Source organism: Candidatus Nitronauta litoralis (assembly GCA_015698285.1).
GTDB lineage: Bacteria > Nitrospinota > Nitrospinia > Nitrospinales > Nitrospinaceae > Nitronauta > Nitronauta litoralis.
This window is the reverse complement of the sequence record CP048685.1, coordinates 2,768,229-2,825,899: the sequence shown is the minus strand read 5'-3', so window position 1 is coordinate 2,825,899 and position 57,671 is coordinate 2,768,229. Positions and strand designations below refer to the sequence as shown.

Annotated in this window: 50 protein-coding genes; 31 read left to right on the top strand and 19 right to left on the bottom strand. The window is 48.9% G+C overall.

Annotated elements, in window-relative coordinates; all coding sequences use genetic code 11:
* Positions 1–42: 42 nt before the first annotated feature.
* The 3 genes from G3M70_12845 to G3M70_12835 form a co-directional block, all read right to left on the bottom strand.
* Positions 43–2,028, bottom strand: a complete 1,986-nt coding sequence (locus G3M70_12845; GenBank protein QPJ62714.1) for a cytochrome ubiquinol oxidase subunit I — start codon at positions 2,026–2,028, stop codon at positions 43–45.
* Between the two features lie 321 nt (positions 2,029–2,349).
* Complete coding sequence (gene hisD / locus G3M70_12840) at positions 2,350–3,645, bottom strand: histidinol dehydrogenase (GenBank protein ID QPJ62713.1); 1,296 nt, start codon at positions 3,643–3,645, stop codon at positions 2,350–2,352.
* 11 nt (positions 3,646–3,656) lie between these two features.
* Complete coding sequence (locus G3M70_12835; protein QPJ62712.1) at positions 3,657–4,334, bottom strand: glycosyltransferase; 678 nt, start codon at positions 4,332–4,334, stop codon at positions 3,657–3,659.
* Positions 4,335–4,505: 171 nt separating this feature from the next.
* Here G3M70_12835 and G3M70_12830 point away from each other — a divergent pair, with 171 nt between their 5' ends.
* The 5 genes from G3M70_12830 to G3M70_12810 all read left to right on the top strand — a co-directional run bounded on the left by G3M70_12830 (position 4,506) and on the right by G3M70_12810 (position 8,756).
* Positions 4,506–5,018 carry a phosphatase PAP2 family protein gene (locus tag G3M70_12830; protein ID QPJ62711.1) on the top strand — a complete coding sequence of 171 codons (513 nt, stop codon included), beginning with the start codon at positions 4,506–4,508 and terminating at the stop codon, positions 5,016–5,018.
* Positions 4,985–6,088, top strand: coding sequence for a lipopolysaccharide heptosyltransferase I (gene waaC, locus G3M70_12825; GenBank protein ID QPJ62710.1), 1,104 nt, complete (start codon positions 4,985–4,987; stop codon positions 6,086–6,088). Before G3M70_12830 ends, waaC begins: the two co-directional genes overlap by 34 nt.
* A complete protein-coding gene (locus tag G3M70_12820; GenBank protein QPJ62709.1) occupies positions 6,078–6,269 on the top strand; it encodes a Trm112 family protein in 192 nt (63 codons plus the stop codon). The genes waaC and G3M70_12820 overlap by 11 nt, the downstream gene beginning before the upstream one ends.
* Positions 6,270–6,331: 62 nt before the next feature.
* The gene (locus tag G3M70_12815) at positions 6,332–7,786 is read left to right on the top strand and encodes a glycine dehydrogenase subunit 2 (protein QPJ63808.1); all 1,455 of its coding nucleotides are present in this window, start codon (positions 6,332–6,334) and stop codon (positions 7,784–7,786) included.
* A 151-nt stretch (positions 7,787–7,937) separates the two neighbouring features.
* The gene (locus G3M70_12810) at positions 7,938–8,756 is read left to right on the top strand and encodes a DUF3800 domain-containing protein (GenBank protein QPJ62708.1); all 819 of its coding nucleotides are present in this window, start codon (positions 7,938–7,940) and stop codon (positions 8,754–8,756) included.
* Here G3M70_12810 and G3M70_12805 read toward each other — a convergent pair.
* The 5 genes from G3M70_12805 to G3M70_12785 all read right to left on the bottom strand — a co-directional run bounded on the left by G3M70_12805 (position 8,722) and on the right by G3M70_12785 (position 16,599).
* Positions 8,722–10,248: an SLC13/DASS family transporter gene (locus G3M70_12805; protein QPJ63807.1), complete on the bottom strand. Its 1,527-nt coding sequence runs from the start codon at positions 10,246–10,248 to the stop codon at positions 8,722–8,724. The two genes, G3M70_12810 and G3M70_12805, sit on opposite strands and share 35 nt — an antisense overlap.
* Before the next feature lie 226 nt (positions 10,249–10,474).
* Entirely contained in the window at positions 10,475–12,733 is a 2,259-nt protein-coding gene (locus G3M70_12800) for a collagen-like protein (GenBank protein ID QPJ62707.1), read from the bottom strand.
* Positions 12,734–13,046: 313 nt separating this feature from the next.
* Positions 13,047–13,949 (bottom strand): heterodisulfide reductase, encoded by a 903-nt coding sequence (locus G3M70_12795; GenBank protein ID QPJ62706.1) that lies wholly within the window; start codon positions 13,947–13,949, stop codon positions 13,047–13,049.
* Positions 13,946–14,890, bottom strand: a complete 945-nt coding sequence (gene sdhB, locus G3M70_12790; GenBank protein QPJ62705.1) for a succinate dehydrogenase iron-sulfur subunit — start codon at positions 14,888–14,890, stop codon at positions 13,946–13,948. The genes G3M70_12795 and sdhB overlap by 4 nt, the downstream gene beginning before the upstream one ends.
* On the bottom strand, positions 14,890–16,599 hold the full coding sequence (locus G3M70_12785) for an FAD-binding protein (GenBank protein QPJ62704.1): 1,710 nt from the start codon (positions 16,597–16,599) through the stop codon (positions 14,890–14,892). Before G3M70_12785 ends, sdhB begins: the two co-directional genes overlap by 1 nt.
* A 466-nt stretch (positions 16,600–17,065) precedes the next feature.
* Here G3M70_12785 and G3M70_12780 point away from each other — a divergent pair, with 466 nt between their 5' ends.
* Positions 17,066–18,502 (top strand): DEAD/DEAH box helicase, encoded by a 1,437-nt coding sequence (locus G3M70_12780; GenBank protein ID QPJ62703.1) that lies wholly within the window; start codon positions 17,066–17,068, stop codon positions 18,500–18,502.
* Between the two features lie 74 nt (positions 18,503–18,576).
* Here the strand turns inward: G3M70_12780 and ligA are convergent, their stop codons facing one another.
* From ligA to G3M70_12765, 3 genes are all read right to left on the bottom strand, one after another.
* Positions 18,577–20,571: an NAD-dependent DNA ligase LigA gene (gene ligA, locus G3M70_12775; protein ID QPJ62702.1), complete on the bottom strand. Its 1,995-nt coding sequence runs from the start codon at positions 20,569–20,571 to the stop codon at positions 18,577–18,579.
* 14 nt (positions 20,572–20,585) lie between these two features.
* Positions 20,586–21,971, bottom strand: a complete 1,386-nt coding sequence (locus G3M70_12770; GenBank protein ID QPJ62701.1) for a Do family serine endopeptidase — start codon at positions 21,969–21,971, stop codon at positions 20,586–20,588.
* A gap of 69 nt (positions 21,972–22,040) precedes the next feature.
* Positions 22,041–23,534, bottom strand: a complete 1,494-nt coding sequence (locus G3M70_12765; protein ID QPJ62700.1) for a DegQ family serine endoprotease — start codon at positions 23,532–23,534, stop codon at positions 22,041–22,043.
* A 518-nt stretch (positions 23,535–24,052) separates the two neighbouring features.
* Here G3M70_12765 and G3M70_12760 point away from each other — a divergent pair.
* Genes G3M70_12760 through G3M70_12745 form a run of 4 tightly spaced genes read left to right on the top strand, consistent with a single transcriptional unit; the run spans position 24,053 to position 27,139 of the window.
* Positions 24,053–24,253, top strand: coding sequence for a DUF2065 domain-containing protein (locus G3M70_12760; protein QPJ62699.1), 201 nt, complete (start codon positions 24,053–24,055; stop codon positions 24,251–24,253).
* Positions 24,250–24,690 carry a hypothetical protein gene (locus G3M70_12755; protein QPJ62698.1) on the top strand — a complete coding sequence of 147 codons (441 nt, stop codon included), beginning with the start codon at positions 24,250–24,252 and terminating at the stop codon, positions 24,688–24,690. Before G3M70_12760 ends, G3M70_12755 begins: the two co-directional genes overlap by 4 nt.
* Positions 24,691–24,692: 2 nt before the next feature.
* A complete protein-coding gene (locus G3M70_12750) occupies positions 24,693–25,451 on the top strand; it encodes an ATP-binding protein (GenBank protein ID QPJ62697.1) in 759 nt (252 codons plus the stop codon).
* 44 nt (positions 25,452–25,495) lie between these two features.
* Positions 25,496–27,139, top strand: coding sequence for an AMP-binding protein (locus tag G3M70_12745; GenBank protein ID QPJ62696.1), 1,644 nt, complete (start codon positions 25,496–25,498; stop codon positions 27,137–27,139).
* Positions 27,140–27,143: 4 nt separating this feature from the next.
* Here G3M70_12745 and G3M70_12740 read toward each other — a convergent pair whose 3' ends face one another.
* Together G3M70_12740 and G3M70_12735 are read right to left on the bottom strand one after the other, a co-directional pair.
* Positions 27,144–28,136, bottom strand: coding sequence for an ABC transporter substrate-binding protein (locus G3M70_12740; protein ID QPJ63806.1), 993 nt, complete (start codon positions 28,134–28,136; stop codon positions 27,144–27,146).
* A 61-nt stretch (positions 28,137–28,197) separates the two neighbouring features.
* Positions 28,198–28,995: a hypothetical protein gene (locus G3M70_12735; GenBank protein ID QPJ62695.1), complete on the bottom strand. Its 798-nt coding sequence runs from the start codon at positions 28,993–28,995 to the stop codon at positions 28,198–28,200.
* 243 nt (positions 28,996–29,238) lie between these two features.
* Between G3M70_12735 and G3M70_12730 the strand changes: the two genes are divergently transcribed.
* From G3M70_12730 to G3M70_12720, 3 genes are read left to right on the top strand one after another with little or no spacing between them, the layout of a single operon-like run.
* A complete protein-coding gene (locus G3M70_12730; GenBank protein ID QPJ62694.1) occupies positions 29,239–29,649 on the top strand; it encodes a DUF1844 domain-containing protein in 411 nt (136 codons plus the stop codon).
* Between the two features lie 38 nt (positions 29,650–29,687).
* Positions 29,688–30,425, top strand: a complete 738-nt coding sequence (locus G3M70_12725; GenBank protein ID QPJ62693.1) for a YkgJ family cysteine cluster protein — start codon at positions 29,688–29,690, stop codon at positions 30,423–30,425.
* Between the two features lie 24 nt (positions 30,426–30,449).
* Complete coding sequence (locus G3M70_12720) at positions 30,450–31,475, top strand: alcohol dehydrogenase catalytic domain-containing protein (protein ID QPJ62692.1); 1,026 nt, start codon at positions 30,450–30,452, stop codon at positions 31,473–31,475.
* A 111-nt stretch (positions 31,476–31,586) separates the two neighbouring features.
* On the opposite strand, the gene G3M70_12715 is transcribed toward G3M70_12720, so the two are convergent.
* Positions 31,587–31,736, bottom strand: coding sequence for a hypothetical protein (locus G3M70_12715; GenBank protein ID QPJ62691.1), 150 nt, complete (start codon positions 31,734–31,736; stop codon positions 31,587–31,589).
* Between the two features lie 123 nt (positions 31,737–31,859).
* On the opposite strand from G3M70_12715, the gene G3M70_12710 reads away from it, so the two are divergent.
* Positions 31,860–32,516 (top strand): hypothetical protein, encoded by a 657-nt coding sequence (locus tag G3M70_12710; protein ID QPJ62690.1) that lies wholly within the window; start codon positions 31,860–31,862, stop codon positions 32,514–32,516.
* Between the two features lie 43 nt (positions 32,517–32,559).
* Here the strand turns inward: G3M70_12710 and G3M70_12705 are convergent, their stop codons facing one another.
* Positions 32,560–33,147 carry a hypothetical protein gene (locus tag G3M70_12705; GenBank protein ID QPJ62689.1) on the bottom strand — a complete coding sequence of 196 codons (588 nt, stop codon included), beginning with the start codon at positions 33,145–33,147 and terminating at the stop codon, positions 32,560–32,562.
* 82 nt (positions 33,148–33,229) lie between these two features.
* Complete coding sequence (locus G3M70_12700; GenBank protein QPJ62688.1) at positions 33,230–33,829, bottom strand: hypothetical protein; 600 nt, start codon at positions 33,827–33,829, stop codon at positions 33,230–33,232.
* A gap of 134 nt (positions 33,830–33,963) precedes the next feature.
* On the opposite strand from G3M70_12700, the gene G3M70_12695 reads away from it, so the two are divergent.
* Positions 33,964–34,218, top strand: coding sequence for a hypothetical protein (locus tag G3M70_12695; GenBank protein ID QPJ62687.1), 255 nt, complete (start codon positions 33,964–33,966; stop codon positions 34,216–34,218).
* Positions 34,219–34,240: 22 nt separating this feature from the next.
* On the opposite strand, the gene G3M70_12690 is transcribed toward G3M70_12695, so the two are convergent.
* The 3 genes from G3M70_12690 to G3M70_12680 form a co-directional block, all read right to left on the bottom strand.
* On the bottom strand, positions 34,241–37,933 hold the full coding sequence (locus G3M70_12690) for a 5-oxoprolinase (protein QPJ62686.1): 3,693 nt from the start codon (positions 37,931–37,933) through the stop codon (positions 34,241–34,243).
* Between the two features lie 71 nt (positions 37,934–38,004).
* Positions 38,005–38,979: an MBL fold metallo-hydrolase gene (locus tag G3M70_12685; GenBank protein QPJ62685.1), complete on the bottom strand. Its 975-nt coding sequence runs from the start codon at positions 38,977–38,979 to the stop codon at positions 38,005–38,007.
* A gap of 161 nt (positions 38,980–39,140) precedes the next feature.
* On the bottom strand, positions 39,141–39,995 hold the full coding sequence (locus tag G3M70_12680; GenBank protein QPJ62684.1) for an HDOD domain-containing protein: 855 nt from the start codon (positions 39,993–39,995) through the stop codon (positions 39,141–39,143).
* A gap of 286 nt (positions 39,996–40,281) precedes the next feature.
* Between G3M70_12680 and G3M70_12675 the strand changes: the two genes are divergently transcribed.
* The 16 genes from G3M70_12675 to truB all read left to right on the top strand — a co-directional run bounded on the left by G3M70_12675 (position 40,282) and on the right by truB (position 57,571).
* A complete protein-coding gene (locus G3M70_12675) occupies positions 40,282–41,067 on the top strand; it encodes a septal ring lytic transglycosylase RlpA family protein (protein QPJ62683.1) in 786 nt (261 codons plus the stop codon).
* Between the two features lie 135 nt (positions 41,068–41,202).
* A complete protein-coding gene (locus G3M70_12670; protein ID QPJ62682.1) occupies positions 41,203–41,679 on the top strand; it encodes a transcription elongation factor GreA in 477 nt (158 codons plus the stop codon).
* A gap of 99 nt (positions 41,680–41,778) precedes the next feature.
* Positions 41,779–42,420 (top strand): tRNA (guanosine(46)-N7)-methyltransferase TrmB, encoded by a 642-nt coding sequence (gene trmB / locus G3M70_12665; GenBank protein ID QPJ62681.1) that lies wholly within the window; start codon positions 41,779–41,781, stop codon positions 42,418–42,420.
* A 46-nt stretch (positions 42,421–42,466) separates the two neighbouring features.
* On the top strand, positions 42,467–44,452 hold the full coding sequence (gene lpxC, locus G3M70_12660) for a UDP-3-O-[3-hydroxymyristoyl] N-acetylglucosamine deacetylase (GenBank protein ID QPJ62680.1): 1,986 nt from the start codon (positions 42,467–42,469) through the stop codon (positions 44,450–44,452).
* A gap of 102 nt (positions 44,453–44,554) precedes the next feature.
* Positions 44,555–45,181, top strand: coding sequence for a phosphoribosylglycinamide formyltransferase (locus G3M70_12655; GenBank protein QPJ62679.1), 627 nt, complete (start codon positions 44,555–44,557; stop codon positions 45,179–45,181).
* Positions 45,178–45,846 (top strand): outer membrane lipoprotein chaperone LolA, encoded by a 669-nt coding sequence (lolA, locus tag G3M70_12650; GenBank protein ID QPJ62678.1) that lies wholly within the window; start codon positions 45,178–45,180, stop codon positions 45,844–45,846. Before G3M70_12655 ends, lolA begins: the two co-directional genes overlap by 4 nt.
* A 17-nt stretch (positions 45,847–45,863) precedes the next feature.
* Positions 45,864–47,231, top strand: coding sequence for an RIP metalloprotease RseP (gene rseP, locus G3M70_12645; protein ID QPJ62677.1), 1,368 nt, complete (start codon positions 45,864–45,866; stop codon positions 47,229–47,231).
* A gap of 8 nt (positions 47,232–47,239) precedes the next feature.
* The gene (locus G3M70_12640; protein QPJ62676.1) at positions 47,240–47,524 is read left to right on the top strand and encodes a hypothetical protein; all 285 of its coding nucleotides are present in this window, start codon (positions 47,240–47,242) and stop codon (positions 47,522–47,524) included.
* Positions 47,525–47,615: 91 nt separating this feature from the next.
* Positions 47,616–49,376 carry a phosphoenolpyruvate mutase gene (aepX, locus tag G3M70_12635; GenBank protein QPJ62675.1) on the top strand — a complete coding sequence of 587 codons (1,761 nt, stop codon included), beginning with the start codon at positions 47,616–47,618 and terminating at the stop codon, positions 49,374–49,376.
* Between the two features lie 44 nt (positions 49,377–49,420).
* Entirely contained in the window at positions 49,421–51,130 is a 1,710-nt protein-coding gene (locus G3M70_12630) for a proline--tRNA ligase (GenBank protein ID QPJ62674.1), read from the top strand.
* A 185-nt stretch (positions 51,131–51,315) separates the two neighbouring features.
* Positions 51,316–51,777 carry a ribosome maturation factor RimP gene (locus G3M70_12625; protein QPJ62673.1) on the top strand — a complete coding sequence of 154 codons (462 nt, stop codon included), beginning with the start codon at positions 51,316–51,318 and terminating at the stop codon, positions 51,775–51,777.
* 3 nt (positions 51,778–51,780) lie between these two features.
* A complete protein-coding gene (gene nusA / locus G3M70_12620; protein QPJ62672.1) occupies positions 51,781–53,472 on the top strand; it encodes a transcription termination/antitermination protein NusA in 1,692 nt (563 codons plus the stop codon).
* A 17-nt stretch (positions 53,473–53,489) separates the two neighbouring features.
* Positions 53,490–55,973: a translation initiation factor IF-2 gene (gene infB, locus G3M70_12615; GenBank protein ID QPJ62671.1), complete on the top strand. Its 2,484-nt coding sequence runs from the start codon at positions 53,490–53,492 to the stop codon at positions 55,971–55,973.
* On the top strand, positions 55,970–56,272 hold the full coding sequence (locus G3M70_12610) for a DUF503 domain-containing protein (GenBank protein ID QPJ62670.1): 303 nt from the start codon (positions 55,970–55,972) through the stop codon (positions 56,270–56,272). Before infB ends, G3M70_12610 begins: the two co-directional genes overlap by 4 nt.
* A 26-nt stretch (positions 56,273–56,298) precedes the next feature.
* The gene (gene rbfA, locus G3M70_12605) at positions 56,299–56,643 is read left to right on the top strand and encodes a 30S ribosome-binding factor RbfA (protein ID QPJ62669.1); all 345 of its coding nucleotides are present in this window, start codon (positions 56,299–56,301) and stop codon (positions 56,641–56,643) included.
* A complete protein-coding gene (gene truB / locus G3M70_12600) occupies positions 56,624–57,571 on the top strand; it encodes a tRNA pseudouridine(55) synthase TruB (GenBank protein ID QPJ62668.1) in 948 nt (315 codons plus the stop codon). Before rbfA ends, truB begins: the two co-directional genes overlap by 20 nt.
* Positions 57,572–57,671: the final 100 nt, after the last annotated feature.

Genomic DNA, 57,671 nt, shown 5'->3' with positions numbered 1-57,671 from the left:
ATCTCCTCTCTTAAGCCAAAATGCTAATGGATCAGTTAGTCCTTACTGCTGCTGCTGAGCTGGCACAGGAACTCCTTGAGGAGCCGCGCTCTCAACTTTCTTCTTACCGGTCAGACTACCGACCCAGAAGACGATTACAAACTGCACCCAAACAAACAGGGCATTAAAGGTCAAAATCTTGCCCGCCTCACCAATGGTCAGGGTGTAAGCATCTGGCGAGTTGTCGCGCAACACTTCAGTAACATGCCAGAAAAGACGGACGGCAGAACGGATATACCCCATGAGACCCATCAACCAGGTGAAGGAAATCGCCAGCAAAAAGATGGCGTATGTCGCAACACGGGATTGAGTTCCCCATTCAATATCACCATAAGACTCAGAGTCTTTAAACATAGAGATATTGATCGCTGTACCAGCGAACAGGGTGGTAAGGGTAGTAGTCACCTGCGGTACTGACAAACCAACACGTTGGTTAGCCGGCAGAAAGTAACCATAAACCCCGAGATAAACAATGTTACAGGCAGCACCCACGAAAATCGCACCAAGCCAGCAGTTACCAATGGTAGCCCACTTGACCGTGATTTTCTTGTTTGCCCGTTGATACAACAGAAAGCAGAAGATCGTGGTTGTGATCATGAGATTAACAGCCGTATTTTTGGCCGACATAACCCCAAAGTGACCAACAACAGGATGCTGAGCACCCCCCATCTCTTTCAATTCAGCAGGGGTCATTACGATAGTATGAGGCGTCATCCAGGCCGTAAAACATACGATCAGGACAAGAACCATATACTTACAATACTTCATGTAACGGTGCGAACCGCGCACCCTCGCCATCGAGTTATGCAGATACGAATTCGCCCCGAAGAAGAGCAACCCGATCATAACCGCCTGGATAATGAAGAGCCAGGCCATGATTCCACCCATCAGGGTAATACCCATTTGCTGACGGAACGCGTACACCTCTTTCATCAGCCAGTAACCAGCAAACGGAAGAGGAATCAAACCAAAAATCGCGATAAACATCGCGATATAACAAACCCAGTCGTAATGCGCTTTTTCTTCCGGTGTTTTTGCGGTCAGATAATGGTAAGCCGCATAGGCACCAACAATACCACCACCAAACACGATATTACCCAGGATGCGATGCACCCCTACCGGGTTCCAGAGGGTGGAGTGAATAACATGCCAGATGTTACCCAGAAAACGACCCTGCTCATCGATTCCACCCGGCGCCTGCATAAAGGTCGCCCAGGAATTCGCCAGATACATCAGAACGGTACCAATCAGGTTCAAGAGAACCGACAGCGAACAATGAATCCACTTCAGGAACGGGTCATGCTTCATTTTTTCCCAGCCATAGTAGTAAACATAAAGAACACCACTTTCAGCCAGGAACATGAGAGCATAAACGTGCATTACAGGACGGAAGATTCCGGCCATATACTTGAAGAACCCGGGGAACAGAGTAATAAAGGTAAACAGCAACACACCACCCAGGATCGCAGTCCAGGAGTATGCCGTCAGAGAAACCTTCATTAGATCCTGCGCCAACCGATCATACTTTTCAGACAGCACGGGGTCACTTTCACGAGTCCGGATTCCGATAAACTCGATCAACATACAGAAGATCGGAACCGCCAGCACGAAACTACCAAAGTAGAGATGCTGCTGATTGGCAATCCACAGCAGAATCCGGCTCGGCGCGAAATCGTAATTATTGTAATCATTCGGACCCAAATCCGGAGCTGGGGCACCGCTGACCGGACCTTTCAGAGGATTACCCTCCCAGTCCTTATAGAAAACGTCCTGGCTCCATTCGATAGCCGGCTCGCCTTCTCCTTCGCCCTCAGCCCCCTCCTCTGCCAGAACCTCCTTCGCGAACGCCTGCTCAGCGAAAGCCTGTTCTGCAAAGACCTCCTTGGCACTCGCAACATCCGCCATCAGACCATTGACTGCAAATGCAGCCAGGGCCAAAAACATAGCGAAAGGCAGCGCCCGGAGTTTGTTCATTTTCGTACTAACCATTGTCTGACCTCCTTAAAGGTAAGATCTTTAAAATCCTAGTGTTTGAACAGTTTTTATTCAAAATTTTGCAAACACCCACTCAAATAAAGGCAATTTATACTTACTCAAAACCACCCCGCAGGGAGCACAACCATAGCCCACCCTTCTGCGTACCCCCCAGAAAAACAGGCCACATAGCCGCTAACGAGTTGATTTCACAAGTCTTTTTAAACGCAAGGGGTTACCCCTCACTCAGGCCTTACAAGCCCAATCCGCCGATATTTATCATGCCTCCTGAATCATGTCAAGAAATTTTCCAAACCATGGCTTTAAAACGTCTTTTCAGGATTTTTCACCCTCAAGGCGTAGCGATACAGCACGGGCATGGGCATCCAGCTTTTCCATATTCGCCAGGATCTGACAGGCAGCCCCCAAATCTGAAAGGGACTTTTCAGTACACTCAATCAAACTTGTTTTCTTGACGAAGTCGTAAACTCCCAGTGGTGACGAAAATCTCGCCGTACCGCTGGTTGGGAGCACGTGATTAGGACCGGCAAGATAGTCCCCAATCGCCTCGGGGGTGAAATGGCCCAAAAAAATAGCGCCCGCATTATGAATTCTGGGCAACAACCCCCTTGGGTCTTTCACGGCAAGCTCCAGGTGCTCTGCTGCAATCCGGTTAGCAATATCCACTGCCTGATCAAGGGATTCCGTCACAAGGAGTATACATTTAGTAGCCAACGACTGTTCAACGATATCCTTGCGTTTCAATTGCTTCTTTTGAACCTCCAGCTCCTTCAAAACAGCATGGGCCAATTCTTCACAAGTCGTGACCAGCAAGGGGACAGCCTCCTCATCATGTTCCGCCTGGGACAGCAGATCCGCCGCGACAAAGCCAGGACGGGCACTTTCATCAGCCAAAACCAGGATTTCGCTGGGCCCGGCAATCATATCGATGTCGACTCTCCCAAACACCATCCGCTTGGCAAGTGCCACATAAATGTTTCCAGGCCCTACAATCTTATCAACCTGCGGCACTGTCCGGGTCCCAAAAGCCATTGCCGCAACGGCCTGGGCGCCTCCTATTTTAAATATTCGGTCTACCCCAGCCAGATCCGCCGCTACAAGCGAATGTGGGCTGGATTGCCCATCTGGCGTAGGGGAACACATAACCAGAGTCCCCACCCCTGCAACCCGGGCTGGAATCGCGTTCATTAATACGGAAGAGGGATAGGCGGCCTTTCCACCAGGCACATAAAGCCCCGCTACAGCCAGAGGCCGTATCATTTGCCCCAACCCCGTCTCCCCGTCCTGATAGTCCCAGGAATCCTGTTTCTGCTTTTCGTGGAATTCCCTCACTCGATTGGCTGCCAGCTTAAGAGCATCCAACTCTTCAGGCTTTACCAGCTTATAGGCCTGTTCGACTTCTTCCCGCTCGACTTCAAGCTCATCTATTGCAAAGGATGCCCGATCAAACTGGTTGGTATAACGAAGGAGAGCCGCGTCGCCTTCATGCTGGACTGCGGTGATGATTTCGCGAACCACTTTGTCTTGTACACCAAAATCGACTTCGCAACGATTCACCAGTTGTTCTATGGTTTCATTAAAATCAGGATCAGAGTATTTCAGTATTTTCATCTTGTGTTTTATTACAGGTTAAGTTTTTCAATAACACTCTTGGTAGTTTTCCCGCCTTTAAGCCCAGCGTGTTCCATCAAACCAAGATGCGTTTCCAGAAAGAGCAAATCTTGCGGAGTGTCTACGTCATACCAGGGAGGCAAAAGAGTTAAAGAAGCTCCGCATTCTTTCACCTTTTCCAAGGTGGAAAACAAGACCCGATCAGTGCCCCAGTCTACCCCTTCAAATACATCTGTCACGTTACCGGACATGCCAATCAAATAATAGCCGCCGTCTGTACTGGGCCCCAGAACAAGGTCTGACCTGGATTCCAATGCCGTCCGAAGGTATTCGATGGGCAGGGTTGGACTGTCTGACCCTATGATGACCACGTTCTCGTAGCCTTCACTAAAACGTTTCGCAAAGGCTTGGTGCATCCGCTGCCCAAGATCAACGCCTTCCTGCTCGACAACATTAAATCCGCAGGATTTGAAACGGTCAAAATAATCCGCCCCCTGACTGGAATGAATGGAAACGAAGCAATCTACATTTTCGAGTTCCATTAACTGCAAGCGGGCATCTTCCAGAAAGGCTTCATAAATCCTGCAAACCGTATCAGCATCCCATTTAGATTGTAACCGGGTTTTCACCTCTCCGGGAACAGGATTACGCGCAAAAATGATTATGGCCTTTGGGTTGGTTCGACTCATCGGGAAAGACTGGAGTGGACAAAACTGTTTGACTCCCTAACAGCGTCGCCATAAAATTCAGTTTGCAAGTTCACTGTCTAAATCCGGAGGGAATTCATTATTCAAGGTTGGGAAGTTTCGATATTCTACTGGATAGACCATCATTTGCAAAGCCGAATGCTGGACGCTTTTATGATCTTTGTTACAGAAACAAGATCCTGGGTGATTCCGGCCGCAATGTCCGTAACCGGTCTGTTTGTTGTGAAGGGAAAAAAAGCCTGGCCTATTCTCATTGCCATTGGTCTGGCTGTTTGCCTGAACGATTTTATCTGTCACTCGCTTCTGAAAGAAATGTTCCAACGCATCCGGCCTTGTCAGGCAATTGAATTGCCTCACGCCATTTACAACTGTTCCACCAGTTTTTCCTTCCCTTCAAATCACGCCAGCAATAGCTTTACTCTGGCCACGTTGATTGCCTTGTTGAATCGCAACATCGCGCCGTTAACGTTTACTCTTGCGGGGATGGTCTCAATCTCCAGAGTTTACCTCGGAGTTCATTACCCGACGGACATTCTAGGAGGAGCGACCTGTGGTATAGTTATGGGATATTTTGGATTTCTTTTCTACCAGAAAATCTCACCCTTTTTCTGGCCTTCTCTCCAGTCAGGAACATGCACCCAACCTTTGAAAAAATCCTCATCGTAAAGTTGAGTTCGCTTGGAGATATTGCACACAGTCTTCCAGTCCTTTGCTCTCTCAGAAAAAACTACCCAAAGGCGCATATTGCCTGGGCTGTAGAATCCAAGTTCAGCGACTTTCTGGAAAACCATCCCGACCTCGATGAAATCATCGAAGTGCAGACCCAGAAATGGCGACGGCACTGGACCCCCTCAAGCTTTATGGAAGCCTGGGGATTGATAAAGTCCATCCGCGAAACAGAATTCGATCTGGTTATCGACTTGCAGGGCCTGATAAAAAGCTCGCTCATCACCGGCTTTTCCGGGGTGGCGAAACGTCTTGGTTTTCAAAAAAATGATTGCCGGGAACCACTGAGCGCCTGGGCCACTAATATCAAAGCCCCCGGGACTGGACACATCCCGCATATCATTGATAAAAATATGGCACTACTGGAACCTTTGGGAGTTTTTCGGGAAGAACCGCGCTTCAGAGTAACAACCTGCAAAGAAGCCAGCCTTTACATCGAACAGCAGTTGGCGCCCACATTAAAAGGCGAGACAACAAAGCCGGTTGCCCTGCATGCCGGGGTAGGCTACCCAACCAAAGCCTGGCCTCTTGAACGATTCGCCGCTCTTGCCGATCACATCCATCGTGAATTTGACGCCCCTATTCTTTTGACCTGGGGACCGCAGGACCGCGATCGGGCCGAAGGCATTGGAAAGTTAATGAAAGAACCTTTTGCCCTTGCTCCGGAAACTGCTTCATTGCAACATGCGCTGGCGTTGTATCAGAAACTGCGGTTGTTCATTTGTGGTGATACCGGCCCGCTCCATCTTTGCGTTGCATTGAATATCCCGACCGTTTCAATTTATGGCCCGACCGACCCGGCAAGAAATGGCCCGTATGGGCCTATCCATGAAGTTCTGGTCAAACCCCAGGAGTGCAGCTTCTGTTTCAAGCGGACCTGCCCCACAGAAATGGAATGCATGAAAGCCGTCGAGGTTGAAGACATGCTCACGGCGGTACGCCGGAGACTGCAGCTTGCGGCAGGCGCTTCAACATCAGGGCTCACAGAAGGAGACATTTATGGCACTTGATAACGAAATGATCGAAATCCTTCTCTGCCCTCAATGCAAGGGCGGGCTTATCGCGACTGAAAAAAAAGACGGCTTGATCTGTGAAGCGTGTCGCCTGGTCTACCCTATTGTGAAAGACGATATCCCCATCTTGCTGGTTCATGAAGCCGCACCTTACACCCCCTCATCTTCAAACGAATAAATTTAAATTGAAGGAATCACACTGTGTCTAAAGATCTCCATACACCTTCGGCCTCTCAAGGAATTGTCATTGAGGAGCCCTTACTTTTTGAAATCGGATCATCAGGGAGAAAAGGTTACTCTTTAAGTCAATTTCCCTCAGCAGAAAGCAATATAAGCCAATTACTGCCACCAGAAGAAATACGCGACGAGATTGAGGGCATGCCCGAGTTGTCTGAGCTGGATGTAGTCCGCCATTTCACCCGGTTGTCACAATGGAACTTCAGTGTCGATGGAAATTTTTATCCCTTGGGTTCCTGTACCATGAAGTACAACCCGAAGCTCAATGAAGACATGGCACGCCTGTCTGGTTTCTCCGATCACCATCCACATACGCCGGAAGCCTGTTCCCAGGGCAGCCTGAAGCTCATGTTTGAGTTGCAGGAGTATCTAAAAGAAATAAGTGGCATGGACCATGTCACGTTGCAACCTGCAGCAGGCGCTCAGGGCGAGATGACTGGCATTTTGTTGATCCATGCCTATCTGTCTTCAAAAGGGAATCCGCGAAAAAAAATTCTCATGCCGGACTCCGCCCATGGAACCAACCCGGCAAGTTCCGCTCTCTGCGGATATCACGTTGTGCAGATCCCGTCCAACGAACAAGGGTTAATCGATCCTTCACAAATTGACCGGTTGATGGACGAAGACACCGCAGCCATCATGCTGACCAACCCCAACACACTCGGAATGTTTGAAAAGGACATCATGCAAATAACTGAAATTGTCCATAGCCGAGGCGGACTTGTTTATTGTGATGGAGCCAACCTGAACGCATTGATGGGAGTTGCACGAATCGGGGATATGGACATTGATCTCCTCCATTTCAATTTGCACAAAACTTTTTCCACTCCACATGGGGGCGGTGGGCCGGGTGCAGGCCCGGTGGGCACAAAAAATATTTTCGAACCTTTTTTACCTACACCAGTCATTGAAAAATCCGAAGGACGATTCAAAATAAATCGAGATCGCCCGCAAAGCATCGGCAAAGTAAAGAATTTTTTCGGGAACTTCGGGATGCTCGTTCGAGCCTACACGTATATAAGATCACTTGGACCTGATGGAATTAGACGAATCAGTGAAATGGCCGTACTCAATGCGAACTACATCAAGGCCTCACTGAAAGAGCATTACCACCTTCCTTTTCCCGGGCCAAGTCTGCACGAAGTAGTATTCAATGATCGTGAACAACTAAAAAATGACGTAAAAACAACCGATATTGCAAAGACACTGATCGATTTTGGGTTCCACCCACCCACCATCTATTTTCCATTAATCGTCAAGGGCGCGCTGATGATCGAGCCCACCGAATCTGAATCCAAAGAAACACTGGATCATTTCATTGACGCCATGAAATCGATAGCAGGATTAGCCCGTTCCGAACCAGATGATTTCGCAAACCGACCTGTCATGTCCAAAATATCTCGGCCTGATGAAGCCACCGCTGCACGAAAACCAAAATTGCGTTGGACAAATTCTTGAAAATTTAGATTCTCGAGTTGATTATAAATAGCAAGGACCCTGCGATGGTGCTATACTTAACTCGGCTGGGTAAGGCTACGTTCTCCGTGGTCTATTGAGGCATTAGCCTCGCCCGGCTATTTTTTTTGTTCATTTCAAGAGGTATTTTCAAATGTATTTGCTCTATGTAGATCAGTCAGGAAACCCCCTCGATAATAATGATGATTATTTCGTACTCGGTGGTGTTGCCCTGTTCGAAAGAAAAGTTTACTGGGTTAACGAAGCGGTAGATGATTTAACGGAGAACCTGTTTGGCCCGGACTACAAAATAAGCTTGCGCGCCCAGGCGATCAACTCGCATAAATATGATCCCTGGCATTCAATGCCAACGGACCAAAGACTCGCAGTACTTGCCGACCTTTGTGAAATCACATCTCAACCGGATCTGGTTTTATTTGGTGTTGCCGTCGACAAAGATTTCGCGCCAGATCCTGTTGCCCGTGCTTTTGAAGAAATCTGCAACCGGTTCGACCTGTTCCTTAAAAGGCTGCACGCTCAGGAAAACACCCAGCGTGGTCTCATCATTTTTGAGCGTTCGAAATACGAACAAACACTCGCACCATTCATCACAGAGTACAGGAACCAGAACACACGTTTTGGTCAGGTTAAAAACTTTGCAGACGCTCCTGCTTTTGCAGACTCAAACGGCACACGCCTGCTCGATCTTGCTCATCTTGTTTCCTACGCCATTTACCGCCGGTACCAGCGTGCCAACACGATGTTGCTTGACCAGCTCATTTATAATTTTGACGAAGAAGGCGGCGTGATCCATGGCCTGGTACACCTGACCCGTGGAGCAGAAAACTGTTACTGTCCTTCCTGTCTGACCCGTGCGCGTCGTGCTCCAACGCAACCGCATCAGGAAACATTCCGACCGGGAGCAAGCGCGCCGCGTGCTAGAACAGGATCATCGGAACCAACAGAAGCGTGATGAAGGTAATGAGCACTGCGCCCACCAGATTGAGAATCACTCCAGCCTTCGCCATTTGAGGGATCGTCACCCAGCCACTGCTGAATACAATCGCGTTGGGGGGTGTGGCCACTGGCATCATAAAAGCACAGGAAACGGATAGCGTTGCCGGGACGAGTAGTATCAAAGGCTCGATCCCGGCAGCTTCAGCAGCAGAAGCAATCACTGGCAATATCATCGTTGCCGTTGCTGTATTGGATGTCATTTCCGTTAAAAACGTGAGCCCCAGGCAAAGCCCCAACACAACCATCCACAAGGGCCAGTGCTGCACACCGGCAAGATGATTGCCTATCCAGACATCAAGTCCCGTTGCACGAAAACCACCCGCTAAAGCAAAACCTCCCCCAAATAAAAGCAGTATCCCCCACGGCACCCCTTTGCAAAAAGTATCCCAGTCCAGTGCCACATTAAGTTTCTGATTTAAATCCCCGGAACTCTTTTCAGTGCGGTCAAAAAGTTTGAGCGGCACAATCATTAGAAGAAGCCCCATACCCACTGCCACCGTTGCATCGTGCGGAAAATCCGGCCAGGGCAATAATCCAGACCACCCGGGCAGCGAAAAGGACCCGAGGCTGATGGGCTTTCTGAAAATCCAGAGAAATGATGTCGTTGCAAACACGCCGGCAACAAATGACTCCGCCCGACTCATAGTCCCCAGGGAATTAACTTCCCTCTGAATAATTTGTTCAGCCTGATCTGAGGACTCCACCTGGTCGAGAGGAATAGGTGATACAAACCGGCAAAGTATCCACCAGACTAAAGGCAGAAACAAAACGACAAGAGGAAGCGCAACCAGCATCCAGGAGAGAAAAGAAATCTCCTCACGACCTGGAAATTGAAGTTTCCAGAACCCTGCAAAAATAATATTGGGAGGTGTTCCGATCAAGGTGCCGACTCCACCAATACTGGCCGAATAACCCAGCCCCAGCATCAAAACCAGCCCAAAACCGGAAATAACCATACCCTGTGCTTCTTCATCATTCTTGCCTTCAATGACCGCACACGAAGCGACTTGTCGAACGACAGCCATCGCCACAGGCAGTAATAATAAAGTTGTTGCTGTATTGGACACCCACATTGAAAGAAAAGCACAGGCCACCATGAACCCGAGAACCAGGCGTTTTAATTCTGTTCCTACAAACTGAATCACGTTTAAAGCAAAGCGTCGATGCAGACCCGCTCGCTGCATGGCGAGCCCGATCATGAATCCACCCAGGTAAAGAAAAATCAGGTGGTGCCCGTAGAACGGACCGACTTTACTGCTGGGAAGAATCCCAAGGAGGGGATACAAAACAAGAGGCAGTAAAGCAGTAACAGGAATAGGAACGGCTTCCCCAAGCCACCAGATGGCCATCAAGGCCGCCACCGCCATCATGTTGCGCGCTGGGGCTTCCAGCCCATCCGGCACCGGCATGACCAGTATCAGGAAAAACGCAACAACTCCTGTGAACAAAAAAAACAAGGAACGACGCGATTCTTTTTTTAAAGAACTGTTCATCGAAAAAGAGTCTAGCAGGCAGGTATGAGCAGGGCAAATAGAGGATCAGGTACCCTCTTCTTTTTATCAAACAAACTGTCCCGAAAAGTAAAAAGGCAGGCCCTGAAAATCCAGGACCTGCCTCGATACTTGCTGCTTAACCCGGATTATAAGTCAATCCGGCTGGCTTAATGAATCCCTCCTAAGGCTGAGGTGCCGGTGGAGGAAATTCATAAGCTATTGCTGCCAGATGCAACTCGAAATCTTCTACCGGAATAGAACCATCTGGAACTGCAACAGATGACGGGTGGAAGACCTCAACCTGATAGGCATACCGTTCATTGTTCACAGGCGCGCCTGCTGGAACCGCAATACTCAAAGTTCCGGTCGCATTGCTGGAAATTTCAGCCAGCGGTGTCGCAGGTGTTGCGCTTCCCAACTCAAACCGCCACAAACGGTAAACCATTACCTCACTGGTTTGAGTAGTGTTTGTTACATCCACTTTGAAGCTTTTGATCACAGCTCCATGCGGGATGTTGAACGGTCCAAGAATAGCTTCCACTCCTCCATCTTCACCACTAAAAGCGCTGGCCAGGCTCGTGATGAGCACTGCATCAAAATTAGCGGAAGTGAAATCAGTTGGAGGAATGTTGGTCCAGCGAATACCGTCAAGACCAGGACCAGGAGGACCTTCCGGACCTGCCGGGCCTGCAGGACCAACTGGACCTACCGGACCTACCGGACCTTCAGGACCAGGTTCACCTTCCTGACCCTCAGGACCCTGTGGACCTTGTGGACCTGCCGGACCAGTAGCACCATCAGCACCATCAGCACCATCAGCACCTGCTGGACCCTGTGGACCTGCTGGACCTATTGGACCTGCTGGACCAGCGTCACCTTGAGGACCTTGTGGACCTGCCGGACCGGTAGCGCCATCGGCACCATCAGCACCATCAGCACCTGCCGGACCCTGTGGACCTGCGGGACCTATTGGACCTGCGGGACCTATTGGACCTGCTGGACCAGCGTCACCTTGAGGACCTTGTGGACCTGCCGGACCGGTAGCGCCATCGGCACCATCAGCACCTGCTGGACCCTGTGGACCTGCGGGACCTATTGGACCTGCTGGACCAGCGTCACCCTGTGGACCTTGTGGACCTGCCGGACCGGTAGCACCATCGGCACCATCAGCACCTGCCGGACCCTGTGGACCTGCTGGACCTATTGGACCTGCTGGACCAGCGTCACCTTGAGGACCTTGTGGACCTGCCGGACCGGTAGCGCCATCGGCACCATCAGCACCTGCTGGACCCTGTGGACCTGCGGGACCTATTGGGCCTGCTGGACCCTGTGGACCTGCGGGACCTATTGGGCCTGCTGGACCAGTAGCGCCATCGGCACCATCAGCACCTGCCGGACCCTGTGGACCTGCTGGACCAGTGTCACCTTGCGGACCTTGGGGGCCTGCCGGACCAGTAGCGCCATCGGCACCATCAGCACCTGCCGGACCCTGTGGACCTTGTGGACCTGCCGGACCGGTAGCACCATCGGCACCATCAGCACCTGCCGGACCCTGTGGACCTTGTGGACCTGCCGGACCGGTAGCGCCATCGGCACCATCAGCACCTGCTGGACCCTGTGGACCTGCGGGACCTATTGGGCCTGCTGGACCAGTAGCGCCATCGGCACCATCAGCACCTGCCGGACCTTGTGGACCTGCTGGACCAGTGTCACCTTGCGGACCTTGTGGGCCTGCCGGACCGGTAGCGCCATCGGCACCATCAGCACCTGCCGGACCTTGTGGACCTGCTGGACCAGTGTCACCTTGCGGACCTTGTGGACCTGCCGGACCGGTAGCGCCATCGGCACCATCAGCACCTGCCGGACCCTGCGGACCTTGGGGACCTGCGGGACCGGTATCACCTTGCGGACCTTGGGGGCCTGCGGGACCAGTGTTACCCTGGGGACCTTGTGGACCTTCAGGACCTGGAGGGCCCGCTGGGCCCGCCGGGCCTGGAGGACCTGGAGGGCCTTGAGGGCCAGGGGGTCCTTGATGACACCCATGACCACCGCCATGGCCGCCACCGCCGCCACTGCCACCGCCACCGCCGTGACCATTTCCGTTACTTCCTTGCGGGGTACAACCACCGCCGCCTCCGCCACCGCCACCGCCTCCGCCGCCGTGACCATCGTCATCATCATCGCCGTGGCCTCCACCACCGCCATGTCCATCATCGTCGTCATCGCCGTGGCCTCCACCACCGCCATGCCCATCATCGTCGTCATCGCCGTGACTGCCGCCTCCCCAGCCACCACCCTGACCACCGCCTCCCCAGCCGCCACTACCGTGACCGCCGCCATTCCAACCACCTCCGCCCCAGCCTCCACCGGTGGCGAATGCGGGACCTGAGGTCGCCAGCAGCATCAACACAAATATTGTGGAAATTATTCTTTTAAACATGAGCCTCTCCTCAAAGGGTTTCCCTAAGTTTTGAACTTGGGGATTATAGGAAGGGTGAAAAGGACTTGTCGAGTTTTTTTTATGTTAACCCCTTGAAAACAGGGCCAATTTCCAATGAAAAACATTGAAAACACACAGATTAAAAAAAATTAATATTAGAGGTAAATGTGATCTTTTATAGTGGAAATTGTGAGGGGATTTTTCCAAAAACACAAGGCAGACAGCCAAAGCCGCATTAAGAATATATAAGCCCTTTTAGGCTATTGATGCCTTTAAGCGTTTAAATCTGTTTTTCTTCGGAAATTCTTAAAAACTAATGGTGAGAGGATCGAGCGGGGGCGGGACCGAGAATTTTTTCCAGAACCGAGGGATTAACAATATGAGAGTCCATTCCCAATTCACGTGGAGAATAACCTAAAGCAAGCCCGACAAGTTGGGGTAAATGCAGAATTGGAATATTGGCGTCTCGTTTGCGTAATGCTTCTGCCTCCGGCTGGTAGGAATCCAGATTGAGATGACAAAGCGGGCAACCGGTCACCACCACATCGGCGCCGGAATCAACTGCATCTGCCAACGCGTTTCCCGCCATATCAAGCGATGCCTTTTTGTTCATCATAATAATTGGGAACCCGCAACACTTGGTGCGACTTTCATAGTCAACGGGAGTGGCTCCACAGATTTCAAATATCTCTTCCAGTTCACTGGGGTCATCCGGTTCATCAAAAGGGGAAAGTTCCGAGGGACGCAAAATATAGCAACCATAAAATGCGGCTGTTTTGAGGCCGGTTAGGGGTCGCACTACTTTTTCTTTCAACCGTTTTTTAGCTTCATCGGTCAACAGCACATTTGCAAAATGCTGGATCTGGATGCGGCCACCCTCAAACTGATGCCCACCATCCTGAAGAACATGATTGACCTTATCTTTATATTCTTCGTTACATTCAATTTTTTGCTCTGACTTTTTAAGATTGCCCTGACAGGTTGAGCAAATAGTGATGAGATCGAGGTTCTGCTCTTCTGCAATAGCAAAGCTACGGGCGTTGATGGCATCGGTCAATAGAGGGTTTTTTTCCTGAACAACACCGGCACCACAACAGGCCGCGCTTTTCATTTCGACAAACTCAATACCGAGTCCTTCTGCCACCTTGATAGTGGACATCATGAGTTCTCGGGTAGCACCTTTTGCGACACAACCTGTAAACAAAGCAAACTTCATTCTCCCAACTCCCGGAATATTCGTCGGACGTCTTCTACATCGTCGATATTTTTATGAATGATTGGAGGGATTTTACCCTTCAGAAGCATACGCAAACCAACCGGCACCAGCTCCATGAGCCCTTTAATATTAAAGTACCCCATTGATTCCACCGGCAGGGTGTTTTCATTGAGCCTGCCGCTATGCTTAATGGATTTAACAAAAGACAAGGCGTGGCGTGCTCCGGTGTTGTTGGTGACCCCTTCTTCAAGCGCCACTCCCATCATTTCCTTAATGCGGTCCATCGGTCTCGCCGGTTTGGGACAGCGTTCGACACATTCCGCACAGTGGGTACAATCCCAGATACCACCCGGCTCGCTAAGCTCTTTTATACGTTCATTTGTCTTCTGGTCACGGGAATCCTGCACAAACCGCTGTGCCTTGGCCAACGCCGCCGGTCCCAGGAAATTTTTATCCACCTCCAGCGTATTACAATCCGAGTAGCAACACCCACACATGATGCAGGTCGACGCATCGTCGATAAGTTTGAACTCCGCCGGGCTTTGTCTGCGTTCCTTTTCAGGCCGGTCCCCCTCTTCTTCAAGATAAGGTTTAACCTGGTTGACCTTGTCCCAGAACGGTTCCATATCCACCACCAGATCCTTGACCACAGGCATGTTGCCCATCGGTTCAATGGTGATGGTATCGCTTCCTTCTTTCAAAAGATGTTCAGCCTGGCGCTGACAAGCAAGCAACGCATGTCCGTTGGCTTTCATTCCACAGGAACCACAGATAGCACTGCGGCAGGACATGCGGTAACTGAGGGTACCGTCTTTGGTCCACTTGATATCATTCAGACAGTCCAGAAGTGTTGCACCATCCGGGATATCGTAGTCGATTTCCTCCCAGTAGGGATCAGCCTGTTTATCCGGGTTGAACCGTTTGATGCGAAAGGTCGTCATCAATAGGTCCTCTCTTTCGGTGGGTATTTTGTAATAACAACCGGTTTCTTCTCCAGCTTCAACTCATCGCCATCTTTTCCAATCATTGAATGGTGCAAAAACTTTTCATCGTTTCGTTTTGGAAAATCAGTGCGGAAATGGCCTCCCCGGCTCTCCTCACGATTGAGTGCACCGAAGGTAATAATTTCCGCCATCTTGAGCATATTGCCCAATTCGATAATTTCAAAAAGCTCCGTATTAAAAATTTTGCCCTTGTCAGTCACCTTGCCGTTTTTAAATCTCATCTGCAGGCTTTTGAGCTTCTCAAGACATTCTTTCAATCTGTCTGCATCACGGAACACCCCGCATTGTTCCATCATGGTGTCCTTCATTTCATTCCGGATGTCATTATAGCTTTCAGTCCCGGATCGTTGAAAGATCTCTTCAATCTGCTTAAGCACTCCGGCTTTTTCCCGCCCTTCATTGATCTGACCAAACCCGACGGAACGGGCGTGTTCAGCGGCTGACTTCCCTGTACGCTCTCCAAACACAGTAGCATCCAGAAGGGAATTGGTTCCGAGGCGATTGGCGCCATGGACCGAGACACAGGCACATTCGCCTGCCGCAAAGAACCCTCGAAGCGGTGTTTTGTTTTTATCCAATACCACCTGCCCGAACATATTAGTTGGAATTCCACCCATTGAATAATGAGCCGAGGGTTGAATGGGCAAAGGATCCTTGATGCAATCCACCCCAATGAAATCGATTCCCAATTGACGGATCTGAGGCAGCCGCTCCATGATTCGGGCCTCACCGAGATGCCGCAGGTCGAGAGCGATACACCCTTCACCATTCCAACCGCGGCCGGCATCGATTTCACTTTGTTCCGCTCGGGCAACGATATCGCGAGGCGCAAGTTCCATCCGTGCCGGAGCGTAAGCTTCCATGAAGCGCTCTTCCTTGCCATTCAGGAGATAACCCCCTTCACCCCGAGCCGCCTCGGAGAATAAAATTCCCTGACGATACAACCCTGAGGGATGAAACTGGACAAATTCGGGATCCTCTAACGGGACACCGGCATTAAAAGCTGCGATTGCTCCATCGGCTGTACTGGCATAAGCATTGGTGGTTATTTTAAACACCCGTCCGTATCCGCCAGTGGCAAAGATCACAGATTTGGCCTGGATAATTTCAACTTCCCCTGTCTTTACGTTGCTGACAACAACCCCGTGGCACTGGTCTTCCTGCACCACCAGAGAATGGAGGTACCATTCATTGTAGATCTTGACTTCCTTACCGCGCTTCATGAGCTGTTCATGCAAGGCGTGCAGGATGGCATGCCCTGTGCGGTCAGCGGAGAAACAGGCCCGTGGTTTGGAATGTCCGCCAAAAGAGCGTTGGGCTATTCGGCCATCGGCCATTCTCGAAAATACGCAGCCGAAATGTTCGAGTTCGTAAATAATCCGGGGGGCCGCCTTAACGTATTCTTCAACTGCGTCCTGGTCATTCAGGTAATCGCCACCCTTGATCGTATCGAACATATGCTCTTCCCAGGAGTCCTCTTCCGAGTTACCCAGTGAAGCCGCAATTCCACCCTGGGCAGCACCAGAATGGGAACGCGAGGGATAGACTTTGGTGAGAAGCCCGACACTCAGGCCATCACAACACTCGATAGCCGCCCTCATCCCAGCAAGACCGGCTCCAACTATTAAAACATCGTGCTTAATCACAGAATTTTAAACCTTTCCCGAAAGACGCATCACCTTAATCGACCTTTTCCATTCACCAACCTTGCGAGTTTGCCTCGACCAATTCACGACGGCCTCAAAACCATGGTCAATTGTTTCAAGAAAACAGGCTGAATTCGGTTGGGAAATAAAGAACACGTTAGGCTAGAAACAGGTTTTAAACAGGCGGACATTGAACCACTTGGGCAGGTATCGTGTCAAGAGAAATGGCACAGGATTCAGGACATTACAGGTGCTTGCCCATAACTTTTTCACTGTTTTGAACGTTTTGGGAAAACGATTGGAGCCTATACCGAACCCTGTGTAGTATAAACCCTCCGCCTAAGGAAAAGGGGCGAAATATTGAGTATTAACAAGAAGAACTCAATGCATTCACAACACAGATGGGTGACGGCTATATAGGATAACGGACTTTAAACCCTATTTTTAAAGGTGCCTTTAGCCCGTTATGGTGTTAAGATTGTACTTTATTCACCCTTCCGCAGCAAATAGTCGTTTACTGTTCCTGCCTGTTAATCTGGAGTTCCACTTGGAATCATTAAAGTTCGAGTCACTTCCCCTACCCGACCTGTTGATGCAGGGAATCCAGGAAGCGGGGTTTACCGAATGCACCCCCATTCAGGCGCAGACCCTTCCCCTGACCCTTGAGGGAAAGGATGTTGCGGGCCAGGCCCAAACTGGTACAGGGAAAACTGCAGCATTTCTAATCGCCATTTTTGCCCACCTTCTGAAAAAACCACGATCAGAGGAAAAGGACCGAGGCTGGATTGCACCCCGGGCAATGGTGATTGCCCCCACACGCGAGCTGGCCAGGCAAATTGAAATTGATGCCACGATGCTGGGGAAATATTGTGGACTCAAGGTGGTCTGTATTTTCGGTGGCATGGATTACGAAAAACAAAAACGCCAGATTCAGGGCGGTATCGACCTGCTTATTGTCACACCGGGAAGACTGATCGATTTTTACAAACAAAAACTATTCAGCCTTAAATCGATTGAAGTGCTGGTCATAGATGAAGCCGACCGCATGTTCGACATGGGATTCATTTCCGATATCCGCTACATCCTGAGAAACACCACTAAATTTGACCAACGACTGTCGATGCTGTATTCGGCAACCCTCAATTTCCGAGTCATGGAATTGTGTTACGAACACATGAATGATCCGGTTCCGATCAAAATCAATCCTGAAAAGAAAGTGGTCGACCAGGTCAAGCAATGGCTGTACCACGTGGGTAGCCATGAAAAGTTTCGCCTCCTACTGGGCATTTTAAAGAAGGAGGGTGGAGAAAAAATCCTGATTTTCACCAACACCAAATGGGAAGCTGAGAAACTTGAGCTTAAGCTTAATTACAATGGTTATCCCTCAGGTGTCATCAGTGGCGACCTGCCGCAACGCAAACGTATCTCTATGCTGGACAAATTCACCACTGGCGAGTTGCCCATCATGATCGCGACTGATGTCGCTTCACGTGGTCTACATATTGATGGGGTAACTCATGTTATCAACTACGATCTGCCTCAGGATTCGGAAGATTATATTCACAGGATTGGACGCACCGCTCGGGCTGGCGCAAAGGGAGATGCCATCAGTCTCGCATGTGAGGACTATGCTCTGAACCTTGAACGAATTGAAGAGGCGCTGGAAAAACAGATACCGGTGGAATGGCCAGAAGAAGAAATGTTCATTGAAGAAAAAGAAGGCACCCCAAAAGCCCCACCACGCAAAAAATTCAACGGATCCCGGGATGACCGTAACCGTCGGTCGGGAAACTCAAGCTCTTCAGGAAAACCCCGGGGATCCCAGGGCAGAGGCCGTTCCCGCAATTCTTCCTCTGGAAAAAAAAAGTCGAGCAGGCCACCACACAGAACCAAAAGCTCATAAGTTGAAAGTTGAACCGGCCTTCCCGTGTCAGCTGCGGTTAACTGGCATCGCTCCAAACCATGATATAAAATCCATTACAATAGTGTCTTAAGTTCATCTTCTCCAATTACAAGCACCCCCAGTTTTGCCGCCTTTTGTGCTTTCGATCCAGGGTCTGATCCCGCCACAACAAAGTCTGTTTTACCCGACACAGAAGAGGTGACTCTACCGCCTGCATGCTGGATTTTCTGTTTGGCCTCTTCACGGGTCATGGTTTTCAGAGTACCCGTCAGCACAAGTTGTTTCCCCGACAAGCGGCCTTCGTGACTCTGAGTCTCTTCTTCCATCTTCACCCCTGATTTTTTCAGCCGTTCAATTTCCTTGCGATTGTCCTCATCCTGAAAAAATTCCGCCAGGCTTCGGGCAATTTTGGGTCCAATTTCTTCAACAGCTTCCAACTCTTCTGGAGAAATATTCGCAAGTTTCTCTATCGAACCAAAAGTGGTTGCCAGCACCTGGGCGACACGCTGCCCGACATGCCGGATACCAAGTCCGAAGATAAAACGGGATAAACCTGCTCCTTTACTTTTCTCAATCGCAGCCAGCAGGTTTTCTCCGGACTTTTCCCCCAGCCGATCAAGATTCCTGACCTGTTCCAGATTCAAACGATAAAGATCGGAAAACTGTTTCACCCCACATTGTGCTATCAGTTGTGCCACGACCGCTTCCCCAAGGTGATCAATGTCCATGGCATTGCGGGAACCAAAATGAAGCAGGCGTTCTTTGAGCTGTCCGGGACATTTTAAATTCTCGCAGCGGAGAACCACTTCTCCCTCTTCCCTTCTGAGTTCCGTATTACACTCCGGGCAAAGCGATGGCATTTCAAAAACGGGGTTTTTGCGCTTCTTATCCTTATCCAAAACCTCAATGACTTTCGGAATAATCTCACCGGCTTTTTCTATCAGGACCCGGTCACCGACTCTCACATCCAATCGCGTAATCTCATCCTCGTTATGTAATGTCGCTCGTTTCACGGTACTGCCAGATAAAAAGACCGGTTCCAGTTCTGCAACTGGCGTTATAGCCCCTGTGCGTCCAACCTGGACCACGATATCGAGAATACGCGTTTCTGCCTGTTCCGCTTCAAACTTGAAGGCCACAGCCCAACGAGGATGCTTGACAGTTCGCCCTAACCGCGCCTGATCCTTAATTGAATTCAATTTAAAAACCAAACCATCGACCTCATAAGCCAGCCTGGTCCTTTTCTTTTCCCATACAGAGACCTGCTCCAGCGCTTCATCAAAAGTCTGGCACAAGCGCGTATCGGGATTGACCCTGAAACCCAGTTTTCGCAAAAACTCCAGAGACTCATACTGGGTTCCAGGCAAGGGAGCATCGCAGTGCCCCAGACTATAGACCCAGATATCGAGTGGACGCTTCGCCGTGATTGATGGGTCTAAAAGACGGACCGTACCGGCTGCGGCATTTCGCGGATTGGCAAATGGAGGATCTCCGTTTTTCTCCCGTTCGGCATTGAAATTTTTAAACGCTTCACGCTCCATATAAACCTCGCCGCGTGCTTCAAATATTCCCTTAGAGTTTTCTTTTGAATTTAAACGAAGAGGAATCGAACGAATCGTTTTTAAGTTGGCGGTGATGTCTTCGCCAACTTTGCCATCTCCCCGGGTAGCCCCACGAACAAACTTCCCATCTTCATAAACAAGGGTCACACCCAGGCCATCGATTTTAGGTTCCGCAACATATTCCACCTCATCGACTTTCAACCCCTTGAGCACCCGCTTGTGAAATGCCTTCAACTCTTCAATGTTGTAGGTGTTGTCCAGACTTAACATTGCCTGGAGATGGGTGATTGGAGGGAATTTATCCGATGCCTTACCGCCGACGCGTTGGGTCGGCGAATCCTTAAAAACCCATTGCGGGTGGCGGGTTTCAAGTTCCTTCAGGTTTTCAAGAAGGCGATCGTACTCGCGGTCAGTGATTTCCGGCTGATCCATCGTATAGTAAAGGTGTTCGTGATGGCGAATCAGATCGCTTAACCGTTCGATCTCCTTTAAGTCGGCATCGTCCATTTTTTTGGGAAGGATCAGGGTTCGAGGGTTACATAGTAACCGGAACGTCCACGTTGCACCAGAAGCACCACACTGCTGAGCTTACCGGCCTCCATGATGGCTTTTTCATAGTCTGCGCGATTACGGATATTGTCACGGTTGACGCGGCGGATCACATCTCCCGGCTGAATGCCAACCTGCCCGCAAACTCCATTGGGCAATACACTGACAATAACCACTCCCTCCTCAGCTGAAAGCCGGTACCGTCTGCGCGCTGAAAGGTCGACTGTACTCACACGAATTCCCAGCCATTGTTCTGCAAACTCACGCGCATAACCCGGAGGAATGGTGCTCAACCGCAAACGAATATTTTTCCTGACTCCGTCTCGCAAGGCCCCCAGGTTGAAGACATCGTCAATCGTATAGGATGACAACGCCTGGAAATAATCAGACTTGTTGATCACCCGGTGATCTCCAATAGAGGTGATAATATCGCCTTGTTTGATACCTGCTTTCCCAGCAGGACCTCGTGGCGAAACCCGGGTGACCAGCACACCGCCGCTTTGATTCAATTTAAAGTAGCGTTCAAGGTCGGGCGTCAAATCCTGCACTGAAACACCGAGCCAGCCTCGCCGAACGGCACCGTATTCAATCAGGTTGTTGACAATCCTGCGCGCCGTATCGATAGGGATAGCGAACCCGATTCCCTCCGCATCTTGGAAAATAGCTGTGTTTATCCCGATCAATGAGCCGTTGATATTAAGCAACGGGCCACCGCTGTTTCCGGGATTAATAGACGCATCGACCTGGATAAAATCGCTATAAACCTGATCCCTGTTAGCCCGAATGGTCCTGTGCAAAGCACTAATAATTCCCTGTGTCACCGTGTGGTTCAGACCAAAAGGATTGCCAATGGCGATTACAGTTTCACCAATCATCAAATCATCCGACCGGCCCATCGGCACAAACGGCAAGGGGTCTTTCGAATCAATTTTAATCACAGCAAGATCGGATCTGGCATCGGCGCCAATCAACTGGGCTTCATACTCCCGGTTGTCGAGCAAAGTGACCTGAATCCTTACAGCTTGTGCAATGACGTGTTCGTTGGTGAGTATGTACCCTTTTGAATTGATCAGGACACCAGATCCAAGGCTCCGTCTTTTGGACTTCCGTTTATTGGGTGGGTTACCAAAAAACTGGCGAAAAAATGAATCTCCAAAGAAACTCCGAAATGGACTTTGGCCTCCTCGCGGTGCTTCTTCAGTAAAAATATTGACGACAGCGGGACCTGCGGCCTCTGCAGCACGTACAACAGGTGTACGACGATTATCCAACCCGACAGCTTGCAATCCGCTCCAGGGCAGGACAAGACCTGCCAAAATCAGGAGGGAAGTAGTCCTCATGAACCGACTGTTGAACATTTATATATACGAAGGAAATCCCGGCGGGCCATAGCCCGCCGGGTTGATTTCAAAAACAGGTTGGGGAAATTACTGAATTTTAACCGCAATGTATATGGTAGATCCTCCACGCCGGACCAGCATCAAAGCGGTGTCATCCTCTTTGAGACTTGAGGTCTGGCTCCGGTAATCACCAACATTGTTAACCGGCTTGCGATTGATCTCGGTAATGACATCGCCGCGACGAATCCCCGCTTCACCTGCAGATTTTCCCTGATCCACATTGGAAACAAGAACACCTTCAGTCGTATCCAGTTTCAAAGACTGCGCCAGTTCCGGTGTGATGTCTTGCACTTCCATACCCAGCCGGTCCCGGGGAAGAGACGCGACCTTGGTCTGGTTATCTTTAAGAACCGCAATAGTCACCTGAATCGTTTCTGCTTTTCCATCGCGAATCACTTCTACAGGAACAGCTTTACCTGGAGTCGTGTTGGCAACAATTTTTGGCAATTCTTCCATTTCCTTAACCACCTGGTTGTTAAACCGGACAATGACGTCGCCACGCTTGATGCCTGATTTATCCGCAGGGCCTTCAGGGATCACATCACCCACCAGAGCACCATTGTCATCATTCAGTTTGAAAGAATCAGCCAGTTCGGGAGTGATCTTTTGAATCATGACACCGAGCCAACCACGTGTGACGGTGCCTTTTTCCCGCAAGTCTTTCAGGATACCTTTGGCAACATTGATCGGGATGGCAAAGCCGATTCCCACATTACCACCGGTATTGCCGGAAATAATCGCAGTGTTTATCCCTATGACTTCGCCCTTGATGTTAATGAGAGGTCCGCCGCTGTTTCCGGGATTAATAGAGGCATCCGTCTGGATGTATTCATCGTAAGGTCCGGCCCCGATCGTCCGATCCTTGGCACTGACCACACCGACGGTAACGGTATGACTGAGTCCAAAAGGGTTTCCGATCGCCATCACCCACTCACCAACTTCCAGCTTATCTGAATTACCAAAACTCAAATGGTGAAATTTTTGAGGTTCGCCTTTTTTGGGGACAATTTTGATGAGTGCAATATCGGTTTTTGAATCATGTCCGATCAAGGTTGCCGTCATTTCTTTTTCTTCATCACCCGTGGTCACCGATACAGTGATTTCATCGGCACCATCCACAACATGGTAGTTGGTGAGGATGTGCCCCTTTTCATCAATGATGAACCCTGAACCCATTCCCCGCTTTGGCCGGTTATTCTCACGTTCACCAAAAAACCGATCGTAGAAATCACGAAAAGGATCCTGGCCACGTGGACCTTTGGGATTCGGGCGCTGCGGTGCGGGGCCACGTAACGAGGGTTCCGGGCTTTTTCCCTTGATACTGATATTGACCACAGCGGGGTTCTGCTTCTTTGCAATTTCAACAAATATATTACTGCCCAATGCCATATTATCGGCGGTCAGGGCCGAGGCTTCCTTTAATAAAACCCCGGACAAAAACCCGGAGCCCTGGCTTACAGGAAAACACAGTAAGGTTGCCAGAAGGAGTGAGCCACACCATTTTCTTTTGAGGCCTGTCATGAATAAACCTTTCTTTCGGAAGCAGATTAAAGGTAAGGGAGCCTGATAGTTAACAAAAGGATCGCAAAACACCTCGAAAAATCAGAGTGTCCCATAAACCCTGTCAAGAGACTTGGAAAACAGAACGCTGGCCTGGAACACATGAAAAAACGACTTAACCGTGAGGCTCCAACTCTTTTAAAGCTGTTGGCCTCCAGCGGACAAAACGCTTTAAAGGTAAACGTCCATTAACTCATTATATAATGGCATTTTCAGAATTGACAACTCCGTTTTCCACTCAATTTTCAGGGGATATTCGGGGTCCCAACCTGTTGCAAAGACGGCTCGCAGCAATCTCAAGCACACTAAGCTGCTTTTCCTCTATTGACTACCGAAAGCGGATTGCAGATAATCGAATCAGGCTCCCCTCTCTGATTTTGGGCGAGCGCTGCTCATCAGTCCCATTCGCTAAACCTGTTTCTGCTCCTCCCCCTATTCATTCGCTATAGGGCTGAGCCCTCCAAATGGAATCGTAATTCATGGCTTTCTTTCTCTCTGCAGCCGGTTTAATGATGATATTAGAAGGTATTCCCTTTTTCTGCTTTCCCACCCAATACAAGGAGTGGGTCAGTAAACTCCCTGAAATTCCCAATTCTACCCTCAGAACCATTGGCCTTGTCGTGATGCTCCTCGGACTGGGCCTGGTTTATGTGGGCAAATCTTTAACGGTCCCCTCATGAAAACTATCACCTCGAAAATATCCAGGATTATTCTCATCAGCTTTTTGGTACTAGGTGTCAGCGCCTGTGCACTTATGGAACCTGTCCAGCCACCACCGGGTGAAGAAGGTGTTCAAAGTCCAGCTGAACTCACCACCAGGTTTGGGAATGTCCCCATTCCTCCGGGGTTCGACCTGGATCGCAGCAAATCTTTTATTTATGAATCGGGCAGCGGCGCGGTTAAGGTCGGAAAACTTCACCTGACTGGCTGGAACGGTGAAGACGAAGTCATTGAGTATTACCGGAATGAAATGGTCGCCAAAGGCTGGTCTTCCGTCAGCATCATGGAGCAAAAAATCACGGTGATGGTTTATGAGCAGGAAGGCCAAATGTGCACCATCATAGTAGAACCCTCGTTCAGCAAAACGCATGTCGAGATCAACGTCGGCCCCAAATAACCATGGCGGGTTCATCTTCAACACCCGGAAAACCTGAAAGTTCCCAGTTCCTTTTCAGATTTCCCGCCCAGGCTGTTTATAGTTTCGAAAGTTTTATTGAAACTCCCCCATCTTCATTTGCCCTTTCAGCAGCCAGAGACCTGATTGACAACCCCGAGGCTCCCTTTCAATCCCTTTTCATTTTCGGAAGACGAGGGGCCGGGAAAACCCATCTGCTGATGGCAATGGGGAATGAGGCTTCGAACAACGGCCAGGACACCCTTTATATTTCCTGCAAGGAATGGGTTGAAAAATTGAATTCGGCTGCACCCGAACAAGGTTTGGAATGGGCCAGCGAGGTGTCCCGCCATCAACTGCTGCTGATGGATGATGTGGATACTTTGGCAGGAGCTCCCCAGGCCCAGGAGATTCTTTATCAGGTATACAATACCATTCGGGAAAATGGAGATCGCCTTGTACTCACCAGTCAAGTTGCTCCGGGGCAATTTCAGGAAACCGAGTCCTATCTCACGTCCCGCTTCCAATGGGGACTGACAGCTGAAATCGGACCTCTGGATGAAAAATCACAGGCTTCGGTATTAGCCAAGCTGGGTAGGGACCGCGGCCTCGAACTTACTGAACGGGTGCTCCATTTTCTGGTTCAACGTTTACCCCGGGACTACCCGTCACTCAAAAATGCCATTGAAAAAATTAATATAGAGTCCCTCAGGCAAAAAAAGAAGGTATCCTTACCCCTCATAAAATCTGTTCTCGATTTTTAACCAGCAAACTTCCAACAAATTAAATTGTTTCCGAGACTACTTTCATGAGTTCCCAAAATATCGCATCTTTACTGGATGACCTGGCTAAATCCCAGCCGGACCAACCGGCGATTCATTTTCCACGCGAAGGCAACACCACCACTCTGACTTTTCGGGAACTTAACGAAGATGCCAATCGTTTAGCCGGCGGATTGGTGCGATACGGGTTTCTAAAAGGGCATCGTGTCTTGCTGATGGTGCCTCCTGGAATTGATTTTCTTTCCTTGACGTTTGCCCTGTTTCGAATCGGGGCAATACCTGTGCTGATAGACCCAGGCCTGGGAAAAAAAAATGTGCTGCAATGCATCGAGAATGTTCGCCCGGAAGGTCTCCTCGGAATTCCCCTGGCCCACGCCGCAGGACTGGTTTACCGCCGGGAATTTAAAAGTGTAAAAAACCGTGTGACCGTGGGCACCCGTTGGCTTTGGGGTGGGCCCACCTTAGGCAAGGTCAGGAAGTCGGGTAGAAAAGATTTTTCTACCGAAGAAAAACACCCGGATGATCCCGCCGCTATTCTTTTCACCAGCGGCAGTACCGGCCCATCCAAAGGCGTGGTCTACACCCATTCCATGTTTTTTCATCAGACTCAAGTGCTGCGCTCGCTCTACCAGATTGAACCGGGTGAAGTCGACTTACCCACTTTCCCCCTGTTCGCCCTGTTTGGAGTGGCGCTCGGGATGACCTGTGTGATCCCGGATATGGACCCGACCCGACCGGCGGAAGTTCATCCGCCGAACATCATCAAGGCGATTGAGCAATTTAAAGTAGTCAACAGTTTCGGGTCACCGGCACTTTGGGACACCGTGACCCGCTATTGTCAGAACCATAAAGTAAAACTGCCGCACCTCAAGAGGATACTCATTGCCGGGGCTCCTGTGCCAGGCACGGTCCTGGAGCGGTTTGAAGGTGTTTTAGAAGAGGACGCAATGGTCTACACACCCTACGGCGCTACGGAAACCCTTCCGGTATGCAACATTGAGCACCGCACCATACTCAAAGAAACCTGGGAAAAGACAACCAGGGGATTTGGCACTTGTGTCGGAAAACCGGTGCCTGGACTGACGGTAAAAATCATGGAGGTGCAGGATGGTCCGGTAGCCGACTGGAACGATAGTCTGGAACTACCACAGGGTGAAACAGGTGAAATAGTAGTCGATGCCCCCTGGGTCACTCACGAATATTTTGATTTAAAGTCACAAACCGACCACGCAAAGATTCGTCTTGATGGAAGGATTTTGCACCGAATGGGAGATATTGGCTATCTCGATGATGAAGGACGAATCTGGTTCCTGGGACGAAAAAATCAGCGCGTCATAACAGAGCATGGAACCTTGTACACCATTGCCTGCGAAGCCATATTCAACCGGCATCCGGCAGTCAAACGGTCTGCTCTGGTGGGAATCGGCTCGGAAACCATCAGGAAGCCGGTGATCATTGCCGAACTGCACGATCCTTCTCTTGCCGAAGACCTTGAAAAACGATTAACTCTGGTGAGTGAACTATTGGAAATTGGGGCGGAATACGACCACACAAGAAATATTCAGGATGTCCTGTTCCACAAGGCATTTCCGGTCGACATCCGGCACAACGCCAAGATATCCCGCGAAGCCCTTGCTAATTGGGCCGAAGAACATGTAAAGGAATGCTGAGGGGTTAGCGGATTTCATTTAAATGGCCCTGCACCTTGTCCAACAGCTTCTGATCAAATAATTTTCCGGTGAGTCGTTTTTGGATTTTCTCGCCGATGGCATGCAGACGGTCCAGTTCTTCCTGGCCAGGCGCTGCCGTCAGCTTCATTCCATTTTTCTGCATCACCTCAATGGCTTTTTCATTTTCCGAGTTAATAGTTTTCACCAGATCGGCTAGATACCGTTTACTGATATCCTTTACAGCCCCTTTGTATTTATCCGGAATTTTTTTAAACTGTCTTTTAGAAATCAGAACAGCGCCACTGGCATGCCCCATACGAATCTGCGACATATAGTTCACTTTTGTAAACCACTGCAGGGCCAACGTTCCAACCGGTGAGGCATACACCGTCTCAACCATTCCCGTTTGCAACGCCATCATGACATCGGTCACAGACAGGGGGTGCGGGCTGATCCCCAACTCCTTGTAAGCCGCCTGCACCAGGGGGTCACCGTCCCACATCCAGGCTTTGGTCTTCCGCAAAGCCTCAAGAGTCCCCACATCCTGTTTGGAAAAAAAATGGATCCATCCCACCGGTACCCACCCCAGAAGGACATAACCCTTTTTTTCAAAGGCTGCAGTGAAATGATCTGTCATGCGATCGTATACGTGGTTCATCTCTTTGTTATCATTTAACAGGAAGGGTAAATCGAGGACTCGCACCTCCGGCAAAATCTCACCGAGCCCCACCCCGGTGAACCCAGCCGCATGCACCTGCCCGATTCGCATTTTACGGATGACATCTTTCTCATCTCCAGACACTCCACCCGGATAAAACTTGAAACGCACCTGGCCATTGGTCGCCTTTTTAACCTCTTTCTCAAGCCGCCGCATCTGTTTCATCCAGGAAGAACCTTCAGGTGCCAGTGTTGCGAACTTGATAACGGTCTTCTTCCCTGCCCAGGCATCGCTTACCGGCATGGCTGACATCACCAGAGCCATCAAGAGGGTTGCCAGTATTCCGCACAAAACACACACCATGCGGTTGGAAAGAAACTTTTTAAATCTGGTTGACGAGTTAAAAATAGACATCTGCATCCTCTAGTAAGACTCTGGCTTTTTCACGTGCCACTTCATTGGCAAGTCTCCGCCCTGGCAATTCATCCAGTGGCGATTGCATTACTTTTTCCAGCAGTTCCTCGAACAGTTTTCGATCCTGAACCCGGACTGCATACAATTTAGCGTATAAAAAATGGGCCATCAGGAATTTTCCGTCCGTCAATTGAATCGCGTGGTCAAAATGATGTTTGGATTTTTCCGGATCACCACCAAGCAATTTGGTGCGGGACCCATAAAAGGATCCAAAGAAAACATGCGGGCCGGCATAGTCAAACGTTGCATCCCATTCCAAAACGCGCGCCATCGCACTTTCCAGTTTGGAAATTGCTGCCAATGCTTCGAGGTCATCCAGATTGAGCATCAACCAACCCGCCCAGCATCGCCCCGTCCAATACAATGACGGCATGGCGCTTTCCGGAACCGAAGCCAGAGCATTCTTGAATTTCTCCTGAGTCAATTCAGTCAGGCCGGAAGGTCCGCCCATGGCGGCCATCGCCCGGGTTGCATAGGTTCGCCCTCTCAAATACAACCTGGAGGCACGCTCCGGATTTTCATCTTCAACAAAACTGAAGGCATAATTACACAACCCTTCGGCCAGGGGCAGCAACAATTCAGGGTTTTCGGGGTCGGATTTTAACAGGCCTTCCAGCATTTTGATCCCCGCAGGAATTGCGCTGTCAGCCAGTTTGAGGTCACTCTCCTCATGGATAGAAGCGACCTGACCCTGCATCAGAGGGGAGGCAAAACGAATCGCCATTTTTTCCGTAGAACAGGCAGGAAAACAAATGATCGAGACCAACATCAAAATTGAGAAACGGAATTTCATAATAAAAAATCAGCAAACAAGCGGCATTTCCGCTAAACCTTTCCATTATTTTGACAGCTTTCGGCAGAACCTGATATCCTTCCCACAGTTTAACCTGAAACCACCAGATTCGGGTGGAAAAGCTGTCCCAATTGGGCAGCCGGTTTCAGCAAAATTTTCAAGGGGGACAGGGCCATGAGTGATGAAGAAAATGAAGAATCAGGCTTCGTAATTAAAGACAAGCGATCTGCTTACCAGTCGGACGATGAAATCCAGGAAGGCGACACCGAGCAGGAAAAAGAAACAGCCAAGCAACAACAGCAGGAAGCAAGGGCGGCCGAGCAGCAGGAAGGCCAGCAGCCCAGTATCGACTTTTCAACTTTTGTTATGTCGCTGGCATCATCTGCGTTTTATCATTTAGGTGATATGCCGGATCCGACGACGGGTCAGACAGAACAGAACCTGCCAGCGGTGCAGCAGACCATTGAAATCCTGGTCATGCTCCATCAAAAAACCAAGAGCAACCTGACAGCAGAAGAAGACAAATTGCTCGGCCAACTCATTTACGAACTGCAAATGAAATTTGTAGCGAAGAACAAGCAGTAATTTTTCCACTTTCGCAAAACTCTTGAGCCCTATTTAAAATGACCCAAACAGCATTTTCAGATCAGAACGGCGTCTACCTGATGGGCATGACCGATGCTCAGGAACTCCGCAATTACATCACCGCACGATTTACTGAAGGTGAACTACAATACGCCTACGAGCTTCTCCTGGAAAATGCGCAAAGCCTGGCCAAGGCTGAACGCATCCCCCCATTGCAGGCTCTGTGGAAAATTATTGATGCTGCTTACGATAAAAAGATGCCGCCCCTCACCTGCGGAGAAGGCTGTGCACACTGCTGTTACACCGGGGTCATGATCACTAAAATGGAATGGGACGGCATGATCAATGCTGCCAGGCAAAAAGGCATCGACCTGATGGACGTGATTGAACGGTCCGAAAAAAGCCTGCACCGGATAAAAAAAGCAATTGAATCGGGAATCGACCCGGTAAAAATTGACTGGTACCAGATGGTGATCAACCAGCCCTGCCCATTTCTGGACGAGGACGAAAGCTGCACCATTCACGATGACCGCCCACTGGACTGCCGTACCATGGTCGCGTTTCGCGATGCCTGTGGATCGAAAAAACTGGAGCACGCACAGCGCGGGGGGTTGATCGAAGAAGCCGTTGCACCTGCAGTCATCGCCAAATTGCAATACGAAGCCACACCAAAATTGAAACGCCGCAAATTTGACGGCACAGCACCGCTTCGTTTAATTCAGCACTGGCTGCTGGAATATAAAAAGAAAAAAAGCTCCCGAAAAAGAAAAAAGTAGCACGCTCTTCTTGAGAATCCTCCTATGCCCCAGGCCGCAGTTCTCACCGCACCGCAAATTCTGACAATTGAGGATCGCCCACCACAGACACCGGGTGAGGGCGAAGTTATTATTTCCGTCGAGCATACCGGGGTGTGCGGAACCGACCTCGCCCTGTTTTCGGGCGACTACCCCTCCCCTCTACCTCTGGTTTGCGGTCATGAATTTGTTGGCCGTGTCACGGAGCTTGGCAAAGGGGTTGAGGCTCATTGGAACAACCGACGGATAACCGCAGAAATAAACAACAGCTGCACGGCCTACAAAAGAAATTCACTCTGCACCGCTTGCCGAAAGGGGATTCCAGGTCATTGCCTGAATCGTGATGTCACCGGCATCATTCAACGCGATGGTGCTTTCGCAGAACAGGTCAGGGTCCCTGCAGGAACATTGCATGAAATACCGGAGGACCTTGACCCGCTGACTGCGGTATTGACCGAGCCTCTGGCCGCGGCATTGCAGACATTTGAGATGACGCCAATAAAGGGAAATGAAACCATCGTCGTGCTGGGCCCTGGTCGGCTCGGCATCCTGGTCGTTTTTATTGCGGCGCTTAAAGGGGCCAGGGTAATCGCCTGTTCTCGGAGTCAATCGAAACGCAAACGCGCACTTAAATTCGGAGCGAGCGAAGCTTTCGATCCTGAAAACATATCCGAAAACGTCATGGAGATAACAGAGGGGCTGGGAGCTGATATGGTGGTCGACGTAACGGGTAAACCCGAGGGGATTGACCTGGCCATCAACCTTGTCAGACCCCGGGGTGTGGTGAGCGTTAAAACCACTTGTGGACTTCCAGCTAAAGGTATCAATATGACGAAACTGGTGGTCGACGAAGTGCAGATTCAAGGCTCACGCTGTGGCCCCTTTGACAAGGCTTTGACACTTTTATCCGAACATCAGAACAAGTTGCGGCCCCTCATCACCTCTGTCCGGCCATTGAAAGAGGCCCAGGATGCTGTTGAATCCGCCTTTTTAGAAAGCAAAGTGGTGCTAGCAATGCCTACAGATTATTGAATTATTTACACTTTTCCTTAAAGGGGATGGTCTATAATACAATCAAAGGTTCGATACCGTTTTTCCTTAATTTGATTTTAGCTGGAGGCTGGTTTGTTTTCTTTTTCTCGTTTAATACCTGTTAAACATTTTCCAGGTTTCGTTCTTTTTTCCTTTGCCCTTGTCTCGACTACCCAGGCCGCGTGTTTGCTTCCCGATGGCCCACCGAACACCCTGGTACCAGATGGCTACCATTTCCCTGTCGAGGGTAAGTGGAAACATTGCAAAAAAGGTTCCTGGACAATTAAAGGACAAGTAACCAAAGAAAGGCCTTATACCCCTAACGAGACCGGAGTCTGCCTGCCTCTTGAAAACCAGTTCACCAAAAAAAACGGTGTGATTTCAATGAACTTTGTTCCCGAGAAAACCGTGCGTAATTTTTATGGCTTCGAGCACGAATGCGTTGCCAGCACATGGTGGCGGATCCCGGGTGGGGCCACCGTATCTGATCTTTCTCAAATCACTGATACAGATCCCACTCCTGCCAGAGCAAAGAAAAAAGACCCGTTAAAAGAACTTGAGGATTTTTACAAATCGGACCCTGTACCCACGGCGGAACAAAAGATGGAACCCCCCATATCCTCAGACTCCCCCAAATCTGAAGTCCCTTCTTTTTCGGCAGGGATCTCGAAAGACCAGGCAACACCTGCCGAGCCCAGGCAAATGCGCACACCTTCTTCTGCAATCCAAAAACCAGATGCCCCTGAAAAGAAACCAGAGTTTTTATTTGAACAACCGGTCTCCCGAAACAATATTGCTGCAGATTACAAAGCATGCCAGATCAATTGCAGGAAGGGTATGGACCAGAGGATTAAAAATGCAGAACAGAAATGCAAAAGTGAACTCCGCAAACGTTATGGATCGGGGCAATGGCCTGAAAGGGCAGAAAAGGATTTTAGACGCTGCCGAATTCTGGCGGCAAGACAGGAAAATAATGAATTGAGGGCCTGCCTCCTGCCATGCAAAAAGCAAGCGGGGCAAAACGTCTGGCAAGGTCCTTAAAAGATATAATAAAAATTTGAAGAAATTTCTCGATGGCTCCAGACTATTGTTTTGTGTGAGTAGGATTTAAAATACCAATTTCGCTACATAGTGGATCTCGAGAAAATGAATGGGTCGTTCCCGCCTCCCCTGCCCCATTAAACACACCGGTTACAGAAGTCGACTCCGAGCATGCCTCAGGGAAATTGGTTGGAGGACCTGTCGTTTCCGTCCGGGTCACAACAAAAGAAGAATGATTGTTGATAATAGTCCCAACAAAACTGATTGCAACGGTGGGTTGTCCAATGGAAGTCCCTTTCGCAACAAATTTCCCAGACTTAAAAACCTCATATGTGAAAACAAGATTGCCTACGGTGTAAGTCCCTGATAAAGGCCCGAGGGTGTTGTTTTCATTATTTTGGATTTGAACATCTTCCCTCAATTGTTCATTGGCGTTTCTAAGGTTTTCACTTTTAACATCCTCTTTCCCGCCAAACTTGAAATCACTGTCCAACTCCTGAGTGATGTCATCAATGTCCCCGTTCCAATCCGAATAAACAGGAGAAACACAAACAACCAGAAGAACCAACGTAGACACAACCAGAACTCCTGCCAAAGCCTTTTGAAATGTGAAGAATTTTGTGGGAAGCATACTCAATTGTCCTTAGTGAAGGATAAAGATTATTCTGAAAACTTATTATTCGCCAAAACCTCTAATTAGAAAAAATTCAAATTCACTTTTTAGTATGGATCACCGATGGCCCCTGCGGTTCGTTGCACAGAGGTGGACGGGTGAATGAATGCGTGGTTCCTTGCTCACCCGAGCCGACTATCGTGCCTGTCACTAATACCGATTCAGTGCAGGGAGTAAAATTAGTGGGTGGGCCGACAATCTGAGTCCGGGTAATTTTAAAGGTTGATGTATTTCCCGTAATTTTTCCGCTAAGGGTAAAAGAAAAGGTGCTGATGCCCGGAACGGATCCGGTTGCAGTAAAATCTCCAGATTGGGCTACCTGGTAGTCGAAAAATATAAGGTTTCCCGCAAATGGTCCAAATGGAACTGGGAATGAATACATTCCTGACAGGTTTCCAGTACTTATCGCAATTTGAAAATCCTCCTTCAGTTGCGTGATCGCCTGCTGGAGATTTTCGGCCTTCACACCTTCCTTCCCACCAAACTTAAAATCACGATCCAATTGCTGGGCGATGTCATCAATATCCCCATCCCATTCCGAATGTGCGGGAGACAAGAAAACAGACAAAATCGACAACACGAGGAAAATAAGTAAAACTGATAGTAATCGCCGACAATTACAGTTTCCTTTAAGTCTCAATATGATTTCCTTTGATTGACTGTAAAGAGGCTAAAATCAAGTGCGATAGTAGCAAACACACATGGGAATACCAAAGATATTTATGGGTTTTCTAAACAGGTCCAGGCAAAAATATCCAGAAAACTGTAACAAAAATGAGCGGCGTCGGAACAGAAACCATTCATGGCATTGTGAACAATATTAATCCTCCATCGGGTCGGGACCACGCATTAGTTCGTACCACTAAGGGAATTCTGGATAAAAGAGGATTTCTTTCAGCAAAAGAATTGGGGGAATTGGAGTCATCTGGCGTTGACAAGAAACAGCCACATGAAATCATTGCCGTCATTGGCATGAAAACCATCACCAATTTTGTCAACCGTATCGCTAAAACATCCATCGACACATAATTTTCAGACTAACCGGGTTGCCTCATCCATCACCAGGCCCGAATCCGCCGCCACCGGGCGTAAGAATTCTGACCCGTTCATTGGGTTGAACTTCAAACTCAACTTTGCTTCCGAGGTTTTGTTGGACCCCATCCTTCCGGATCAAATAGTTTTTTCCTGTTTCCCCGCTAGCAGCTCCATGAAGTCCGTAAGGCGCATACACTCTTCGTTCAGACAGGATAGCCACATGCATCTTCTCCAAAAATTCAATCTCCCTGATAAGCCCATCGCCACCGGAGAATTTCCCTTTGCCGCCTGAATTTCTTCGGATTGAAAATTCACGCAACAATACCGGGTACCGCAACTCCAAAACTTCCGGGTCGGTAATTCGGGTATTCGTCATGTGAGTGTGAACACCTGAAGCACCGCTAAAATCAGGACCGGCCCCTGCCCCACCCCCAATCGTTTCATAATAGGCAAAACGGTCATTGCCAAAAGTAAGGTTATTCATACACCCCTGGGAAGCGGCAACTGTCCCCAAAGCTTTGAAAACCAGATCGACTACCCGCTGAGATGTGAGCACATTCCCCGCTGCCACTGCAGCATTTTCAGAAGGAAACAGGATAGAACCCGGTGGAATTTCAAAGTCGATTGGATCGAGGCATCCCTGATTAAGAGGAATTTCTCCCCCTACCAGGCAACGCAGACAATAAAGTACCGCAGAATAGGTGACAGCACGTGGCGCATTCAGATTCCCTTTAACCTCTGAACCGGTCCCGGAAAAATCGAACAACGCCTTTCCGTTGGGATTTAACTCCAATTGAAGACAAAGCTCTGTATCGTCATCCATATGGTCGCCTGCCGTCAGGATTTTTTTCGATCCGCCTGAAAGCTTCGCAATGCATTCAGTGACGGCCTGTGCCGCGCTGTTCCGGATATATTGCATGTACGCGTGGACTGTCTTCAGCGACTGGGATTCGATCAACTCGTTCAACAATTCACAACCCCTCCGGTTCGCTGCTATCTGGGCTTTTAAATCGGAAAGATTATCTGCAAGAGCACGGGATCCGGGAATTGAATTTCCATCGATGTCCCTGGAATTCGATTCGGTCAATAAGCGGGTGATCCCCTCAGTCTGAAAGTTTCCGCGATCAACCAGTTTAAAAGATTTGATAGCGGCCCCTTCCTCCACCAGGCGGGTTGCAGAGGCGGGCATTGAACCCGGTGCTATTCCTCCGATATCGGCGTGGTGGCCTCGGCTGGCAACAAAAAACACAGGTCTCCCCTTTTCAATAACTGGAGTGATCACCGTGATATCCGGGAGATGGGTTCCTCCGGTAACGGGATGATTACTTATCCAAACATCCCCTTCCTGACAGTCCTGACCTTGCAACCTTATTTGCGCTTTTACCGCTTCTCCCATCGAACCCAAATGAACAGGTTGATGAGGGGCATTGGCAATCAGGTCACCTTCAGGTGAGAACAGGGCGCATGAAAAATCCTGGCGCTCTTTTATATTGGTCGACAACGCAGTTCGCTTTAGTACATGCCCCATCTGCTCGGCTATCGACATAAACCTGTTGCCAAAAACAGCTAGACGAACGGGGTCGTATTCTTCACCAGTCTGTTTTTTTCCAATGAGAGTAATGTCGATAAGTACGTCGCCCTGCAAAGTCAACTCGGCACGGCAATCAGGTGGCACAACAATGGTCGAAGTATTTTGTATAAGAAGTGCCGGACCATCAATCACGTGTCCAGCACCCAGGTTTTCACATCTATAAATGGACGTTTCAAACCAGTCCGTTTCAAAAAAACAGGATGTGGTGGATTCTGGAACCGGGGTCGAATTTACCGTCTGAAGGTCTGGAATCTCGGGACGATTTTTTTTGCCAATGGCTCTAACCCTTAACGCTTCCACCCAGATTGTTTTCTCTTCCGGCAGGAAACCAAATTGACGCTGTATCAATTCTCTAAAACTGTCTGCAAAGGGTTTATCCTCTTCTTCAATTACCATCACCCCAAAATCGGTTCCCTTGTAAGCAAGTTGAAGATAGCGTTGAATTTGAATTGCTCCTCCCACAAATCCATCTGAATTCAATTGACCTTTTGCCTTTGTTTCTAACTTTTGAAACCGTTCCCGTATTTCCGGAAGAGCGCTGTCTGCCAACTCAAAAGCGACCGGTTCCTGAAGATCCCGGACAACGTCTGCCAAAGCGAGCCCGTAGGCCGAAAGAATCCCGGCAAAACGATGAATCACCACCTTGCGGATTCCCAGCGCCCGGGCCAAAGCACAGGCGTGTTGACCACCAGCACCACCGAAACAGGCCAGGATGTGGTCGCGCACATCAAAACCCCGAGTCTCTGTCACTTCACGGATAGCTCTCGCCATTTGCTCATTGGCAACTTCTATAAAACCTTCTGCCACCTGTTCAGGAGACATAGTGGATCCACCATTTTCCTGAACGTAATGATTTATCTCTTCCGTGAGGGTGGTCATCGCGCGGCGGGTTTCTTGTTGGTCAAGAGATTCATCCTGCCCCCTCCCAAAAATTTTAGGAAAAAAATCAGGATGTAACCTTCCCAGAAACAAGTTGGCATCGGTAATCGACAATTGACCACCGTTGCGGTAGCAAACTGGACCAGGGTAGGCCCCTGAAGACTCTGGCCCGACTGCCAGCATCCCGTTTTGAAAAGTCAAAAGAGAACCGCCCCCCGCTGCAATGGTATGAATATCCAACTGGGGGGTTTGCAAATGAATTCCTGCGACCATACTCTCTTGTATCAGGTCGTATTCCCCGTCAAACCGGGATACGTCGGTGGAAGTCCCCCCCATATCAAAGCCAATAACCGGAACCTTGTCTTCCTCCTTCCATACTGATTGCGAATACCCAACGACTCCGCCAGCCGGCCCGGATAAAATCGCATTGCTGCCTGTGTATCTTTGTGGAGGAACCAACCCTCCGTCGGATTGCATGAACAGCAGTTCTGGTTCAACCTGGTGAAAAGCTTCCGAAAACGATTCGCAGTAACTGCGGATAGTTGGTGTTAAATAAGCTTCGACCAGGCAGGTCTGACCACGATCTACAAACTTGATACGAGGCATCACTTCATGCGACAGGTAAACAAATTCAAATCCAACTTTCCGTGCAAGGTCCCCGATCATCCGCTCATGGTCGGGGAACCACCAGGCGTGGAGACAAACCACTGCAAGGCTGACTACCCCCTTCTTCTTCAAAACCGTGAAGTCCTCGCGCAACCTATCGAGGTCCGGACTTTTTATAATCTCAACCTCGCTTGTCTTTTTCCCATTAATCGGCAAACGGACCCTTTCGTCGACCTCGACAACGGCCTCGTAAAGGTTATCCGGTTTTTTAATTTTGAGTTCGAACAGGTGAGGTCGGTTTTGTTTTCCTATTTCGAGCAGGTCACCGAAACCGCGTGTGATGACGAGAGCCGTGCGGGTTCCCTTTTTTTCCAATAGAGCGTTGGTGGCCAGGGTCGTTCCCATTCGAACAGAATCAATTTCGCCCGCAGACGTTTCAGGATGCCAGGGTTTTCTCGTAACATCAGTGATGATCCTGCGAATAGCTTCGATTGCCGGGTCGGCGTAGTGTTTCGGGTTCTTTGAAAGAAGTTTTACCAGACGGAAACCCGGCTGCCCGGGAACCTCGGCGTATACGTCTGTAAACGTTCCACCGCGATCAATGGAGAACCAGAACCCAGGCGCTGGTTTCATATCTCAACTAAGGGGGATGAAAAAGAAAAAAGAAGGAAGGGTATTTCTATGGGAATGAATTGCGGCACAGATTATTCCGCCATCAAATCCATGGTGCGACCTTCGCATGAAATCATCAATTCCAGATTATTATCCGGAGCAATGGCTTTAAGATATTTTTTGGTCTGCCCCATAACGCTCATAATTTTCATATCGCTGTAAGTGGGTTCGTGGTGATAGAAGGACAGACATTTCACTCCTGCCGCTAAAGCCAGATCCACACCAATAAAGGTTGAACTGTGCCCCCAATCTTCTTTCTCGATACCCTCGACAAAAGTGTACTGGGAATCAAAAACCAGAAGGTCGGCATCTTTGAAAAATTCTACTGTTGGGGCAAGATCTTCCGGCTCTAACCGTTTATATTCAGCGTCCGTCGAATAAACCACTGAGCGACCTTCAAAGTCGACCCGATAAGAAAAACTTGCTCCGGGGTGTTCCATTTCTTTCCACGTAACCCGGACCGGGCCAAGTTCAATGCAATCCTGGTCCGCCAACTCGACCACCTGAATGTCTGCCTCAAAAGAACTGAAGGGAACGGGAAAAAAGTTGGGGCCCTGCTGACCTACCAGTCGTTCTTTTAAATTCGGGTGTACCCCGTAAATGGAGAATCGATTTCCCTTTCGATAAAATGGAACGAAAAACGGAATACCCATGATGTGATCCCAATGGGTGTGGGAAAGAAAAATATGGCCTTCCCCTTCCCCTTTTTCAAACTCCCTTTTTATCAGCTCATGCCCAAGCACTCGTAGGCCTGTTCCGGCATCAAATATGATGAGGTGCCCTCCAACCTCAACCTGGACACACGATGAATTCCCCCCAAAACACCCCTTTAAATGTTCTGGCAGATTTTTGACAAAGTTTTTTCTGGATGCCAAGTCTTTGAGATCATCAGGCGTTGCCAATTCGAGTGTTTGCGTCAGTTTATCTTCAACCTCAGATCCAATGAGAGGAGTAGGAATAGACCCCCGGACGCCACGGAATGTTACCTTGAATTCAGAATCACTCATATTTCACGGTATCCATAAAATTGAATCCAGGTTGTCACCTGATGCAAGACACTTAATCCAGTATTGTGAAGTGTGTTCAGATCATGTTGCAAGCATAAAAAAACACCAAATGTTCCCACATTGGTGAGTCTCTATTAAACTTTGACCGTTATTTATAAATTTTATTTGCCCAGAATATTTTGCGCGGCCTTTAAGGATTCTCGCGCATCGTCAACAAACTCCTGGTAAGTTTCCAGCGTCATTCCTTTTGCAATCAGGAACTTGCGATTGAGAGCATCTCCGGGATTGCCTAACCCGACCCGCCATTCGTGTATGTTGGCGATCGCATTGCTGAGGTTAACAGCGGCAACCACCATATCCTGGTCTTTTGATGGATCCAGTTTTTGATGGTGACGTCCCACGGCTTCGACCACCTCAGCGTCCAACGGCCACCACTTCTTGATAAACCCGGCACCCAGTTCTGCGTGACATATACCAAACTGTTCCCGCTCCAGTGTTTCCAACGGCGACTCTTTATCTTCAATACCTCTAAGGAAATTTCTATACTCCTTTGGAATCAGGAAATAGAACACGAGAATCCCTATATCGTGCATCAGGCCCGCGAGATAGGCTTGTTCCCCAATTCTTCTTTCAGGGTCCCAGCGGCCCGCAATATGTCGCGACAACACACCTACCGCCAGACAGTGTTTCCAGAACTTGTCCTGCTTGAAGGTCCCAACACCTGCAAATATCCTAGGCAGCTCCAGCGTATAGGCCAGATCCAGGACCAGTTTCAAACCAAGCCGGAGCACTGCTCCTTTTAAGGAAAGGATTTTTTCCCGGCCAGCTCCAAAAAAGACGCTGTTGGATAAGGCTAACAACCGTCCAGCAAGCACTGGCTCCGTTTCGATCAGCTGGGCAATATCATCCAACTCGCCGCCTGGATCATCGATTTTAGCTTCCAAACGGATTAAAATATCAGGCAAAGGTGGAATATTTCCCTTCTCCCCCATCCTGTTTAATATTTCATCGCGCATCGGGTATCTTCTGTCGTCTCAACAATTCCCCTGCCAACGCTAAAAAAAGTGATCCAGTATGGTTCACATAGGCGGGTTAGGTCAACCTAAATCAATGAGTTTCACCACTACTTCCAAAAATCTCTTTTGGTTTGACCCATCAAATCAGACCAGATAAAATACAAAAGCATAATAACAGACTGATTTTAAAAAGCTTACCTTTGTTCAACGGCAATTTTCTTTAAAAAATAAAGAAGCATTCACCTTCTTTATAAAAAAAGGCTCAATCCTTCCCCTTTCAACCCAAATGAATTTATTTACTTTTCTAGTCCTCACATTTTTAACCTCATCCATTATAGGAGGGTGCAGCACCTATTCAACCTCTAACGGTTTTCAGTCCTCCGGGTCGGCACCGCCTGTCCAAAACAGAACCTCTTCTCCTTCCGTCACGAGAGCCAATAATGAACCGGCGATACCCTACCGTGTCGATGGTAAAACTTACTATCCCGTAGCCAATGCTTCCGGCTATTCACGCAAGGGAATCGCATCGTGGTATGGCCCTAAATTTCATGGCAAAAAAACCTCCAGTGGTGAAATTTACAACATGCATTCCCTGACAGCGGCGCATAAAACCCTTCCGTTCAATACCAGGGTAAGGGTAATCAATAAACTCAATAACCGTTCGGTTATCGTCAGGATCAATGACCGCGGTCCCTTTGTGGGGCGAAGGATCATTGACCTTAGTTATGGAGCAGGAGTTAAATTAGGCATGGTAAAAAATGGGACCGTGCCGGTGAGCCTTCGTGCTCTGGAACCCGCTTCAAATTCTTTAAAAACCCAAAAACCGGCTCAGACAAGTTTCCAGAAAACGTATACCGTACAAGTGGGGGTTTTCAAAAACCTCGAAAATGCTCAGTTAATGGCAAAGAGACTGGGGGATGGACAAGTATTAAATTTCGATCAATCCAGCCTTCCTCTTTACCGTGTGGTGACCACGGCCTATAATACATTCGACAGAGCACAGCGTAGGATGGATACTTTACGTCGACTCGGTCATCAGGGGGCATTTGTCATCGCAATGCCCACCCCGTAAAATTCCAACAGGAATTTTTCCTTTGGAGTAATTATTTTCCGGCAACTCGCTTTCCATAGAAACCCGGGAAAAGCTTGCAGTCGGTTCAATTTATCAGAAATATCCAGGTCAACTCTCTGGAATGGAGAATGAAGTATGCGGTTGCCGGTCCTCGACAAACTTGAAAACGAATTAATGGAAACCAAGCGTGAGCTGGAGGTGGATATCCCCAAGGCACTCAAAATTGCCACCGATATGGGAGACCTTAGTGAAAACGCTGAATATAAAGCCGCCAAGGAACGACAGACGTTTCTTCAATCACGAATCTCTCAATTGCAGGGCCGAATCAGCAATGTCATGCAGCTTGATGTGGCCCGCCTTCCAAAAGATCGTGCTGGGTTGGGAAGCAAGCTTCATTTGAAAAACCTGGATACGGATGAGGATAAAGTTTACTACCTTGTTTTCCCTGAAGAAGTCGACCCGGATACAGGACGGATCTCCCCGGCATCTCCCATTGGCAAAAGCCTGGTGGGTAAAAAGGAAGGAGATGAAGTTATCATGAGGTTTGGGGGAAACGAATCCTATTTTGAAGTAACCCTTCTCGTCACCATCCACAATATGGGTACAGAATAGAACCCTTAACTTAAAACTTTTTCCATTCTCCCTATTCCTGAACCAAGCAGCCAACTACCCATCTGAAAAAATCACCTTGAAGAAAGCCATACGTTATTCATGTCATCAAAGCCACTTTTAAAATTTGAAACGATTGCAGAAGACAATCCTTATTTCCTTGATCCCGAAGAGTATCCAAACTGGCCAGAGCAATTCAGAGACAGCCAGCCGGTTGTACTGGAAATAGGATTTGGTAATGGTAGTTTCCTTCTCGACATGGCCGTGCAGCGACCGGATTGCAACCTGATCGGTCTGGACTTTTATCATAAAGGAATTCGGAAACTGTTCACCCGGATGTCTCGCTATGGGCTGACCAACATCAGAGTCGTTTACGGAGACGCCAAGGAAAAAATCCCGTTTTTATTCAGGGAGGCTGAACTCACGGAGATTTATATCAATTTCCCGGATCCCTGGCCCAAAAAGAGACATCATAAAAGGCGGCTCATCAAACCCCATGTCGTCAGGACTCTTTGGGAAAAACTGGTCCCGGAAGGCCGACTTCGCCTGGCAACCGACTTTGAAGAATATGCCATGGAAATGCTGGAAGTCCTTGAGGGTGACCCCGGGTTTCGAAACCTGCACCAGGATCCAGGGTTCGCCAACCATCGCGAAGACGTTCCCCGCACCAAATACGAAAAAAATTTCCTCAATCAGGGAAAAAAGATTTATTATCTAGACTTCGTAAAAGTGCCCTGCCCCTGATAGAATAAAGCAGTACTGCGAACCCTCCAGCCAAAAGGAGCCATCCTTGTCAAAACCCCGCGTCCTCATTGTGGATGATGAAAAAAACATTGTCAGTTCCCTCCATGGGATTCTGGAAGACGAAGGTTACAGGATCGATACCGCCGACGACGGGCTTGATGCCTTGGAACAGGTGCAATCTGACCCGCCGGACTTGGTCCTGCTCGACATTTGGCTTCCAGGGATGGATGGCATCGAAGTCCTCAAGACGATCAAGACCTATCACCCGGAAATAGAGGTTCTGATCATGTCCGGGCATGGCACGATCGACACTGCGGTCAAGGCGACCAAACTGGGAGCTTTTGATTTCATCGAAAAACCCTTTTCATTGGACCAACTGGTCCAGTCAGTGGATAAGGCTCTGAAGCTAAAACAAACCCGAGTCGACCAGGGACCGCATAACGGCAATTCCAAACCTGAACTGCCGCATTGTTTTCAGATCATGGTGGATGTCAAAAAAAAGATTAAGGAAGCCTCGCGCCACAACCACCCGATGTTGATCCAGGGGGCTCCGGGCACCGGGAAAGAGTTTGTCGCACAGGCTATACATATGGAAAGCAAGAATTCCCGCCTGCCTTTCATGAAAATCAATTGCCCGTCAAGATCCATGACTTCACTGCAACAGGAATTGTTTGTTCGCAAGGGGAAAAGCAGCGCATCCACGCCAGGTGATCGGGTAGTGTATTTAAAAAACATTGAAGCACTCAGCCCCACCTTGCAGGACAAACTGATCCAGGCGTTGAAATCAGAGGACGATGCCCCCTTTCTGCCAGCACGTGTGTTCGCTTCCACCTCTGTAGACCTGTCACGGAGAGTAGAACGGGGAAAATTTCGTAAGGAGTTACTGGACATCCTAAGCAAAAACACCCTGGAAGTTCCGCCACTAAAAAACTTCAAGGACAATATTCCGATTCTTGTAAAAAAATATTTTGAGGAACTCGCCGAATACGGAAATTACACACCGCATTCTGTTGACGATGAGGCCATGGAAAGACTAGTCGCCTACGACTGGCCAGGGAACCTTAAAGAACTGCGGGACTTTCTCGATAACATCGCCCGCAAGGTGCACCCGGACGACGTTATCAATATCGACCATCTTCCCCCACCTGTCGGATTGGATGAATCAGAAGCCATTTCGACTGCGAGGGAAAAAGGAGCATCACGTCTACCACGCCAGCGCACGCTCAAAAGGAGTGTCGTTCTGTGTGGAAGCGGTCTGCACTCAGGAATCAAAACGGGACTGATCATGCAACCCCTGCCACCCAACTCGGGAATCATCTTTGGCCATATTTCCAGCACGGCAACCATACCTGCCAAGCCAGAAAACGTGGAGTCTACCGAATACTCCACATGTATAAAAAAAGGTTTTTTCTCAGTGGGCACCATTGAACACATCATGGCAGTTCTCCATATGTATCGAATCAATAACCTTTTGATCAAAATTGGGGACGAAGCACCGGTGATGGATGGATCTGCAAAAGACTTTTGCCAACTGGTTGAAGATGGTGAATTCGAAGAACAGGACTCCCCGTATGAGGAACTTGTAATCGACAAAGAATACTCTTTTGGCGACCCAAAGGGCGCTCATATAAAAATAGCGCCTTGCGATGGCTTTGAGGTGAGTTACCACATGGAATACCCAGAACCCATCGGAACTATGGATTACACCTTCAAGTACGAAAACTTTGAGGGCTTTAAAAAAGAAATTGCCCCGGCACGCACTTTCGGTTTTATGGAGGAAGTGGCTGCCCTCACAAAGCTTGGCTTTGCCTCTGGCGGAAAGCTCGACAACTTTATCATGCTGGGTGATGGCAAAGTACTTAACACCGAATTGCGTTACCCGGATGAATTCGCCCGCCATAAAATTCTCGACATACTCGGCGATTTTTACCTTCTGGGCAAACCCATACGCGGAAAAATTTCGGCTCACAAATCGGGACACACACAGAACGTGGGACTGATAAAAACGATCCAGGAAAACCTGCCCAACTGACCTTCGTCTCCCCCACTTGCCCCTGAAAATCCAGAGTGGTACGCTTAACTTGTCTTGAAATACATTGCTGTTCTTGCCATTCAGCCATCCGGAACTTTACCCATGCCCACCTCTACATTTAAAATCGCTGTTCTAGTCTCGGGGCGAGGCACAAATCTACAATCGATTCTGGACCAGGTCGAATCAGGCTCCCTACCCGTTGAGGTCGCACTCATCATAAGTAACAAAAAAAATGCTCAGGCTTTGGAGCGGGGCAGGAAAGCCGGAATACCATCCAAATTTATTAATCCAAAGGATTACCCGGACAGGGATGCATATGATGCCGTTTTAGTTAAACTTCTTCAGGCTGAAAACGTAGACCTTATCTGTCTTGCCGGGTACATGCGAATTTTAACGTCAAAGTTTATCCAGGCTTTCTCAGGCAAAATAATCAACATCCACCCTTCTCTCTTGCCTTCATTTCCCGGGCTTGATGTACAGCAACAAGCCATCGACCATGGAGTCAAGTATTCCGGCTGCACCGTCCATTTTGTAGATGAAGAAGTAGATACCGGCCCCATCATCCTACAGGCGGTTGTACCGGTAAAAGAACAGGACACCGCCGAAACACTCTCAGCCCGTATTTTGAAAGAAGAGCATAAAATTTACCCCGAGGCTGTCCGGCTGATTGCGGAAAATAGAATTTGCGTTGAAGGCCGCCGAGTCTCCATCCAGGAGCCCTCCTTATGACAAAACGGAAGCGTTGTCTTTTATCCTTTGCCATATCTGTTTTTATTTCGGCCACAATAAACACCAACGCCCTGGCACTCAATCCAGATGAAACTATAATTGCCGTGCAAAAAAGATATGACGCCACCACCAGCCTGAAAGCCAGGTTTATCCAAAAATCCTACCTTAAAGTAATGGGGCAGTCCCAGGTTGCGGAAGGAAGTGTTCTGATAAAAAAGCCGGGGAGGATGAAATGGAACTATTCAGCACCAGATCCACAGCTACTCATCAGCGATGAAGACTTTCTATGGCTTTACCTTCCGGATGATAAACAGGCCACCCGTATGAAAATCGAAAGTGTTTATTCCTCAAACACACCAGCCCTGTTTCTGGCAGGAAAGGGAAAACTCACCCGATCATTCAACGTTGGTCAGGTTCTGGAGCAGGAAACCACTTATAAAATCACCTTGTTTCCAAAAGAAGAAGAACAAAATATCGATCACCTTGTTCTTTTTGCAGACAAGAAAAATTTCCAGATATTGGGATCCAGCGTGTATGATAAATTAGGTAATCACACGGAAATGAGATTTACAGACATCAAGGTCAACCCGACCCTGAACGACAACCTGTTCCTGTTTAAGGCTCCGGCGGGAGTCGAAATCATCGACTTCTCCGAGCAACAGTAACCCGTAACCCCACAATCATGACTGAACTTTCGCTATTCCCTCTGGACACTCTGCTCGATTTCGGGTTGCGCATGGGTGCGTTTTTAGCCGGACTGGCTGCACTCATATTCGTCCATGAGTTGGGGCATTTTCTGGTTGCCCGGCGCTACGGGGTAATCGTGGAAAAGTTTGCGCTTGGCTTCGGCCCCAAATTAGTCGGTTTCACAAAGGGAGGGACCGAATACCTAATCGCGGCAATTCCTCTTGGCGGTTATGTGAAAATGAAGGGAGAAGACCCGAATGAAGAACTAGAAGATACCACAGGGTCTTTTCATCACGCCAAGGTCGGGCACCGAATCGCCATCGCCTTCGCCGGTCCTCTTTTTAATTTTATTTTTGCCATCCTGATCTTTGCCGGGGTTTATATCGCCGGTGTGCCCTCGCTGGACACCACAGTCGGCAATGTAAAGGAAGATTTTCCCGCCAGCGCAGCAGGAATAAAAACCGGCGACCGTATTGTCGAGATCAATGGAAAAAAGATTCAGTATTGGGAAGAGCTTTTGGATATTGTCCATAACTCACCTGGCAAGAAGATTGATTTCATGATCGACAGAAGTAACACACTGATCCCGCTTTCTATTACCCCCGTCGTGGATAAAGTAACGGATCTATTAGGTGATGAAAAAAAAGTAGGACTTATCGGAATCGGGTCACTGCGAAACTTAATCACCTACGTCGATAAAGGTTCCGCAGCAGACACCGCAGGTTTAAAAGTAGACGATCGCCTGGTTGCAGTGGATGGCGTTCCTATCCGGGAAATCCAGGATCTGGTTCCCACAGCAATCGACAAGCCGGGACAGGAGTTGATTTTCTCGGTTATTCGCGACGGCAAGCAATTGGATCTGCCAGTCACACCTGAGCCCAAAACAATAAAGGATGAAAAAGGGCTTTCTGTTGAAAGAGGATTGATAGGGCTTAACCTGGGTGGCAACATGCTGCAACAGTCTTACAGCCTTCCTGGAGCTATCATCCGCTCTCTCGAAGAAACCTGGGGAATGATCAAACTCATCGCGATCAGCATCCAGAAAATGATTTTTGGTTCCGTGCCCTCGAATTCTATCGGAGGCCCAATCCTGATCTTTCAGGTTTATGGAGAGCAGGCCCAGCAAGGGTTTATGCAAACCATACGCTTGACAGCATTGCTCAGCATCAATCTGGGACTCATCAACCTGCTTCCCATACCGATTCTGGATGGCGGCCACATTTTCTTTTTCCTGATCGAAATCCTGAAAGGCCGCCCTGTAAGCGAGCGCAACCGTGAGCGCGCTGCCCAGGTAGGTTTGTTCATGATACTCTCACTGATGGTATTTGCCTTTTATAATGACATCGCGCGCATCATGAATTGACCTTCTGTATGGCCGACCCACCGGACATCGACATTGAGCGCCGTCTGGAAGATTTGCATACCGCGGCAAACAAGCTTAATATTGAGGTCGTTTTCAGTGATCTTTCAGATCCTGAATTTCCAGCTAAAAGCGGCTTATGCAAGATCCACGGGCGCGATATTATTTTGCTCGACCGGACTCTGCCACCAGCGCAACAAATTGAAGTCCTGCTGGAAACGTTGCGACAATTCGACCTCGAAACCATCTTCCTGGCAGCCTGGATCCGTGATCGACTTGAACGCCCGGAGACCTGACAAAAACAATCTGGTCAAAACAAAGAAACAAGACAAAGAAAACTAACCTTCCCCCCCGCAAGGCGGTGGGAACAACCTGAAATTAACTCTAATGACCCTTCAAAATAAAATCCTTCCCGAACAAAGACGTGGAAAATTAAAACAACTGATTAACCAGGGCCATCTGGTTCGAGCACTCGAAGCCCACAACGGGCTCAGTGGCATCATTGCCGACACGGTCAAAGTTGAAGGCCAATCTGGTGAAACAGAGGTTGTAATGGAGTTTGATGCCATTTGGGAAAGTAGCCTCACCGATTCAGCGGGAAAGGGTCACCCGGATATTGAAGTCATCAGTTTTGATTCACGCTTGCACACCATTAATGAAATTCTGGCAGTCACACACAAACCCATGATCGTTGATGGTGACACGGGAGGGGATCCCAATAATTTTGAATACATGGTCTCCAAACTGGAGAGAGCCGGAGTGTCTGCTGTCATCATCGAAGACAAGGTATTCCCAAAGCGCAACAGTCTTGAGGCGGGAGCAAACCAGACCCTGGAAGCCCCCAATCTGTTTGCGGCAAAAATCAAGCGCGGCAAGGCCGTCCAGATGACCCAGGACTTTTTAATCATTGCGCGTCTTGAAAGTTTCATTGCCGGAATGGGATTGAGCGATGCCCTCATGCGTGCGGAAACTTATCTTGAAGCAGGTGTCGACGGCATTATGGTTCATTCCAAATCCAAGGATCCGACTGAAATTCTGAGTTTCGCCGAACATTACAAAGAACTGCAAAAGCGTCTCGGCATCCAACGCCCCCTGGTGTGCGTGCCAACAACCTACAACAGTATTCAGGAAGATGAATTGAAAGCCGCCGGCTTCAATGTGGTGATCCACGCAAACCACCTGCTTCGTTCCGCTTACAAATCGATGATCCAGACGGCACAAAGTATCCTTTCCAATCAGCGCAGTCTTGAAGCCGATGCATTATGCGCTCCGGTAAAAGACATCTTTCGTGCCGTGGGATTTCTTGCTGTCACAGAAAAAGACAAACTGTCTGAGTCTAATAAAAACATCCACGTGATCATTCCGGCTGCAGGCGACACATCAAGCTTAGGTTCCATGGCGACCGACTGTCCTCTTGCCATGCTGGACATAGCAGGAAAAACTCTTCTCAACCGGCAGGTTAAGGCACTCAATGTCAATGGCCTGAACGACATCACCGTAGTTACCGGGTTTGCGGCGGATAAAATGTCTGCTGAAGGTATCAACTTTGTGCATAACCCGGACTATCGACAAGGCTCAGAAGTTCACAGCATGCTGTGTGCACGCGAAAAAATGACCAATGGGTTTGCTCTGCTCTACTCAGATATTCTCGTTGAATTCGACATCATCAAAAAGCTGATGGATCGCAAGGAAGATATCGTACTGGTGGTCGACAACTCCATCCAATATCACGGACCGGTGCCCGGCAAAATTCACGACTATGTTATCGGCGCCAATCAAAAACAAAAATTACGACGCAATATAAATTTTGACTTCCAGAGAACCATCGCCCAAATCAGCAAAAAGATAGATCCGGCCACGGCGACTCATGAGTTCATCGGCCTGGCAAAATTTTCAGCAACAGGAGTCGAGCAACTCCTGCAGACCTATGAAGATTGCGCACGGAATTTTCAAGGTGGCATCCAGGAGGCGGAAAACATGTCAAAATTCCGCTTCACCGACCTCATTCAGGAAATGATCGAGCGAGGATTCAGTGTGCACTATCTTGAAATCCACAAAGGCTGGCTGGAGGTTCACCTGCCTGAAGATATCGAGTTGGCCAATCAGTTATTCCCTGCTCAGAAGCCCCAGCAAGTCGCCACTTCCTGATCCATCCCGAATACCCACATCAACTCAATTAACGGAATTTTCCGATGCGTTATTCACAAATGTTCATCCCGACCCTCAAACAACCTCCCGCTGATGCAGAAGTGATCAGCCACCAACTCATGATCCGCGCGGGTATGATCCGCCAACTGGCATCAGGGGTTTATTCTATATTACCGCTGGGTCAGCGCGTGTTGAAAAAAGTCGAACAAATCATCCGCGAAGAAATGAATGCGATTGGTGGGTTGGAAATGTTTCTTCCCAGCATCCAACCGGCGGAACTCTGGAAAGAGAGTGGGCGATGGGATTTTTATGGCAAAGAACTGTTACGTATCAACGATCGCCATAATCGGGAGTTCTGTTACGGCCCCACTCATGAGGAAGTTATCACCGACATTGTCCGACGCGATGTTAAATCCTATAAGCAATTGCCGTTGTTAATGTACCAGATACAGACCAAGTTTCGGGATGAAGTGCGCCCACGGTTCGGTGTCATGCGTGGCCGCGAATTCATGATGAAAGATGCCTACAGTTTCCACGCCGACGAAGAAAGTACGCGCAAAACTTATGAGGATATGAAACAGGCCTACTCCAACATTTTTACGCGTTGCGGCCTTGAGTTTAAAATGGTGGAAGCCGACTCCGGAACTATTGGGGGCAGTTTTTCCCACGAATTTATGGTTCTGGCGGATTCCGGGGAAGATGCTGTTGGTTTTTGCAACCACTGCGATTACGCATCCAACCTTGAAAAAGCCGCACTCAAACCTCCTGCACCACAAACCGTACCCGAATCACCAGCTGAATTAACAGAAGTTCCTACTCCCGGAAAAAAATCGGTAGAGGAAGTTTCGGGTTTTCTTAACAAGGGTCCGGAGAATATTGTCAAAACGCTGGTATTTGAAAATGAAGATGGACTGGTCGCCGGGCTGGTGAGGGGTGACCGCCAGCTCAATTTAATCAAATTAAAAAATCACCTCGGATGCGACTGGCTGCATCCGGCTGATGAAAAAACCATCGTGGAGAAAACCGGGTTCCCTGTCGGATTTTTGGGACCTGTTGGACTGAATATGAAAATCTTCGCCGATCATGAGATCGGTGTGATGCATGATTTTGTTACGGGGGCTAATAAGCCGGACACCCATCTAACCGGAGTGCAACTGGACCGTGACATCAAAGTAACCGAAATACTGGATTTGAGAGAAGTGATTGAAGGTGACCCCTGCCCCCGTTGTGACGAGGGGCACTATCAGATCCGACGTGGGATTGAGGTGGGCCATATATTCATCCTCGGCACAAAATACAGTAAAGCCTTGAAAGCAAACTTTCTGGACCCCAATGGAAAAGAACAACCTTTTGTAATGGGATGTTATGGTATTGGGGTGGGGCGTACTGCGGCAGCAGCGATTGAGCAGAACCACGACGAAAACGGGATCATCTGGCCTACACCTCTGGCCCCTTTTCAAGTATCCGTAATCCCGGTCAACCTCAATTCTGAGCCCGTTAAAGAAGCAGCCGAAAAAGTCTATCAAACCCTGAAAAACAACGGGGTTGAAGCCCTTTTGGATGATCGATCTGATCGCCTTGGAGCCAAGCTCAAGGATGCAGAATTAACAGGGATTCCCGTGCAAATTGTTATTGGCCCCAAAAACCTGGAAGCTGGCAACCTTGAAGTTAAGTTTAGAAAATCAGGCGAATCCCAATCCTTGCCTTTTCCAGACCAGTTAGACCAACTGGCAGGCCTGATAAAAGCTTTGTAATTAAGGATTTAGATTAACCTCCTTTTTCCTTGAAACCGGGACTGGGTTCCGGTAGAATTTCCACAAAATAAGCAGGTCTGCGGATGCGGGCTTTAGCCCGCTTTTTTTTTGGGGCTTGCCAATGCGGGCGGGGCGCCCCCCAATTTCGCCTCAAAAATTAACAATGGCGCCCCTTGGGGCTGTCCATGCAAAAAGGTTCCGTAGTACAAACAGTTGAAAGTTTAGTCCTCCCTGTTCTCAAAGATCTCGGGTTAGAACTGGTGGACATAGAATACAGGCGGGAGGGAAAGGGCTGGGTCCTAAGAATATTTATTGACAAAGAAGGCGGTATCACCGTTAACGATTGCACCATGGTGAGCCATCAGGTTGGAGACCTTATCGATATTGACGACCTGATACCCAATGCCTATTGCCTTGAAGTTTCCTCTCCGGGACTGGATCGTCCTCTGAAGAAAGAACAGGATTTCATCAAATATAAAGAGCGGCGAATCCAGCTAAACACCTTTGCCCCCATAGATACCCGAAGAAATTTTCAGGGAACCATCAAAGATTTCCGGGAAGGTGTGTTATTTCTGGAATCACAGGGGGTCCCATTGGAGATTCCCCTGGATAACATTGCGAAGGCCAAACTGGAAATAGAGATATAACGAATGAACCTTGAAATTCTAAATAACATTGACATCCTCTGCCGCGAAAAGGGCATCGATCGGGACACTTTGATCGAGGCCCTAAAAACAGCAGTTGAGGCGGCTGGTAGAAAAAGATTCCCTCATATTGAAACTCTAAAAGGAAGTTTTGATACTGGAACCGGAGAGGTCCAGATTCTTACCGAAAAAACAGTGGTGGAAACGGTCCGGGACCCAGAACAGGAAATCAGCCTCGAAGATGCTGTCAAGCTGGTACCCGAGGCTGAACTGGGAGAAAAAGTCCTGGCCGCACTGGAATTGGAAAACCTGGGGCGCATCGCAGCGCAGCTGGCCAAACAGGTGATATTGCAAAGATTGCGCGAAGCAGAAATTGAAATCGTTCATAACGAATACAAAAACAAGAAAGGCGACATCCTGAATGGGATCGTCCAGCGAATGGAACATGGAGATATTATCGTCGACCTCGGCAAGGCTGAAGGAATACTGCCAAGGCGCGAGCAGGTGTTTCGGGAATCCTTTAACCGGGGAGAGCGGATACGCGCTTTTGTTTTGGACGTTCGAAAAACGAGTAAAAATGCGCTGGTTATTTTGTCCCGCACCCACGTCGGTTTGATCAAAAGACTATTTGAACTGGAAGTTCCTGAAATCGGTGAAGGCATGGTTGAGATCATGGGTATCGTTCGCGAACCCAACGGCCGCACCAAGATTGCCGTCCGCTCAACCGACCGCGAAATCGATGCGGTGGGTGCCTGTGTTGGAATGCGGGGTATGCGAGTACAATCCATTGTTCAAGAACTTCGGGGCGAAAAGATAGATATCGTGGAGTACTCGGAAGATCCTGAACTGTTCATCCGCAATGCCCTGAGCCCTGCAAAAATCTCCCGCATCATGATGGATCGTGACAACAAAACCATGACCATCATTGTTGCCGATGATCAAATGTCATTGGCTATTGGGAAAAAAGGGCAAAATGTTCGCTTGGCGGCCAAGCTGGTCAAATGGAAAATTGACATCAAGGGTGAGTCTGAAAGTGTGGGGCTTAATTTTGCTGAAGCCTTCCTTTCGAACAAAGCAGCCGATACGAGCGAAGACTTTTTAACATTGTTAAAAGATGCAAAAGGTTTCGGAGAAAAAGTAGTTTCAATTTTATTTGCCCAGAATGTTGTGAACGTTGAACAAATTCTGGAAATGGGAGCGGATGGCCTCAAGGAATTACCAGGTATTGGACCCAAAAAAGCTGAAGCCATTTTTGAATTCGCCCAGGATAACAAACCAGAGGAAGCCCCACCAGAAACCACAGAGGTTAAAAGTCCACCACCTAAACAGGACGACTCACTGGTTTACACAGCACCTTCCCTGACCACGGACACCGGGTCTCTGTTTGATTCAGCAATGGCTGCTGCAGGTGCAGAGCTGGAAGCCAGTGGATTACCAGATATTCCGGAAGAAAAACCAGGTTCAGAAGAACCTGATGATGGGGCTGAAGAAGAGGATCAAGATCCTCCGGTGAGTGATTTACCAGGAGCTGATCCGGTGCTGGTTGAGCTTCTGATGAATAATGGGTTTCAGACTATTGCCGAACTTTCTGTCACCCCCGTGGAAGAGCTCCTGGCCATCGAAGGAGTTGAAGCGGAAGCCGCCCAGCAGGTGTTGGAGTTGGCGAAAACACACATGGAAAATTTTGAGAACGCGTAGCGTCGAAAGGTTGTCGATTGCCTAAAATTCGTATTAACAAACTGGCTCTGGAGCTTGACATCCAGAACGATCTCATCATTGATGAGCTGAAAAAGCAGGACATCCCTGTCAAGAATTACATGAGCTCCATTGATGAGGAGGCCGCAAACCACATAAGGGAAGTATTTTCGCCTGAACCAAAAACAAAGCCGAAAGCGAAGGCAAAAGCCAAAACAAAAGCCAAGGCGAAAACCAAAGCAAAAGCCAAGGCGAAAACAACCACCAAGGCGACCACAAAAGCTACCGCAAAATCTACGGCCAAAGCAACTCCCAAGGCTAAAAAAGCGGATACGGGTACTACCAAAAAGGCAACGGTTGCCAAAGCTGGCACTGATGAAAAGAAACCCGCTACCACCAAAAAAGCCGTTGCAGAACCGGTTGCAACAAAAAAACCCAAAGTCACTCCCAAGTCAGACGCCAAACCTGTAAAAAAACAGGAAACCAAAAAGGTAGAAGCTGACATTTCCAAATCCAAGCCAGGAAGAAAACTTGGGCTGAAAATAGTTAAGAAAGAGGAATTGGAAGCCCAGGAAAAGGCCGCAAAAGAAAAAGCTGCCGCCGAAAAGGCTGCAAAAGAAAAGAAAGCAAAAGACCTCCAAAAAGAAAAATCAAATCGAGAAGCTCGACGGGCTAAAAAAGAAAAAGAATCCAAACCTGAACCGAAACAGGAAACTGAAACTGAAGGTTTCGAAACCGTCCAGTTATCCGACGACATGTCACTGCGGGATTTAGCTGAGGCCTTAAAATGCTCTCCTAATGAAATCATCAAGGACTTGATGTTGATGGGCATCCTGGCTACTATCAACCAGAGCCTGGACATAGATATCTCCTCAAAAATAGCCGACCAACGCGGATTTGAAGTTGAGGTCATCACTCCTGAGTCTGAACTTGATTTTGAAGAGACCGAAGATGACAAGGAAGGTGACCGGATTCCAAGGCCCCCCATTGTGACCATCATGGGCCATGTGGACCATGGTAAAACTTCTCTCCTGGATTCAATTCGAAAAACCAGTGTCACCGATACCGAACACGGAGGGATCACCCAGCACATCGGTGCCTATCAGGTCAAGGTAAACAAACAATCACTCACCTTTCTTGATACACCGGGTCATGAAGCGTTCACCGGAATGCGAGCTCGTGGTGCGCAGGTAACGGATATCGTTGTTCTGGTTGTGGCTGCAGACGATGGTATGAAACCTCAGACTAAAGAGGCTATCGACCACGCCCGGGCTGCAAACGTTCCTATTGTGGTGGCCATCAATAAAATAGACAAACCCGACGCCAAGCCGGACGAGGTCAAAAAACAATTAGCGGATTACGGCTTATTGCCTGAAGACTGGGGCGGACAAACCATCTTCACCCAGGTTTCGGCAATGACCGGTGAAGGGCTCGATCACCTTTTGGAATTACTTCTCTTGCAGGCAGAAATTCTTGAAATCAAGGCCAACCCGAAAATGCGCGGCCGAGCGGTTGTGATTGAATCGCACCTCGACAAGGGGCGCGGGCCTGTGGCAACGGTCATTATTGAAAGAGGGGAATTAAAAATAGGGGACCCCTTTATCGTTGGAAACTATTTCGGGAAAGTCCGGGCTCTTACAAACGATCAGGGGCGCAATATCACCAAAGCCACACTCGCCATGCCGGTTGAAGTCATCGGGTTACCAGATGTCCCAGAACCCGGCGATCGAATGATGGTAGTCAATGATGAGCGCAAGGCGCGCCAGCTCAGCTCTGCCAGGCTGCAACGGGATCGGGAGCACCAGCTATCGAAGAAACCTCGCATCACACTGGAAGACCTGCATCAACAGATCGAAGATGGAGAAATACAGGAGCTCAATCTCATCATCAAGGCAGATGTTCAAGGTTCCATCGAAGCTGTCAAGGAAGCCGCTTCAAAACTGGAAACAAGGCAAGTGCGCGTCAAGATAATTCATGGTGCCGTTGGAGGAATCACAGAATCAGATATTCTTCTGGCAACTGCTTCCAATGCTTTCGTGATTGGTTTCAACATCCGCCCGACAGAAAAAGCGAAGGCTCTGGCTGAACGGGAAAATGTAGACGTCCGTCTGTACAGTGTCATCTATGATGCCATCAACGACATGAAAGCCGCAATGGAAGGGATGCTCGCACCAACGTTTAAAGAGCAAATCACCGGACGCGTTGAGATTCGTGAAATTTTTAATATTCCAAAACTCGGAACGGTCGCTGGCTGTTACGTCCTGTCTGGACAAGTCGAACGTAACAGCAAGGCTCGACTCATTCGAGACAGTGTTGTGATTCACGACGGAAAAATTGGTTCGCTTCGGCGTTTTAAAGACGATGTTAAAGAAGTTGCATCGGGTTACGAATGCGGCCTGATGTTTGAAAAGTTTCCTGATGTCAAACCGGGCGATTTTGTGGAGCCCTATCAGGTTGAAGAAATCAGCACGACCCTGGAGGCTTCGGCAGGAACCACATCGTGAAGATCGGCTGTTGCCAGATAAAATTCCACCTGCATGGAAACAATTCCCTTAAAGGGAAACGCAAGGTGGTTTCATCCATGAAAGACAGGGTACGCAGCAAATTCAACGTATCCATAGCTGAAACGGGTGACAACGATATCTGGCAAAGTATTGAACTTGGTATCGCCGCAGTGGGGCCCGACCCGCAGTATATTGACGGGCAAATCAAGCAGGTCGTCGAATATCTCGACAAACTGCAACTTGCGGAAATGACTGATTGTAAATTTGAACTGATCCATGTGGGTCATGAGTACCAGTAATACGGAAATGATCGTAGCCAGAAATCATGAAATACAAACGTTCCAAAAGAGTGCAGGAATTACTGCTGGAAGAAATCTCCAAGCTGATCCAGTTCGAGTTGAAGGACCCGCGAATCGGGTTTGCCACCCTGACTGGAGTGAACCTGACCGACAACCTCAAATTCGCCCGTGTGTTTGTCAGCATCATTGGCGACGAGACCCAGAAGCGAGACACGCTGGAAGGACTTCAAAGCGCTCGCGGTTTTATCCGGTCATGGCTTGGGAAAAATCTGAACCTGCGATACGTCCCCGAACTGAATTTTCAACTCGACGAGACAGCGGAAAACGCCCAGAATATTTCACGGTTGCTCAATGAAATCCACCCTGAATAAAGTCGTCAATTTGTACAAGCCTTCCGGACCAACATCCTTCGCCCTGGTGCGTCGAGTCCAGAATTGTGTCTCAGCAACAAAAGCCGGGCACATTGGAACACTCGACCCGCTCGCAGAAGGCGTACTTCCCGTTTGCCTCAACGGCGCAACACGGATCATTCAGTTCATGTCCCGACTTCCCAAAACTTATTTAGCTGAAATGGAACTGGGCAAATCGACAGACACTCAGGATTGCGACGGGCAGGTTCTTGAAACAGGCGACTGGCAACACATCACCGAACAGCAGGTTCGGGAAGTCATGAAAGATCTTGAAGGAGACACCCAACAGGTCCCTCCCATGTTTTCCGCGAAAAAGAAAAACGGTGTTCCACTATACAAACTTGCAAGAAATGGAATCACCGTTAAACGTGAACCGGTGTCCATCCGCCTGCACTCGGTCGAATTTTTAAGCATGGAGGGCAACCGCGTAACGTTTCGCGCCCATTGTTCGGCAGGCACCTACATCCGGACGCTATGTCATGACATGGGCGTCAAGCTTGGGTGTGGTGCACATATGACACGCCTGGTCCGGGAAAAAGTAGGCCCTTTTGACCAGAATTCCTCCATTACACTGGAAAATCTGGACGAAAGCCGGGCCGATGGAACCCTTACAGACAAACTGGTTGAACCCGACCAGGCCCTGCAGTTCATCCCGGAAATCAGAGTGAAACCTGAAGGCGAGTTGGCTGTCACTCATGGCAGACCAATTTTGAAATCTTTTCTGGATGCGGTTCCAGAAAAAATCAACCCTGGAAACTATTACCGTGTCACCCGGTTTGCCGGTGGCCTGATGGCTATTGCTGAACCACTGGTCGATTCCAAACAATTCGATCTGTTGGGCCCGGATGAGGTGGCATTTAAACTTAAACGAGTATTTATCGAACCATGATTAACTGCAATGCATCGGTTGGTTGGAATGTTTTCGCGGGTCCGTTCGGCAGCTTGTCGAACCAGAGAGCGGATCTGCGAAAACATTTTCAACCCGGTGA

What these genes read in the sequence shown, in the direction of transcription:
- G3M70_12845 (QPJ62714.1), bottom strand. Translation starts at nt 2,028, where the DNA reads ATGGTTAGTACGAAAATGAACAAACTCCGGGCGCTGCCTTTCGCTATG.
- hisD (QPJ62713.1), bottom strand. Translation starts at nt 3,645, where the DNA reads ATGAAAATACTGAAATACTCTGATCCTGATTTTAATGAAACCATAGAA.
- G3M70_12835 (QPJ62712.1), bottom strand. Translation starts at nt 4,334, where the DNA reads ATGAGTCGAACCAACCCAAAGGCCATAATCATTTTTGCGCGTAATCCT.
- G3M70_12830 (QPJ62711.1), top strand. Translation starts at nt 4,506, where the DNA reads ATGATCTTTGTTACAGAAACAAGATCCTGGGTGATTCCGGCCGCAATG.
- waaC (QPJ62710.1), top strand. Translation starts at nt 4,985, where the DNA reads ATGCACCCAACCTTTGAAAAAATCCTCATCGTAAAGTTGAGTTCGCTT.
- G3M70_12820 (QPJ62709.1), top strand. Translation starts at nt 6,078, where the DNA reads ATGGCACTTGATAACGAAATGATCGAAATCCTTCTCTGCCCTCAATGC.
- G3M70_12810 (QPJ62708.1), top strand. Translation starts at nt 7,938, where the DNA reads ATGTATTTGCTCTATGTAGATCAGTCAGGAAACCCCCTCGATAATAAT.
- G3M70_12800 (QPJ62707.1), bottom strand. Translation starts at nt 12,733, where the DNA reads ATGTTTAAAAGAATAATTTCCACAATATTTGTGTTGATGCTGCTGGCG.
- G3M70_12795 (QPJ62706.1), bottom strand. Translation starts at nt 13,949, where the DNA reads ATGAAGTTTGCTTTGTTTACAGGTTGTGTCGCAAAAGGTGCTACCCGA.
- sdhB (QPJ62705.1), bottom strand. Translation starts at nt 14,890, where the DNA reads ATGACGACCTTTCGCATCAAACGGTTCAACCCGGATAAACAGGCTGAT.
- G3M70_12780 (QPJ62703.1), top strand. Translation starts at nt 17,066, where the DNA reads ATGGTGTTAAGATTGTACTTTATTCACCCTTCCGCAGCAAATAGTCGT.
- ligA (QPJ62702.1), bottom strand. Translation starts at nt 20,571, where the DNA reads ATGGACGATGCCGACTTAAAGGAGATCGAACGGTTAAGCGATCTGATT.
- G3M70_12770 (QPJ62701.1), bottom strand. Translation starts at nt 21,971, where the DNA reads ATGTTCAACAGTCGGTTCATGAGGACTACTTCCCTCCTGATTTTGGCA.
- G3M70_12765 (QPJ62700.1), bottom strand. Translation starts at nt 23,534, where the DNA reads ATGACAGGCCTCAAAAGAAAATGGTGTGGCTCACTCCTTCTGGCAACC.
- G3M70_12760 (QPJ62699.1), top strand. Translation starts at nt 24,053, where the DNA reads ATGGCTTTCTTTCTCTCTGCAGCCGGTTTAATGATGATATTAGAAGGT.
- G3M70_12755 (QPJ62698.1), top strand. Translation starts at nt 24,250, where the DNA reads ATGAAAACTATCACCTCGAAAATATCCAGGATTATTCTCATCAGCTTT.
- G3M70_12750 (QPJ62697.1), top strand. Translation starts at nt 24,693, where the DNA reads ATGGCGGGTTCATCTTCAACACCCGGAAAACCTGAAAGTTCCCAGTTC.
- G3M70_12745 (QPJ62696.1), top strand. Translation starts at nt 25,496, where the DNA reads ATGAGTTCCCAAAATATCGCATCTTTACTGGATGACCTGGCTAAATCC.
- G3M70_12735 (QPJ62695.1), bottom strand. Translation starts at nt 28,995, where the DNA reads ATGGCGATTCGTTTTGCCTCCCCTCTGATGCAGGGTCAGGTCGCTTCT.
- G3M70_12730 (QPJ62694.1), top strand. Translation starts at nt 29,239, where the DNA reads ATGAGTGATGAAGAAAATGAAGAATCAGGCTTCGTAATTAAAGACAAG.
- G3M70_12725 (QPJ62693.1), top strand. Translation starts at nt 29,688, where the DNA reads ATGACCCAAACAGCATTTTCAGATCAGAACGGCGTCTACCTGATGGGC.
- G3M70_12720 (QPJ62692.1), top strand. Translation starts at nt 30,450, where the DNA reads ATGCCCCAGGCCGCAGTTCTCACCGCACCGCAAATTCTGACAATTGAG.
- G3M70_12715 (QPJ62691.1), bottom strand. Translation starts at nt 31,736, where the DNA reads ATGTTTCCACTTACCCTCGACAGGGAAATGGTAGCCATCTGGTACCAG.
- G3M70_12710 (QPJ62690.1), top strand. Translation starts at nt 31,860, where the DNA reads ATGAACTTTGTTCCCGAGAAAACCGTGCGTAATTTTTATGGCTTCGAG.
- G3M70_12705 (QPJ62689.1), bottom strand. Translation starts at nt 33,147, where the DNA reads ATGCTTCCCACAAAATTCTTCACATTTCAAAAGGCTTTGGCAGGAGTT.
- G3M70_12695 (QPJ62687.1), top strand. Translation starts at nt 33,964, where the DNA reads ATGAGCGGCGTCGGAACAGAAACCATTCATGGCATTGTGAACAATATT.
- G3M70_12690 (QPJ62686.1), bottom strand. Translation starts at nt 37,933, where the DNA reads ATGAAACCAGCGCCTGGGTTCTGGTTCTCCATTGATCGCGGTGGAACG.
- G3M70_12685 (QPJ62685.1), bottom strand. Translation starts at nt 38,979, where the DNA reads ATGAGTGATTCTGAATTCAAGGTAACATTCCGTGGCGTCCGGGGGTCT.
- G3M70_12680 (QPJ62684.1), bottom strand. Translation starts at nt 39,995, where the DNA reads ATGCGCGATGAAATATTAAACAGGATGGGGGAGAAGGGAAATATTCCA.
- G3M70_12675 (QPJ62683.1), top strand. Translation starts at nt 40,282, where the DNA reads ATGAATTTATTTACTTTTCTAGTCCTCACATTTTTAACCTCATCCATT.
- G3M70_12670 (QPJ62682.1), top strand. Translation starts at nt 41,203, where the DNA reads ATGCGGTTGCCGGTCCTCGACAAACTTGAAAACGAATTAATGGAAACC.
- trmB (QPJ62681.1), top strand. Translation starts at nt 41,779, where the DNA reads ATGTCATCAAAGCCACTTTTAAAATTTGAAACGATTGCAGAAGACAAT.
- G3M70_12655 (QPJ62679.1), top strand. Translation starts at nt 44,555, where the DNA reads ATGCCCACCTCTACATTTAAAATCGCTGTTCTAGTCTCGGGGCGAGGC.
- lolA (QPJ62678.1), top strand. Translation starts at nt 45,178, where the DNA reads ATGACAAAACGGAAGCGTTGTCTTTTATCCTTTGCCATATCTGTTTTT.
- rseP (QPJ62677.1), top strand. Translation starts at nt 45,864, where the DNA reads ATGACTGAACTTTCGCTATTCCCTCTGGACACTCTGCTCGATTTCGGG.
- G3M70_12640 (QPJ62676.1), top strand. Translation starts at nt 47,240, where the DNA reads ATGGCCGACCCACCGGACATCGACATTGAGCGCCGTCTGGAAGATTTG.
- aepX (QPJ62675.1), top strand. Translation starts at nt 47,616, where the DNA reads ATGACCCTTCAAAATAAAATCCTTCCCGAACAAAGACGTGGAAAATTA.
- G3M70_12630 (QPJ62674.1), top strand. Translation starts at nt 49,421, where the DNA reads ATGCGTTATTCACAAATGTTCATCCCGACCCTCAAACAACCTCCCGCT.
- G3M70_12625 (QPJ62673.1), top strand. Translation starts at nt 51,316, where the DNA reads ATGCAAAAAGGTTCCGTAGTACAAACAGTTGAAAGTTTAGTCCTCCCT.
- nusA (QPJ62672.1), top strand. Translation starts at nt 51,781, where the DNA reads ATGAACCTTGAAATTCTAAATAACATTGACATCCTCTGCCGCGAAAAG.
- rbfA (QPJ62669.1), top strand. Translation starts at nt 56,299, where the DNA reads ATGAAATACAAACGTTCCAAAAGAGTGCAGGAATTACTGCTGGAAGAA.
- truB (QPJ62668.1), top strand. Translation starts at nt 56,624, where the DNA reads ATGAAATCCACCCTGAATAAAGTCGTCAATTTGTACAAGCCTTCCGGA.